Origin of the sequence: Tardiphaga sp. 709 (assembly GCF_032401055.1) — a bacterium.
GTDB lineage: Bacteria > Pseudomonadota > Alphaproteobacteria > Rhizobiales > Xanthobacteraceae > Tardiphaga.
The window spans coordinates 4,108,593-4,165,155 of sequence record NZ_CP135529.1 but is presented as its reverse complement, the minus strand read 5'-3'; the positions used below and the strand labels follow the sequence as shown (position 1 = coordinate 4,165,155).

Sequence of the window (56,563 nt, the reverse complement as noted above, 5' to 3'; positions counted from 1 at the left end):
AGGGCCGTCGATTTGTTGGTACGCTCGAGTTCGTCCAGCACGGTGCCAAGGATCATCGCGCCGGTGGCGCCGAGCGGATGGCCCATGGCGATGGCGCCGCCGCAGACATTGATCTTCTCATTGTCGATATCGAAGGCCTGGATAAAGCGCAGCACCACCGAGGCGAAGGCTTCGTTGAGCTCGAACAGATCGATGTCCGACAGCTTCATGCCGGAACGCTCCAGCACTTTCTTGGTGACGTCCACCGGACCGGTGAGCATCATCGCCGGCTCGGAGCCGATATTGGCGAAGGCGCGAATTTTCGCGCGCGGCTTGAGACCCGCCTTCTTGCCGGCCGCCTCGCTGCCGAGGAGCACGGCGCCAGCGCCATCGACGATACCCGACGAGTTGCCGGCGTGATGGACGTAGTTGACGCCTTCGATTTCCGGATGCGACTGGATCGCCACAGCATCGAAGCCGCCCATCTGCGCCATCGTCACGAAGGACGGCTGCAGCGCGGCCAGCGACTGCATCGTGGTGGACGGGCGCATGTGCTCGTCCTTGGCCAGAATGGTGAGGCCGTTGATGTCCTTCACCGGAATGACCGAGTTCTTGAAGCGACCTTCATCCCACGCCTTGACAGCGCGCTGCTGGCTCTGCACGGCGTAAGCATCAACATCGTCACGCGAAAAACCGTACTTGGTTGCGATCAGATCGGCCGACACGCCCTGGGGCATGAAATAGGCGGGAACGGCGATCGACGGATCGACCGGCCATGCGCCACCGGCAGCACCGATACCGACGCGGCTCATGGATTCAGCGCCGCCGCCGATGGTCATTTCATGCTGGCCCGACATCACCTGTGCCGCCGCAAAGTTCACGGCATCAAGGCCGGAAGCGCAGAAGCGGTTGATCTGGATGCCCGGCACGTCATTGCCGTAGCCGGCCGACAGCGCAGCCATGCGTGCGATGTCGCCGCCGGCCTCGCCGACCGGATCGACCACGCCGAGGATGACGTCATCGATGGTGCCCGGCTGCAGGTTGTTGCGCTCCTTCAGCGCCTTCAGCGGCGCGGTGGCGAGCGCCAGCGCGGTCACCTCATGCAGCGAGCCATCGGCCTTGCCGCGGCCGCGCGGCGTGCGAACGTGATCGTAGATATATGCCTCGGGCATGGTGTCTCCCTCAGAGTGGTCGTGTTGTTCGAATTTCCAGAACGCTGTCATCGCCCGGCTTGACCGGGCGATCCAGTAAACTCCGACGTCCGCGTTTTATCCGTGGACTCTGTGTTTACTGGATCCCCGCTCCGCGCGCACCTCCGGTGCGCTAGGCGGGGATGACAGTTTGAGTATGTGGCAGCAGCAAGATCTCAGAACGCTTCCGCAGGAAGCTCCATCGTCGTCGCGCTTCCGGTCTGGATGCGGGCGAGATGGAGTGCGGTTTCGGGCAACATCCGCTCCATGAAGAAGCGGCCGGTGACCAGCTTGGTCGTCAGATAGGGTGTTGCGCCTTCGGCGGCAATCTTGTCCTGCGCGACCTTCGCCATCTTCGCCCACATATAGGCGAAGGCGGTGAGGCCGAACAGCTGCATGTAATCGGTGGCACCGGCGCCGGCATTGTCGGGCTTCATCATGGCGTTGTTCATCAGCCACATGGTCGCCTGCTGCAGATGACCGAGCGCGTTCGAGAGCGGATCGAGGTAAGGCTTCATGGCCTCGTCGCCACCATGCTCCTTGGCGAAGGCTGCGACCTCGCCGAAGAATGCCATCGCGGCACGGCCACCGTCGCGCGGCAGCTTGCGGCCGACCAGATCCAGCGCCTGAATGCCGTTGGCGCCTTCATAGATCATGGCGATGCGCGCATCGCGGACGAACTGCTCCATGCCCCATTCGGCGATATAGCCGTGACCGCCGAACATCTGCTGCGCGGACACCGCATTGGCGAAACCGCCATCAGTGAGCACACCCTTCAGCACGGGGGTCATCAGGCCCATGTGGTCGTCAGCGGCCTGACGCTCCTTCGGATCGTCGGAGCGATGCGCGACATCGCTCTTCAACGCGGTCCACACCACCATGGCGCGGGCAGCTTCGTTGAAAGCGCGGATGGTGAGCAGCGTGCGGCGCACGTCGGGATGTACCATGATCGAATCGGCCGGCTTGTCCGGCGACTTCGGACCGGTCAGCGAGCGCCCCTGCAAGCGGTCCTTCGCATAGGCGACCGCATTCTGATAGGCGACTTCCGACTGCGCGAGGCCCTGCACGGCAACGCCGAGACGGGCTTCATTCATCATCACGAACATGCCCTGCATGCCCTTGTTCTCTTCGCCGATCAGCCAGCCGGTGGCGCCGTCATAATTCATCACGCAGGTGGAATTGCCGTGGATGCCCATCTTGTGCTCGATCGAGCCGCACATCACGCCGTTGCGTGCGCCGATCGATCCATCGGCATTGACCAGGAACTTCGGCACGACGAACAGCGACACGCCCTTGATGCCGGCTGGTGCGCCCTCGATGCGGGCCAGCACGAGGTGGATGATATTGTCGGCAAGGTCGTGCTCACCGGCCGAGATGAAGATCTTGGTGCCGGAAATCTTGTAGCTGCCGTCCGCCTGCGGCGCGGCCTTGGTGCGCAAAAGACCCAGATCCGTGCCGCAATGCGGCTCGGTGAGGTTCATGGTGCCGGTCCATTCGCCGGCGACCATCTTCGGCAGGAACATCGACTTCTGCTCGGGCTTGCCGTGCACGATGAGTGCTGCGGTCGCACCCATGGTGAGGCCACCATACATCGAGAACGCCATATTGGCGGAGATCTGGAATTCGGCGACGGTCTGCGACAGCGTCACCGGCAGGCCCTGGCCACCGAATTCAGCGGGAGCCGAGAGGCCGAGCCAGCCGCCTTCGGCGACCTGCTTGTACGCTTCCTTGAAGCCTTTCGGCGTGGTCACGCTGCCGTCGTCGTTGCGCTTGCAGCCTTCGAGATCGCCGACGCGATTCAGCGGCTGCAGCACTTCTTCGCTGAGCTTGGCGGCTTCGCCCAGAATCGCCTCGCGCACATCGGCGGACGCGTCAGCAAAGCCGGGCAGATTGTTGTAGCGATCGAACTGAAACACGTCGTTGAGCAGGAAGCCGACGTCTTCGAGCGGGGCTTTGTAGCTGGGCATGGAATTCTCTCGGTTTGAATTCGATTGATCGGATGATACGGCGCCGCCGTGTCAGATTTACGCAATTGTTATCGGAGATGAAGCAAGCAGCTGGCGGCTCATTGCCGCGCCAATTCCTCGCCCATCAACCGGTGCAACAGGTTGATGGCCTTGAGCGGCCTGACCATCACCTTGAAGTGGGTAATGCGTCCATCATCGGCGAAGGTGATCATGTCGACGCCATTGATCTTGATGCCTTCGATCTCGTTCTCGAATTCGAGCACCGCGCCGTTGTCGCTGCGCCATTCGCCTTTGTAAGCGAAGCCGGGGCCACCCAGCACTTTCTCTGCAGTCGTCAGATACTTGAACACGATCTCACGGCCACGCTGCGGCGCATGCACGACCGGGCTTTCGAACACGGCATCCGGATGCAGCAGGTCCCACAGCATCGCCCGGTCATGAGACCGCATGAAGCTGTACCATCTATCGAGGCCGCTCACGCTCATCGGCTCTCCCTCCCGCATCGGGCACTGTTCGGCCAGCGCCGCTCCATACACTTCTGCATGGACGTTAACGCCAGAGCGTGGATTTCGTCAATACACATGTGTATGGTCGAGGGATGGATGACCAACTGACCAAAGACCGCCTGACCCGTTCGGCCTGGCTCGATCACGGGCTGAGGATCCTCGCGCGGCAGGGCGCCGACGCGCTGAAGGTCGGCGCGCTGGCCACCGGACTGAACGTCTCACGCGGCAGTTTCTATTGGCATTTCAAGGATATATCGGAGTTTCGGCTGCAGCTTCTGCAGCGTTGGCAGGAGCGGACGACCGATCAGGTGATCGAGGGGATCGATACGTCGATCGTGGGCGCCGCACGCCTGACCCATCTGATGAAGCTCGCTTTCAACGAAGACCGCAGCCTGGACCGTGCCATCCGCGCCATGGCCTCGACTGACGCAGACGTCGCCAAAATGGTCGCCTCGGTCGATGCCAGACGCGTTGGTTATATGGCGAAATGGCTGATCGAGGCCGGGGTGGAAAGCCAGCGGGCGCTGCCCCGTGCCGAATTTCTTTACTGGGCCTATATCGGCCAGTCCGCCGTCATGGACCCGCGCCACAGCGCCATCACCGAACTGGATGTCGACGATTTGAGTGCGCTGTTTACGCGCTGACGCCAAAGCCAGAGACATCCGATCCTACCTGCAAATCGGCGCAAGTGTATCAGCGAGTTAACTTTTAAGGCCCGCTCGGCCCGATCCTTAACCCGTTATTTACCCTAACCCTGAAAAGTCCGGATCAGAGGCAGACGACCCGCGCACGTTACGATTGTCTTCACAATGGGACGCGCGGGGGACGCTGCAGGCGCTGGTGGGCGTCAAGCTCGGAACCGGACCAAAGCATGAATTCGCGCGTATCGTGGAGTGTTGACGGGATTGAGCCATCGGTTCGCGAGCGGGCCGAAGCCGCGGCGCGCCGTGCCGGGATGTCGCTGGGCGACTGGCTGAACTCGACCATCGGCGAAGCTCCCCCGCGCTATAACTCGCCCAACGCACGCCCGCGCGACCAGGAACGCCCCCTCACCCCGCGTGCGGCCCTGCCGCAGCGCGACGCTGCCGATGTCGTCGAAATCCACGAACGGCTCGATGCCATTGCCCGGCAGATCGAACTGTTCTCGAAGCCTGCACAGCGCAACAGCGAGCCCGGCGTTGCGCGCCAGCTCAATGATGCGATTTCACGGCTCGACGCGCGCTTGTCGCAAATCAGTGAACCCACATATCGCCCCGCGCCGACACAGCAGCAGCCACGCATCGATATGGTCGAGCGCGCCGCCAATCAGGTCTATAGCGCCTCGCCGCCGATCGATCCGTTCTCGCTGGACTTCGCCATCGCCGAGATTGCCGCCCGCCAGGGCGAACTCGACGGTACGCCGCGGATGGCCCCGCGAAATGCGCCGCCGATTGCACCGTCATTTGTACAGCCGCCTTACGCACAACCTGCCGCGCCGCCGCAGAGCTTCATGCCGGATATGTCCGGCCTGGAGCGGCAGCTGTTCCAGATCACGACCAAGATCGATGCGCTGCAGCGCCCGGACAACAATATCGAGCAGTCGATCGCGGCCTTCCGCAGCGAGCTTGCCGAGATCCGCAACGTCATCACCGAAGCGATGCCGCGCCGCGCCATCGAGTCGATCGAGAACGAGATCCGTGAACTCGGCCGCCGCATCGACGACAACCGCCACAGCGGCATCGACGGCGACGTACTGGCCAATCTCGAACGCGCACTGGCCGACATCCACAAGACGTTGACCACGCTGACGCCAGCCGAACAGCTCGCCGGCTTCGACGAGGCGATCCGCAATCTCGGCGGCAAGATCGACTTGATCGTGCGCTCGAGCAACGATCCCGGCACCATGGAACAGCTGCAGGGCGCGATCGCCGCGCTGCGCGCCATCGTGTCCAACGTCGCCTCCAACGAAGCGCTCGGCCGTCTCAGCGACGACCTGCAGACGCTGTCGTCGAAGGTCGATCAGCTTGCACGCGCCGACAACAGCGATTCCTTTGCCGCGCTTGAGGCGCGCATCATGACGCTGACGGCAGCGCTGGAAAATCGCGAGCGCCCGGCTGTCATGGCGAGCTCCGATCATCTGGAAACCGCATTGCGGACGCTGTCCGAGCGTCTCGACCATATGCCGGTGGGCAATGACTCGTCGTCGGCCTTCGCGCATCTCGAACAGCGCGTCTCCTATCTGCTCGAGCGGATGGAGAGCATCACGGATACGCGCGGCAACAATCTCGGCCGCGTCGAGGACGGGCTGCAGGACATCCTGCGCCATCTCGAACGCCAGCAGTCGATGTTCGCCGCGCTGGACAATCCCCGCAGCAAAGCGCCGTCGGTCGATCCTGGCCTGGTCGATACGATCAAGCGCGAGTTGTCCGATATGCGCTTCAGCCAGTCGGAAACCGACCGTCATACGCAGGATTCGCTTGAGGTGGTGCACTCCACGCTCGGCCATGTGGTCGATCGCCTCGCAAGGATCGAGGGCGATCTGCGCGCGGTCAGCGCCGCGCCTGCCAAGCAATCAGCGCCCGTTGCAACACCCGCTCCGCCCCCGCGCCCGGCGACCGCACCAGATGTTTCGGTGCCGGCTCCGCCGCGTCCGCAGATGCCCAATCCGGTGAAGCCACAGGCTGCGCCGTCGCAGGTCGAGGTGCGTCCGCCGCAGGTTCATTTCGATGCGGCGCCGCGCGACTTCGCCGCGACTGCGATCTCGCACGAGCCGGCATCGGCCTTCCCGATGCCGAAGGCGATCAGCGACATTCTCGATCCTCCGCCCGCGCCAAAGCCAGTCGCGCAGTCTTCATCCGCTGCAGAGCGTCCGTCGCCGCGCCCGATGGTTGACCCGGCGCTGCCGCCGGATCATCCGCTCGAACCCGGCACGCGTCCGCAGGGTCGCGGCGCATCGCCATCCGAACGCATCGCCGCGTCGGAAGACGCGATCAGCGAAATCGCCGTCGATGCGCCCCAACAGGCCACCGCGTCGAGTTTCATTGCTGCCGCGCGCCGCGCCGCACAGGCTGCCGCCGCAACCGGCAACGACAAGTCCAGGTCTGACAAATCCAGGACCGACAAATCGAAGGCCACCAGATCCGGGCCGCAGCTCGCCGATAGCGAAAAGTCATCCTCCACGATCGGCTCGAAGATCCGCTCGCTGCTGGTCGGCGCCAGCGTGGTCGTGATCGTGCTCGGCTCGTTCAAGATGGCGATGACGCTGCTGGACAGCGGCTCGCCCGCGCCGGTGGCCGAGAATATTCACTCGTCACCGCCGCTGCAGCTGAACGCGCCCGAGCCGGCCGAAATCCAGAGCAAGCCTGCCGCACCCGCGCAGGCAACGCCGTCGATGACATCGCCGACCCCGATCGGCAAGCAGTCGCTGATCGCACCGCCGCCCGCCGCTGTCGAGCCTGCGCCGCAGCCGGTGCCGCAGGCCGCGCCCGTGCCATATGTGTCACCCGATGTAACCGGCAGCATTGCCGCGCCGCAGGCCAGTGCTACCGGGCCGGTACTGCCGTCGAGCGGTCAGAAGATCACCACGGCCTCGATCCCCGCCGGCGAGCGCCTGCCCGAGACGATCGGCAGCACCGCGTTGCGCAACGCTGCGCTCAAGGGCGACGCCTCTGCCGCGTTCGAAATCGGCGTCCGCTATGCCGAAGGCAAGGGCGTGGCGCAGAACTACGACGAAGCCGCCAAGTGGTATGACCGCGCGGCGCAGGCCAATGTCGTGCCGGCCATGTTCCGCCTGGGCGCGCTGTTCGAGAAGGGCCTTGGCGCGAAGAAGGATCTCGACGTCGCCCGCCGCTACTACGTGCTCGCCGCCGACCGTGGTAACGCCAAGGCGATGCACAATCTCGCCGTGCTCGATGCCGATGGCGGCACCAAGGGCGCCAACTACAAGAGCGCGTCGTACTGGTTCCGCAAGGCTGCCGATCGCGGCGTGGCCGACAGCCAGTTCAATCTCGGCATTCTCTATGCCCGCGGCATCGGCGTCGAACAGAACCTCGCCGAGAGCTTCAAGTGGTTCAGCCTCGCCGCCGCCCAGGGCGACGTCGATGCCGGCCGCAAGCGCGACGACATCGCCAAGCGCCTCGATCCGCAGTCGCTGGCCGCGGCCAGGCTGGCGGTCCAGACTTTCGCGCCGGAAGGCCAGCCCGATGACGCCATTAACGTGGCGACGCCCGCGGGCGGTTGGGATGCCACGCCGGCACAGGCCGGGGCGAAAGCATCGATGGGCAAACGGGCCGCGCGCTAGGCCAGATTTCTGGACCGCCGGATCGAACCGGTGGTCTTATTTCCTCAACAAACCTTCAGCAGACTTGCCGCAGTGACGTGCGCGCCGAGCCGGACTGAACAACGAGGAAACTGGTTTGTCTTTTCGAAATGACGACACATCGGGGGACGCGGAACGCCCATCAGGGATCCCTACGGTCAACCCCTGGGCCGCACGTCCCGCCGAGCCGCCTGCCCCATCGCAGCCCCCGCCGCGCGAGGCACCGCGCAGCAAATGGTTCAACTGGCCCTCGGTCGCATTCGCGGTCGTGATATTCGGCGGTATCGGTGCGCAGGCCTATCAGGAGCTCTCCAAACCCGAAGCCTGGGCCTATTGGAAAGACCTCTATGTCTCGCCGAGCATGTCGTCTTCGGAGGTCGGAAGTCTCGATCCGGACAATTCAGGCCGTGGCCGCCCGGCGCTGGCGATCACGGGCGAGATCGGCCCGGCCACTGCGAGCTGGTTTCGCGAAAAGCTCGATGAAGCCAAACTCACGCCCGGCGATACCGTGCTGCTGTCGTCTCCCGGCGGAAATGTCGGCCAGGCCATCATCATGGGCGAGATCATCCGCGCGCGCGGGCTGACCACCGCCGTGGGCACGGTAGATTCGGCGGGCCGGATCAAACCGTCCTATTGCGCCAGCGCCTGCGTGATGACCTATGCCGGCGGCAAGGCCCGCATCGGCGTCGAGGGCTCAAAGCTGGGTGTTCACCGCTTTGTGTCGCCCAAGCCAGGGGCAGATCCTGTCGCGTCCGCGCAGCGCACCATGGGCTATGTGCTGAGCTACATGACCAAGATGGGCGTGGCCTCGTCGGTCGTGGAAGCCATGTCAGCCACCGAGAAAATCCGCTGGCTCGGCACCAGCGAGGCTGCCGCCATGAACCTCGTCACCGATCCGGCCAGGAAGTCGTGACGCCGCCGGCCTGCGCCTGGCCCAACAAAATTTACCACCTTGAAAGGTGCATCATCGGTAGAGGCGGAAAACCGCGCCTTTACCGAATTCTTTAATCCCATCAACGGACGATATCGTCTAAGACGAGGAAGCGGCTCGCAATCCGCGCCGCCTCCAGAACCACGCCATGAGCGGTTTCGGCCCAACTCAGGGCCAGAATTCCGAAGCGAACGCGCGTGCAACTGTATCTCCCGATCGCTGACATTCCGATCAATGTGTTGCTCATCCTGGCGATGGGCGCTGCAGTCGGCTTCGTCTCCGGCATGTTCGGGATCGGCGGCGGCTTCCTGATGACACCGCTGCTGATTTTCGTCGGCATCGCCCCCGCGGTGTCGGTCGCGTCAGTGGCAAGCCACATTGCAGCCTCGTCTTTCTCCGGCGCTCTGTCCTACTGGCGACGCCGCGCCATCGATCCCGCGCTTGCGAGCGTCCTTCTAACCGGCGGCGTGGTGGGCACGGCGCTCGGCGTGTGGGCATTCACGCAGCTGCGCAATCTCGGCCAGCTCGACCTCACCATCTCGCTGTCCTATGTGATCCTGCTCACCGCCGTCGGCAGCTTGATGTTCTGGGAGGGCTTGCGCGCGCTGCTGCGCATCCGGCGCGGTGATCCCGTGAACTTGCGCCGGTCCGGCAGCCACAGTTGGGTTCACGGCCTGCCGCTGAAGATGCGGTTCAAGCGCTCCAAGATCTATCTCTCGGTAATCCCGGTGATCGCCGTCGGCCTCCTGATCGGCTTCATCGGCGCCGTGATGGGCATCGGCGGCAGCTTTATCCTGATCCCGATCCTGATCTACTGGCTGCGCATTCCGACTTCGACGGTTATCGGCACATCCATGGTGCTGACGCTGGTCACCATGGTGATCGCGACATTGCTGCACGCCGTCACCAATCATCTGGTCGATGCGGTGCTGGCCCTCATCCTGATGGTCGGCGGCGTCACCGGCGCACAATTCGGCGCCCGCGCCGGGCAGAAGATCTCGCGGCGAGCATTTGCGCCTGCTGCTGGGCCTTCTGATCCTGGCGGTCGGCGTCCGCTTCGCCGTGGAACTGGTCATTCGCCCCGCGGATCTGTTCACGATCCGCGAGACCGGAGGCGTCGCTCCATGATACGCGCGCTCCCGATCATCGCCGCACTCGGCATCGGAATGCTCGCCCCGGCCCGCGCCGAGCAACTGATCGTCTCGGTGTCGAACCATCGCGTGACCGTAACGCCGAATTATGCCGGCGAGGAACTGGTGCTGTTCGGCGCTGTCGAGAAAGACGACAAGACACCGCCCGGCCGCAACAACTACAATCTCGTCGTCACCGTCAACGGACCGCGCACCGACCTCACGACCCGGCGCAAGGAACGTCGCTTCGGCATCTGGATCAACACGGATTCGCGCCAGTTCCTGCAGGTGCCCTCCTATCTCGCCGTGTTTTCCAACCGTCCTATGGACGCCATCGCGCCTGCCGACATTCAGCGCCGCCAGCAACTCGGAATCAACAACGTCCTGCTGACCCAGCGCGTCGGCACCGACTATGCCGACGTCGTGGCCACAGACCCGTTCCGGAGCGCCTTTGTGCGACTGCGCAAGGAACATGGACTGTATCGCGAGGAAACCTCAGCGGTCACATTCCTGACACCGACACTGTTCCGAACCAGCATTCCGCTGCCTGCCGAGGTGCCCATCGGAACCTACGATGTCGAGATCAAACTGTTCGCCGACGGTGCGCTGATCTCGAAAGCCGAGACGGCGTTCGATATCGTCAAGGTCGGCTTCGAGCAGTTCGTCGCCAATGCCGCGCGCAATCACGGTTTCATCTACGGGCTGCTCACCGCCGCGATGGCGCTGATGTCCGGCTGGGCCGCGTCGATCGTGTTCAGGCGGGATTAAACTCTACTCTGACCGCCGTCATTGCGAGGAGCCCTTGCGACGAAGCAATCCAGTCTTCCTTCGCTTGTGGCATTCTGGATTGCCGCGTCGCTTCGCTCCTCGCAATGACGGTTGAGGATTCTGCGCGCTACAAAAATATCCCCACCACCATCGCCACCACACTGACGGCCATTGCTGCCGTCGACAGCCAACCGAGCCAGTGCAGCGGCCCCTTGATCACAAAATCGCCCATCACATCCTTGCGGCGCGACATCACCATCAGCAGCACCATCACCGGTACGGCGAGCACACCGTTGATGACCGCGCTCCAGTACAGCGCCGAGATCGGGTTGATCGAGGTGAAATTCAGCGCGATCCCGATCACGGCGGACAGTGCCAGCACCGAGTAGAACGCCACGGCTTCGCGCGGTTTACGATCAAGACCGACCAGCCAACGTTGGCCCTCGCCCACGGCATAGGCAGTGGAGCCCGCAAGCACCGGGATCGCCAGCAGACCGGTGCCGACGATGCCCAGCGCAAATATCCACTCCGCGAATACTCCAGCGATCGGACGCAAGGCTTCAGCCGCCTGCGCCGAGGTCTCGATATCCGTCTTGCCGGAAGCATTGAGTGTGGCCGCAGCCGTGATGATGATCGACAGCGCGATCAGGTTCGAAAATGCCATGCCGACGATCGTGTCGGCCCGAATGCGCGAAAACTCCATCGCGGCACCAATCGGCCTCTCGATCAACGGAGCCTTGTGGGGATCGATACGTTCGTCCTCCGCCTCCTGCGAGGCCTGCCAGAAGAACAGATATGGCGAAATCGTCGTCCCGAGAATGGCGACTATGGTGGTGAGATACGAGCCACTCCAGGTGATTTGCGGCAGCAGGATGCCTGTGAGAGCCGCGCTCCAGTCGACCTTCACTACCGCAAGCGCGGCGACATAGGAGAACAGGCAGAGCGTCAGCCATTTCAGCACCGAAACATAGCGCTTGTAGTCAAAGAAGATTTGCGCGCCGACCGAGAGCGCGCCGAACAGAACGACATAGATGATGCCGTGACCTCCAACGAGCAGCTTGGTGGCATCGGCCATGGCGCCGAGATCGGCCGCGATGTTGATCGTGTTGGCGATGAACAGCAGCGACACGATGAGATGCAGCAGCGACGCCGGATAGTGCCGGCAGACATTTCCGGAAATACCACGACCGGTCACGCTACCGACACGACCGGAAATTTCCTGGATCGCGACCATCAGCGGGAAGGTCAGCAGCATGGTCCAGCCGATGCCGTAACCAAGTTGTGCCCCGGCCTGACTATAGGTGCCGATGCCGGAAGGATCGTCGTCGGAAGCGCCGGTGATCAGACCAGGACCAAGCCGTTTCAGAAAGCCTTTCGGACCAGCAGCTTCTTCCTCCTGATCATCAGGCTTCTTCTCGCTGGACTGGTCCGACATCTGATCCCTGCCATCTCACCGCTCGGCAACGTGCCGCCACAGCTAACGTTCCGAAGCAGGGACTGGCAATGGGTTAGATCAAGGTCCGCACACCCGGTTCGAGGATACGCAGACGGGCGCCGAAGCCGAGCGTATCGAAAGATGCGCGCAAGTCGCCGGCGGTCTGTTTGAAATGCGCCCATCCGTCGGTGTGCACCGGCACAATCGTCGCATCGGGAAACGCGCGCGCCGTCTCGATCGTGTCGTTGGTGTCCATGGTGAGGTGGAATGGCCCGCGGGTTTGCGCCGCGCCGGCGAAGGGCAGTACCACGCCGGCCGGAAAACGCCGCGCAACCTCGGCGACACCATCGAACCAGACGGTGTCGCCTGTAATGTAGATCGGCCTGCTCCCTGGCGCGTTCGAGCTCAGCACGAATCCGATGACATCGCCCGACAGCGGCTCGATGCCGGCCGGGCCATGACGCGCGGGCGTCGCGGTGATCGTCAGCGAGTGACCATCCTTGCCTGTAAGCTCCGTGCTGTCCCATGGCGCGAGACCTTCAACATCCCCACCGAGGCGCTTGGCGCCCGCAATGGTTGTCAGCGCGCGCGGCGCGTGGCGCAGGAAATCGCGCCCGGAATTATCAAGATTATCGGAGTGCTGATCGTGACTGAGCAGCACCGCATCAACCGCGCCGACTTGCGCGGCGGAGATGGCGGGACCGACGAGTTTTTCCAGCGTGACATGCGGCAGCTTGTAAGCGCCCGGATGATCGAAAGTCGGATCGGTGAGCAGCCGGAAGCCGTCGAATTCAATCAGTGCGGTGGGGCCGCCAATCAGAGTGATGGTGAGAGACATGAACTACTCCTGTCGCAAGGGTGCGGGTGAAGCGGCCGGTCTGGTGACGAGATAGATACCGAGGGCGACCGGCACGATCCCCAGGAGATCACGACTTTCGACATGCTCGCCGAGCACCATCCAGGCGAACAGCATGCCGAGGGGCGGCATCAGGAAGTGATAGGCGCTGGCAGCGGTGGCGCCGCAGGTCTTCAGGAGATGAAACCACAGCAGATGACCGAGGATAGAACCGCCCAATGTCAGGAATGCAAACGAACCGATCAATCGCGCGCTCGGCACGATCGCGCCAATATCGGAAAACGTGAGCGCCACCGGGATCAGCACCACGCCGGCCACAAGATTCTGCACGCCGTTGCCGAGCCACAAGCTGCCCTTCGGTGCCAGCAGCTTGAACAGGATCGTCCCGGTCACGATGGACGCGAGCGATGCCAGCGTGAATACGATGCCCTGTGCGCTGTCGGTGCCCACCGATATGCGGTGCCAGACGATCGAGGTGACGCCGGCGATGCCAAGCAAGAGCCCGGCGACCTTGCGTCCGGTGAGCGGCTCCTTCAGCAACAGCGCTGCGAACACAGCCGTAAACACCGGGTTTGCGCTGACGACCAGGCCCCCGAGACCGGCGGAGATGGTTTGCAGGCCGGTATAGCCGAGGCCGAGATACAGCGCGTTATTGGCCAGGCCGATGACGGCGTAAGCCGCGACATCGCGCCAAGAGAGCGACCAGGCACCGCGGCGCAGGGCGGAAATGCCAAGGATCAGAACACCAGCGAGCGAGAACCGCGCGGCGAGCAAAATGAGCGGCGGGCAATCGGTGACGGCGATCTTCCCCGCGACAAAGGAGAAACTCCAGAGCAGACAGAAGATGCTGATATAGATCGGCAGCGGATTGAAGGCGGCACGGGGAACCGCGACTGACGGCGCGAGGGACATTGGAAATCTCCTTTGCCGCTGGTCTATGCGCCCGCCTTCCTATTTGGAAATTAAATGATATACTTGTTATCAGTTGAAAAACGAATGGAAAGCCGATGCTGGATCTCGAACTCCTGCGCAGCTTCGTCTCGGTGGTCGATGCCCGCGGCTTTACCCGCGCCGGCGAGCGCGTTCACCGCACCCAATCCACCGTCAGCCAGCAGATCAAGCGACTGGAAGAGGATATCGGCCAGCCGCTGCTGAACCGCACCGGCAAGGACGTGACCCCGACCGAAGCCGGCGAGCGGCTCTTGTCCTATGCGCGACGGCTGCTGGCGCTGGCGGAGGAAGCCCGGGACGTGCTGGCCCGGCCGACCAATGAAGGCGCTGTCAGGCTCGGCATCCCCGAGGATTTCGCGGCCTATCGCCTGACCGAATTGCTGGCGAATTTTTCGCGGTCGCGGCCCGGCTTGCGGCTCGACGTGCGCGCCGACCAGAGCACGTATTTGCGCCGCGATCTCGAACGCGGCGAACTCGACCTGGCACTGTTCAAGCGCGCCGCCGGCGAGAAAGGTGGCATCGCGGTGTGGCCCGAGCGGATCCATTGGGTCACGAGCAAGGCGCATCCGATCGATCCCGCCATCCGGTCGGTGCCGCTGATCGGCTTTCCCGCCGGCTGCCTTTACCGAACCCGCGCGATTCATGCCATCGAGGCGGCAGGCCGTAGCTGGCACATGGCCTATACGAGCTCCGGCCTCGCCGGCATCCAGGCTGCGGTCGCCGCCGGACTTGGCCTCAGTATCCTGTCCGACATGGCTATCCAGGCCGACCATCGCATCTTGACGGCGAAAGAAGGCTTCGCGCCGATCGACCAGACTGAAGTGACGCTGATGGCCGCCCCCGACGCGAGCCCGGCAACGCTGCGGCTTGCCGACCACCTCGCCGAGTTCTGCGATACGGTGCAGGCGAAGGCGGCGTAAGGCCGCTCCTTCTTTTAATACTCGTCGGTTTGCAGGGCCGTGAAGCCATGCTTCGGACACGAGCCTCAGGAGCCCTCCATGCCGACATCCAACGCTGTTACTGTTGAGGCTCTGAGTCCCACATCGTTCGAGCCATTCGGGTGGGTGCTCGGCAAACCTGATCCGCTGAGGACAAACCCGGTCGGCTTTTACAGCCCAGCCAGCGATTTCTGGCACGAACACTTCTTTGATCCCGGCACGGGAGGCAACACCGAGGTCTTGTGGGTCGAGTATCGTGACAACAATCCGCTTGTCTCAAAGCTTGAAGTCCATCACCTGACCCAACAGGCGGTCGTGCCGCTCACGAACGAGATCGTTCAAGTCCTTTGTTTGAGTGGCGCAAACCAGACGCCTGACCTGTCGACCCTCCGAGCGTATCGCTTGTCTCCTGGCGTCGGAATCTGCATGCGTCCCGGCGTTTGGCACGCAACGCGCGCCGACAATGCGACCTGCCTGATGCTGACCCGAGGCTCGACGACTGAGGATCTTATCGACCATCTCGTCAATGATCGGCCGGCGAAGGAGTCCACCATCTCGGAGATCACACCCGTTCGCCTCAACACAGACGGTTAGACGACTGCATCGATACGCATCGCGTGCTCGCTAGCAACAGCGCGAGGCCGCGATCGCGTGCATACGTCGGTCGCCGAGCACATGGGCAACGAAGCCGAGGGTCTGGAAGATTTTCGCGAAGGCCGCGTCGCGGATGTTGAGCCCGCCAGTATAGGCGCCGAAGGCCGGCATCACCGCGCGGGTGCCGTCGCTGGCAAAGCAACGACGTTCGACCGCGCGACCGCGGGTGCTGACACGCGCCTTTGGATGCAGGTGACCGGCAATCTCGCCTGCAGCACCGGTGGGTTCATGACGGAAGGTGACCGGGCCGATGGCGACCTCGTCTGCGCCGGTGCCGCCGAGATCAGGCGGCAGCGCGGGATCGTGATTGCCTGATATCCAGATCCAGTCACGGCGCATCTGCAAGGCGGACAGCAGGTCGCGATTGGCCGGCGACAACCGCTCATGGGCATCGCGATCGTGGAAACTGTCGCCGAGCGCAATCACGATGCGCGGATCGTGACGCGCGATCACCGCACCGAGGCGACCGAGTGTTGCTATCGTATCGTAGGGCGGCAGCAGCACGCCGCGATTGGCATAGCTCGAGCCCTTTTCGAGATGCAGGTCGGACACCACGAGAAGTTTCTGCTCTTCCCAATACAAGGCGCCCGACAGATCCGCAGCCAGCGTGACGCCGGCGATGCTGACGGTGCTCATATCGACGGTGATGGTCTCAGCGTGCATGGTGCTCTTTTAGGACGAATGCGAGATCTCGCAAAACCCTTACGATCCCATCTCTTCGAATCCTGCCGCCTCTTTCACGAGTTCCTCGGCGGCTTCTGCCAGGAGCTCGTCGGACGCCTCGCCGTATACCGCTTCACGGCCGATTTCCAGCATCACCGGGACCGCCAGCGGCGACACGCGGTCGAGTTCCCGGTGAATGATGCGGCCCTGAATCCGCGTCAGCATGTCGCTCAATCGCCGAATGTCCAGCAATCCCGTCGCCGCATCGGCACGCGCGGCGCGCAGCAGCACATGATCGGGCTGATGCTTGCGCAGTACGTCATAGATCAGATCCGTGGAGAACAGCACCTGGCGGCGCGATTTCTCCTCGCCGGTGAAACGCATATGAATCAGCCCCGAGATAACCGCGCAGGTGCGGAACGTCCGCTTCATCAGCGCCGATTCCGCGAGCCAGGCTTCAAGATCGTCGCCGAGCATGTCGGGATCGAACAAAGCGGCGAGATCGAGCCTGCCCTGCCTGATCATGTGCGACGTGTCGCCAAGGCCCCATATCGCCAGCGCATATTCATTGGCAACGAAGCCCAGCGGCCGCGCGCGGGCGCGTTCAAGCCGGCGCGTCAGCAGCATGCCCAGCGTCTGATGCGCGAGGCGGCCTTCGAACGGATAGCAAACGAGGTAATGCTTGTCGGCGCGCGGAAAGGTCTCGACCATCAGCTCGCGCGTGCCCGGCACATGCGAGACATGGGCCTGCAGCAACAACCATTCACGGACCTGGTCGGGCAGGCCTTTCCAGGCACGCTCATCGTCCAGCAGCTTTCGCACGCGTTCGGCGAGGTAGGTCGAGAGCGGAAACTTGCCGCCCATATAGGACGGCACTTTCGCGTCCTTGTCATGGGCGCGCGAAACATAGACCTGATCCTCGACCAGGGATTCGTAGCGAACGACCTCGCCGCCGAACACGAATGTGTCGCCGACGACAAGGCCTTCGATGAAATATTCCTCGATCTGGCCGAGCATGCGTCCCCCGCGCGCCAGTACACCAGTGACACCCTTTTTGCCTTTTCCGCTGCCTCCGCGCACCAGCCGCACCTTCAGCATCGTATCCTCGACGATGGTGCCGACATTCATGCGATACATCTGGCGTACCTTGGGATTGGTGACGCGCCATTTGCCCGAAGCGTCCTGCTTGATACGGGCGAAGCGCTCATAGATTTTCAGCGCATAGCCGCCGGACGCCACGAACTCTACTGTGTCGTCGAAATCGACACGCGACAGTTCGGCGTAAGGCGCCGCCGAGCGCACTTCGTCATAGAGATCGTCGGCGCGAAACGGTGCGCCGCAGGCACAGCCGAGTACGTGCTGCGCCAGCACATCGAGCGAGCCAGTCCGCAGCGGCGGCGTGTCCTGTGCATTCTCGGCAACGGCATCGATGGCGACGCGACATTCGAGCACCTCGAAACGATTGGCCGGCACCAGCACTGCGCGTGAAGCTTCGTCGATCCGGTGATTGGCGCGGCCGATCCGCTGCATCAGCCGCGATGCGCCCTTGGGCGCGCCGACGTTGATGACGAGATCGACATCGCCCCAGTCGACGCCGAGATCGAGCGACGAGGTACAGACCACGCCGCGTAACTTACCGGCGGACATCGCGTCCTCGACCTTGCGGCGCTGCGCGACGTCGAGGGAGCCGTGATGCAGCGCGATAGCAAGACCGTCGTCATTCATGCGCCAGAGATCCTGGAACAGCATCTCGGCCTGGCTGCGCGTATTGACGAAGACCAGCGTCGTCTTGTTGGCCTTGATGAGATCGTAGATCTCGCCGAGTGCATGGCGCGCGGAATGGCCGGCCCAGGGCAACCGTTCCTTGGTGTCGAGCATTTCGACGACCGGCTCGGCCGCGCCGCCGGCGATGACGATATCGGCGGAAACGCTTTCACCAACGGGCTGCGGCACGAGGAAACGCGCCAGCGATTCCGGCTCGGCGACCGTCGCCGACAGGCCGATGGCCCGCATCTCAGGCGCAAGCTTCCACAGCCGCGCAAGGCCGAGCGACAGCAGATCCCCGCGCTTCGACGTCACCAGCGCATGCAATTCGTCGAGCACAACGCGCTTGAGTGACGAGAACAGAAACGGCGCGTCGTCGGACGACAACAGCAGCGCCAGCTGTTCCGGCGTGGTCAGCAGGATATCAGGCGGATAGCGCCGCTGCCGCGCCCGGCGCGACACCGGCGTGTCGCCTGTGCGCGTCTCGACCTTGATCGGCAGCTGCATCTCCGCGATCGGCGTTTCCAGATTGCGCGCGATGTCGACGGCGAGGGCTTTCAGCGGGGAAATGTAGAGCGTGTGCAGGCCACCGGTGCGCTGAACGGTGCGGCCGGTGGAGACCACCTTGCTCGGCGCGCTTCCGGCAAGCGCAGGTGCTGCTTTCTTACCTCCCCCCTTGCGGGGGAGGTCGGCAGCCGCAGGCTGCCGGGAGGGGGGTATCGCTGGTACGACGTCACTTGTGGACCCCCCTCCCCGGCCCTCCCCCGCAAGGGGGAGGGAGCAGGCCCCGCGGCGTTTTTGTTGCCGCTCAATTCCACCAGCGTCGGAAGAAACCCAGCCAGCGTCTTGCCCGCGCCTGTCGGTGCGATCAGTAGCGCCGAGCGATCGTCCCGCGCCTTCTGCAGCAGCGCCAATTGATGTTCGCGCGGCGACCAGCCGCGCATGGCGAACCAGCGCAGGAAATGATCGGGCAGCAGGTCGGGTTTGGCGACGGATTTACGGGGCGGCACGCGTTAGAACTAGGCACTCTCAGCCGTCATTGCGAGGTCAAGGAAAGTTGCCGTGCAACTTTCCTCTAAGCCCTTGCGAGGAAGCAATCCAGAAAACAGCAAGAGAAGACTGGATTGCTTCGCCCAAACGAAATTGGCTGCGCCAATTTCGCCGAGACCCGCAATGACGTGGAGAGACCTGTGGTCTTATTGCGTCACCGACTTGTCGGAGATGATCCAGTCCTTGCCGTCGAACCGCTGGGTGTACAGCGTCGCCATCGGAACATAGGCGTCATTGGTATAGCTGTAACTCACACCCGGCAGCATTTGCGGAGCGCGGAAGCCGTTCAGGCCGATGGCCTGTTTCAGCACGTTCTCATGGGTGAGCTCGTCGCCGCAGCGGCGCAGGATCTCCGCCATGGATACGGCCTGACCATAGCCGAAGAAGGCGATCGAGTTATCGGCAGACACCGTGGGCAGATATTTCGCGCGCAGCGCTTCGAACGCCAAGATGTCGGGATCCTTGGCATAGAGCGGCGAACCGATATCCTTGCCATAGGCAATCGAGACGATGCCCTTGGCATTCTCCAACCCTGCCGCCTCCAGGATCGATCGGCCGGTGGAACCCGCCGACAACAACTGCAGCGGCTTCCAGCCGAGTTCGACCACCTTACGGATCGACTGCGACGTCGCCTTGCCGGTGGTGATGTTATAGAAAACATCGGCACCGGACTTGGCGAGATTGATCAGCTGCGAATCGATCGTGGGATCGGTGAGATCGTATGTCACCTCGGCGATCACCTTCGCGGTGCCGCCAGCTTTCGCGAGTTCGTCCTTGAACGGCCCCAGGAAATCCCGGCCGAAATCATCGTTCTGGTAGAGGATACCGACTTTCGCATTCGGATTCATGCTGACGACATACTTGGCGAGAATGCGCGCCTCGGTCGGATAGAGCGGCAGACCGGCCATGGTCCATTTGTTGTTCTTCGGATCGTTCCACTTCGATGCGCCGGTGTTGAGCAGCAGCTGCGGCACGCCCTTGGAATTGAGATATTTGTGCACGGCGGTCTGCGGCGCTGTGCCGAGCGAGCCATAGAGTGCGAGCACTTCATCCTGCTCGACGAGGCGGCGCGTCGCCTCAACAGCCTTCGGTGCGCTGTAGGAATCGTCCATCGTCAGAAACTTGACCTTGCGGCCATTGATGCCGCCCTTCTCGTTCAAGCTCTGAAAATAAGCTTCGCCGACGCGGCCGAGCACGCCATAGAGCGAGCCGGGTCCGCTATGGGGAATGGTTTGTCCAATCTTGATTTCAGTATCGCTGGCGCCCGGATCGTATTTCTTGTCGGCGGCGATAGCGGCCGTCACAGTCAGTGGCAACACGACGACGGCGACCCGCGCCGCAGACGCAAATAGTCCCTTGTTCATGGCGTTTTCTCCCTGATGATTTTTGATCCGGCTCTTTGCGAGTCCGATTGGCCGTCTCCATCCCCGGCATCTCACCGGGGATGGTCGTTACTTTAAAATACGCGCTTACTGGCTCACCGGCTTATCCGACAGATCCCAATCGGCACCGTTGAAGGTGCCGACATAGAGCGCCTTGATGGTGGTGTAGTCGGTCGGCGTGAAGCCGTAGGTGATCCCCGGCAGGAATACCGGCGCGCGATAGCCTTCCAGATTGGTGGCGTGCTTGAGCACATTCTCGCGGGTGAGATCGTCGCCGCAACGGCGCAAAATCTCCGCCATGGTTACGCCCTGCGAGTAGCCCTGGAATGCGATGGTGTTGTCGGGGTCGACATTGGGCAGATACTTCTTGCGCAGCTCCTGGAAGGCGATCACGTCCGGATCGTCCTTCCACTTCTCGCTGCCGACTTCCTTGGTGTAGGTCATCGCCACGATGCCCTTGGCATTCTCGGCGCCGGCAGCGTTGATGATCGAGCGACCGCTCGAGGTCGATACCAGGAGATGCAGCGGCTTCCAGCCGAGCTCCGCGACCTTGCGGATCGATTGCGACGTCGCCTTGCCGGTGGAAATGTTGAAGAACGTATCTGCGCCCGATTTCGCCAGATTGATCAGCTGTGAATCGATGGTCGGATCGGTGAGGTCATAGGACGCCTCGGCAACTATCTTCGCGGTGCCGGCCTCAGTCAGAATCTCCTTGAACGAATTCATGAAATCCTTTCCGAACTCGTCGTTCTGGTAAAGGATCGCGACCTTGGCGTTCGGCCTGGCCTGCATCAGGTAGCGCGCGATGATGCGGCCCTCGGTCGAATAGATCGGCAGACCCGGCGTGGTCCACTTGAACTCTTTCGGGTTGTTCCAGCGCGAGGCGCCGGTGTTGAGCAGCAGCTGCGGGATCTTCTTGCTGTTGAGAAACTTCTGCACGGCCGATTGGGGCGCGGTGCCCAGCGAGCCGAACAGCGCCAGCACCTCGTCCTGCTCCGCCAGCCGGCGGGTGGCCTCGACCGCCTTCGGCGCGCTGTAGGCATCGTCCAGCGACATGAAATTGATCTTGCGCCCGTTGATGCCGCCCTTCTCGTTCAGCATCTGTAAATAGGCGGCCTGGGTCCGGCCGATCACGCCATACAGGGAACCGGCGCCGCTATAGGGAATGGTCTGGCCGAGCTTGATCTCGGTATCGCTGGCACCCGGATCGTATTTCTTATCCGCCGCAGAGGCCGAATGGGCCAGTACGGAGACAACTGCAGCGAGTGTCGCGGTCCTGAAGACGGACCTGTGGCGCGAAGGCATCTGGTGTTTTCTCCCTGAGACCCACTTGTGCGGGCGTGTTTTTGTGACCCGTCGCGGCGTTGATCGCGGCTGTACGGGCTTGCCTTATCCTCTGCGGGCGCGAGAGGCTTGGCAATCCCTCACAGGTTGCCTCATGTTTTCCGTGGGTTGGCTATCGATAGGGCCTCAGCGCACCCAAACGTGACGAAATACGCATCGCGCCACGGGTGTCTAAACGCTTATTTAACCGGCTTTTTTTGGCCGGCGCCCCTGCGGTTGCAATGTCGGACAGTGTGGCCGTCCGGATACAGCCAATATGGCCCGACTCCCCTATTCTAACGGTTCAAATCTGAATTGGGGTCGACCATGAAACGTATTCTTCTTGCGAGCGCCGCGCTGCTCGGAACCGCTGTGAGCGCGCAGGCTGCCGATCTGGCCGTCAAGGCCCCTTATTACAAGGCGCCGATCGTCGCCGTCTACAACTGGACCGGCTTCTACATCGGCGTGAACGCCGGCGTCGGCATTGGCCGCGACCGCACCACCCACAGCCTCAACAACGACTCGCTGTACGTCTCGCCGCAGGGCGGCTTCGGCGGCGGCCAGATTGGCTACAACTGGCAGGGCGACTCGCTGCTCGGCCCGATCGTTTACGGCCTCGAAGCTGACATCCAGGGCTCGGGCCTCACGGGCGGTGGCGCCTCGGTCGCTCCGGCAACCATCTACAGCCAGAAGTCGGATTGGTTCGGTACCGTTCGTGGCCGTGTTGGTCTCGCGACTGGCCCGGTTCTCAGCTACTTCACCGGCGGTTTCGCTTACGGCAACATCAAGAGCACGATCACCGAAGGCGGCGTGACGGCGTTCTCGGAGAACCGCACTGCGACGGGCTGGACCATCGGCAGCGGTGTCGAAGCAGCGCTAGGCGGCAACTGGACCGGCAAGATTGAGTATCTCTATGTGAACCTCGGCAACAAGACGAACGCCTTCGGCGCGCCGTTCGCTGGCCAGTTCACCAACAACGAAATCCGTGAAAACCTTTTCCGTGTCGGCCTGAACTACCGCATCGGTGGCAACAGCGCTTACACCCCGGTGGCTGCGGCCAACTGGACCGGCTGGTATCTCGGCGGCAACCTCGGTTCCGGCACCGGCCGCAACCGCACGACTCTGACGGGAGCTCCCATTGCTCCCCTGGAGCAGTTCAGCCTGAATCCGGACGGCATCAATGGTGGCGGTCAGATCGGTTACAACTGGCAGGCTTCGAACTGGGTTTACGGTCTTGAAACCGATATCCAGGCGTCCAGCCAGCGCGACAACAAGACCGTCGTTGGCCTCGGAACCATTGGCTACGAGTCCAAGCTGCCCTGGTTCGGCACCGTTCGCGGTCGCGTCGGTTACTCGGTCGGCTCCAGCCTGTTCTACGCAACCGGCGGCTTCGCTTATGGCGGCGTGAAGAACAAGATCTTCAACAACGGCATTCAGGTTGCTGACCTGTCCAGCACCAAGACCGGCTGGACCGCCGGCGCTGGCCTCGAAACCCCGTTCAAGCTGCTCGGCCTGTTTGGACCGCAGTGGACCAGCAAGACCGAATATCTCTATGTCGATCTTGGCAAATCCACGGATCTGGTCGCTCCCGGCGTGACCAACGAGAGCAAGGTCACCGAGCACATCTTCCGCACCGGCCTGAACTACCACTTCAACAGCCCGGTCGTTGCGAAGTACTGATCCCAGCGACATCCGCTAAAATCGAAAACCCCGGCCTCGCGGCCGGGGTTTTTGTTTGCGTCCTGACCAACGCTGTTCCGAGAAAATTAACCACAAGGAACCCAATATCCAAATACCGCAATTTCTGATCGCACGGCTGCTGACAGCACTCTGTTACCCCTTCATAGTTCGACCAGAAACCTGAACTGGAACCCATTATGAAAACCCTTCGCCTCTCCGCCGCGGCGCTGCTCACTCTGACCGCCGGTGCGCAAGCCGCCGACATGGCCGCGAAGGCGCCCTACTACAAGGTTCCGGTAACAACGGTTTACGACTGGACTGGCTTCTACATGGGCGTGAATGCGGGCTACGGCGTCGGCCGGGATCGGCTGCAAAACAACGACCCCATCACTCCGGGCTCAGCCACCTCGACCTATCTGCAGCCCGCCGGTGGACTCGGCGGCGGCCAGATCGGCTACAACTGGCAAACCGGTTCGATGTTCGGCCCGCTAGTCTACGGCGTCGAAGCCGATATTCAGGGCGGCGAGTTGAAGGACAGCTATCCGTTGCTGAACAACGGCGCCTTTCCGCTGGCGCCGCAGGACACCTACAGCCAGAAAATCGATTGGTTTGGCACGGTGCGCGGCCGCGTTGGTCTCGCAACGGGTCCGGTGCTCAGCTATGTGACCGGCGGCTATGCCTATGGCAACGTCACCACCACCTCCACCTCCCTGGGCTTTCCTGCCTTGGCTACGAGCCGCGTCCAAAGCGGCTGGACCGTCGGCAGCGGCGTCGAGGCATCTCTCGGCGGCAACTGGACCGGCAAGATCGAATACCTCTATCTCAACCTCGGCAACAAGACCGACCAGGTGATGGTGCTCGGCACCTTCCCTCAGACCACCACCACAGAAGTGCGCGAGAATCTGTTTCGCGTCGGCCTGAACTATCGCATCGGTGGCAACAACAGCGCCTATGTGCCGGCGCCCGCAGCGAACTGGACCGGTTGGTATCTCGGCGGCAATATCGGCTCCGGCATCGGACGCGACCGCACCACGGTCTCTAAAGCCGGCGACGGCCTTGGCGACTTTCCCTCATATGACGCCTTCAACCTCGCTCCCGATGGCATCAACGGCGGCGTACAGCTCGGTTACAACTGGCAGATGGCGAACTGGGTCTACGGTCTGGAAACCGACATCCAGGCCTCCAGCCAGCGCGACAACAAGACGGCCATTGGCCTCGGCGACGTCCCGTTCGATGCTAAGCTGCCCTGGTTCGGCACCGTTCGTGGCCGCCTCGGTTATTCGATCGGCTCAACGCTGTTTTATGCCACGGGCGGTTACGCTTACGGTGGCGTGAAGACCAAGATCCGCGAAGACGGCGCCCAGGTACTCAATGCTTCGACAACCCTGAGCGGCTGGACCGCGGGCGCCGGCATCGAGACGCCGTTCACCCTGCTCGGCCTGTTCGGCCCGAGCTGGACCTCGAAGACGGAATATCTCTATGTCGATCTCGGCTCGACCTCGAATCTGGTCAACACCACGACCGTCACGACCAGCGTCACCGAGCATATCTTCCGTACCGGTCTGAACTATCATTTCAACAGCCCGGTCGTTGCGAAGTACTGATCACAGCGACATATGCTCAATCGAAAACCCCGGCCTCGCGGCCGGGGTTTTTATTGGTATGACGCTTGGCACTCACAGACGTTATTGCCCGGCGGCGTTGCAAGGAGCCCTTACAACGAAGCGACCGTCTTTTCGTTTCGATTTCTGGATTGCGCCAGCAAACTTGCGCTGGCTGACCCCGACGGCGTTAAAGCTGACGCTTGATCGCGACGGCCACCAGTCCCGGTGCGGCAACGCCGCGTTCCGTACGAGACGAAACGTGTTCAAGATGAATGAGCGCCAGGCCGGCAGCTGCGATCAGGCCGCGCAAATGATCTTCGCTCTGCGCATAACGCAAGCCCGCGCCAAGAGCGACACCGTCGCCCTCATGGGTCTCGGCCGTGAAGGCGAGCAGCCCGTCTGGGGCCAGCACGCGCGTAGCTTCTCGCAAAACCGGCGCAAGGTCGTGCAGATAGATCAGCACGTCTGCTGCGATGACCAGTTCGACACTGCTATCTGACCGGCGGCACAAACCCTCGACGATCTCGGCCACTTCAAGCTCGGCGTAAAGTCCGGTGGCATAAGCGCGCTCGATCATGCGCGGCGACAGGTCGATGCCGATGATGGCGCCGGTGCAGGCGGCAAAAGCGGCGGCCGCCAGCCCGGTGCCGCAACCGAGATCGATGGCGCGGGGAAAGAGCATCGCCCTATCCGTCGCAGCGCATGCGGCACGCACGGCGCCCAACAGAACCGCCGGTCCGCGATAACCGAGCGTATCGACCAGAGCGGCGTCGAACTTGGGCGCGTATTGATCGAACAGCGCCGTCACATAGGTCGCCGGCATGGCCGAGAGATCGTCAGCGCCGAGCCGCATCAACCGCAGACCAGCACCGTTACGATCATCGGGATCGCTGGCCTGCGCGCGGCGAAACGCGGCGATGGCAGCTGCGGTGTCACCCAGTTGCTCCCGGACCTCCCCGAGCACGAACCATGCGGTGGCAAAGCCCGGCGCCAGATCAGTGGCCTGCTCAAACAGATCGGCCGCCGCCACCAGATCGCCCTGCACCTGCAGGTCGCGCGCATAGTCGAAACGCCGGTCGGCGTTCATATCGCCGGATGACATGAACAAGCGCGCGGGCATGATGGGAACCGATCGGAGGGCGGGGCGTTCGCAGGATGACTCGAACCAACCCAAGGCGGACCTATATAACCGAGATGCGTCCGCAAGACATCCTTATCCCGGTTCCCGCCGGCCTTTGCTGCAAACCGGGCGGCTTCCATATCGACCCGGTCAGACCGGTCGAGCGCGCCGTGATCACCCACGGCCATTCCGACCATGCCCGCCCCGGCCATAACGCGGTGCTGGCTACGCAAGAGACCCTCGACATGATGCGGCTGCGCTATGGCGACAATTTCGCCGGCAGCACGCAGGCCATTGCCTATGGCGAGACAATCAAACTCGGCGACGTCACGGTGTCCTGCCATCCCGCCGGCCATGTACTCGGCTCCGCACAGATGGCGGTGACCTGCAAGGATATCTGCATCGTCGCCTCCGGCGACTACAAGGACGCCCATGATCCGACCTGCACGCCGTTCGAGGTGGTGCCCTGCGACTTGTTCATCACCGAAGCAACATTCGGACTTCCGGTGTTTCGTCACGGCGATGCCGCCGACGAGGTGAAGAAGCTGCTGGCCTCGGTCGCGCTGTTTCCGGAGCGCGCGCATCTGGTCGGCGCCTATTCGCTGGGAAAGGCGCAGCGGGTCATCAAGCTGATCCGTCAGGCCGGCTACGATGCACCGATCTATCTGCATGGCGCGATGGAGAAGATCACACACTACTATCAGAGCCGCGGCATCGATCTTGGCGAATTACGCCCGGTGAAAGGCGTCAGGAAAGCCGATCTCGCGGGCACCATCACGCTGGCGCCGCCATCGGCCACATCGGATGTGTGGACGCGGCGTTTTCCTGATCCCGTCACGGCCTTTGCGTCCGGCTGGATGCGCGTGCGTGCCCGTGCGCGGCAGCGCGGCGTCGAGCTGCCGCTGGTGATTTCGGATCACGCCGACTGGGATGGATTATGCGCCACCATCCGCGCGACCGGGGCCGGCGAAATCTGGGTCACCCATGGCCAGGAAGACGCGCTGGTGCATTGGTGCCAGAGTCAAGGCCTGACCGCGCGGCCTCTTGCGCTGGTCGGCTATGGCGACGAGGAGGAGGAAGAGACACTTCCGCCCGGCGAAAGCGCCGAGGCATGAACCGCTTCGCCGAACTGCTCGATCGCCTGGCCTATGAACCCGGCCGCAACAACAAGCTGCGGCTGATCACGGGCTATTTTCGCGAAGTGCCAGATCCCGACCGTGGCTACGCGCTGGCGGCACTGACAGGTGCGCTGTCGTTCAAACATGCGAAAGCTGGATTGATCCGCGATCTGATCGCATCGCGGACGGATCCGGTGCTATTTGAGCTCTCCTATGACTATGTCGGCGATCTCTCGGAGACGGTGGCGCTGATGTGGCCGAAGGCCGAGGAGATCGCACACAACAACCCACCACCGCCGACACTGACCGAAGTCGTCACCACACTGCGCACGCTCGGCAAATCCGAGCTACCCGCACAACTCACCCGCTGGCTCGATGAACTCGACGAGACCGGGCGCTGGGCACTGTTGAAGCTTGTCACCGGCGCGATGCGCATCGGTGTTTCGGCGCGGCTGGCCAAGACCGCCGCGGCAGCGCTCGGCGACAAAGATCCGCATGACGTCGAGCTGATCTGGCCCGGCCTCGCGTCGCCCTATGGCGAATTGTTCGCTTGGCTTGAAGGCCGCGCCGAGAAGCCGGTCAATCGCGATCCCGCGCCGTTCCGGCCAGTCATGCTGGCGCATGCCATTGAGGAATCCGACTTCGCCAATCTCGATGCTGCGGATTTTGTCGCGGAGTGGAAATGGGATGGCATCCGGATTCAGGCGGTCAGCGGCAAAGGCGATGACGACAGGATCGTCACGCGGCTCTATTCGCGCACCGGCGAGGACATCACAGGAAGCTTCCCCGACCTCACGCCGTCGCTGCGATTGCCCGGCGCGATCGATGGCGAGTTGCTGGTCCTGCGCGAGGGACGCGTGCAGTCATTCAACGTGCTGCAACAACGCCTGAACCGGAAAAGCGTGACGCCGAAGCTGATGAAGGACTATCCCATTCATCTGCGCGCCTATGACCTGCTCAGCGATGGCGAGACGGATTTGCGCGAACTGCCATTCGAACAGCGACGAACCAAACTGGAAAGATTCATCGCAGAACTCGACGACGACAGGATCGATCTGTCCGACCAGATCCCGTTCGCAACATGGGATGCCCTCACCGCAGCACGTGCCGATCCTGTTAGTGCCGAAGCCGGCGAAGATGCCGACGCCGTCGAAGGCGTGATGCTGAAGCGGCGCGATTCTGCCTATCTGCCCGGCCGTCCGAAGGGCCAATGGTGGAAATGGAAGCGCGACCCGCACATGATCGACGCGGTGCTGATGTATGCGCAGCGCGGCCACGGCAAGCGCTCGTCCTATTATTCAGATTACACCTTCGGTGTCTGGACCGCAGGCGAGAGCGGCGACCAACTGGTGCCGGTCGGCAAAGCCTATTTCGGCTTCACCGACGAGGAGCTGCTGCAAATCGACCGCTTCGTCCGCCGCAACACCACCGAGAAGTTCGGCCCGGTGCGTCACGTCACCCATGAGCCGGACAAGGGGCTGGTGCTGGAAGTCGCCTTTGAAGGGCTGGCGCGCTCGCCACGGCACAAGTCGGGGGTCGCAATGCGGTTTCCCCGCATCAGCCGGCTGCGCTGGGACAAGCCGCCACGTGAGGCCGACCGGCTGGAGACCCTGGAACGCATGCTGAAGGCGGAGACCACAATTGCGCCGCCCGAGCCTGCGACGCCTTGACAGCCGATACTTGACGAACAAGCCGGGTTCCCCATTTGCGTGGGACCACCTATGATCGCGCGCGATTTGCGCGCAGGAGACCACGATGCAGCCAAATGAGACCCGGGACTTGCCGGCCAACAATGACGGCTTGGCGCGCTTCCTCGGCGGATCGCCGCTGGCTGTACTCGGCCGGCTGATCCTGCTGTCGATCCTGGTCGGCGTCGTGCTCGCGGCCATCGGCTTCGATCCGTGGAACATCGTCACCAGCATCCGCCGCCTGTTCCAGTGGGTCTATGACCTCGGCTTCGACGCCATCAATGGCCTCTGGCGCTACTTCCTGCTCGGCGCCGTGATCGTGGTGCCGATCTGGCTGATCATGCGGCTGTTCAGCGCCCCCCGCGGCCGCTGAGACGCGCATCATCCGCTTCAGGCTGCATTGATGTCGTCGGAATTGTCCGTCACCAACAGGCGCGTCTTTGCCATTGCCGGCCCGGCCATGCTGGCCAATCTGACGACGCCTCTGATCGGCATCGTCTCGACGGCGGCAATCGGCCGGCTTGGCGACCCGCATCTGCTCGGCGGTGTGGCTTTGGCCTCCGTCGCATTCGACTGTATTTTCTGGCTGTTCGGATTTCTGCGCATGGCGACGGTTGCCTTCACCGCACAGGCGCTTGGCGCCGGTGACCGGATCGAGGTGCGCGCCATCCTGCTGCGCGCGTTGATGCTCGGAGCGGCGATCGGGCTGACGCTGATCATCTTGCGGACACCGCTGGCGGGGCTGGTGTTCAACATCATGGGCGGCAGCGACGCCGTCACATCCGCCGCACGCCAGTATTTCTTCATCCGACTCTGGTCCGCGCCGCTGATGCTCGGCAACTATGTCATTCTCGGCTGGCTGGTCGGCCAGGCGCGCACCGGCATCGCTCTGGCACTGCAGGTCGGCATCAATCTCACCAACATGGCGCTCACCGCCCTGCTGGTTCTGCAATTCGACTTTGGCGTCAGTGGCGCAGCACTGGCAACGGTAGCTGCAGAAATCGCGGGCTTTCTCGCCGGCCTCATCGCCATGTGGAAAATCCTGGGCGGCCGCATCGATGTGCCGCGCGCGGTCCTGTTCGATCGCATCCGGCTACTACGGTTGTTCGCAGTCAATCGCGATATCATGATCCGCACGGCAGCATTGATTGCTGCATTTCTCTTCTTCACGGCGCAGGGCGCCCGCGCAGGTGACCTGACCCTGGCTGCCAATGCGGTGCTCAACAACTTCGTCATGATCGGCTCGTTCTTCCTCGACGGCATCGCCACCGCCGCCGAGCAGCTCTGCGGTCAAGGCACCGGCGCTCGCGACCGCAAGCAGTTTTCCCGGGCCGTAAAGCTCGTCCTGATCTGGAGCACGGCATTTGGCATCGCTGTCACGTTGCTATTCGTGCTGTTCGGCGGCGCGCTGATCGATTTCATCACCACCAGCCCCGATGTTCGGCTCGCTGCGCGGAATTACATGCTACTGGCGGCGCTGGCGCCCGCCTGTGGCGTCCTCGCCTATGCCTATGACGGCATCTATATCGGCGCATCGTGGGCGCGCGACATGCGCAACCTGATGCTACTGGCGCTGGCGATTTACATCGCCGCATGGTTCGCACTGGCCAGCCTCGGCAATACCGGACTATGGCTCGCGTTTCTGGTGTTCATGCTGTCGCGCGGCGCTTTGCAGGCGCTGCGTCATCCAGCTTTGCTGCGACAGTCATTTCCGCAGCAGGCTTGGCTTACCCCGGCCAATCTTCCGCAGTGATGGTCGCTGCGTCTGCGCCGACGATTTCCGACAGCGATTCGCGGCCGGTGCGCAGCAGCGTCGAGGACAGGTCGGCCTTGATGCTGTCGACGAGGCCGACGCCTTTATAGACCAGCGACGAATAGAGCTGGATCAGGCTCGCGCCCGCGCGAGATCTTGGTCAGCGCCGCACCGCCGCCGTCGATGCCGCCGGCGCCGATCAGCGGAAATGCACCTTCGACACGCACGAAGGTCTCCGCCACCATGCGGGTGGACAGCCGGAACAAGGGCCGCCCTGACAATCCGCCCTGCTCTTTCGCGCGTGCCTGTTCGCGCAAGGTCGAGGGACGGCCGATGGTGGTGTTCGCGACGATCATGCCATCAACGCCGCGCGAGCGCGCGACATGGACGACATCGTCGAGATCGGCGAGGCTGAGATCGGGCGCAATCTTCAGCAGCACCGGAGAATCTCCCGCATTCTTCCGGACGCGCTCGCGCGCATCGATCACCCGCGCCAAGAGATCGTCGAGCTCGGCGGCCTGCTGCAGATTGCGCAGGCCCGGCGTGTTCGGCGATGACACGTTGACGGTGAAATAGCTCGCCACTGGCGCAAAGGTCTCGATCAGCCGCACATAGTCCTGCGTGCGATCAGACGAATCCTTGTTGGCGCCGACATTGACGCCGACGATACCGCCATTCTGCGCCCGTGCAGCCAGCCGACGCAGCACGACCTCCGCACCATCATTGTTGAAGCCGAGCCGGTTGATGACCGCTTCGTCACGCTCCAGCCGAAAGATGCGCGGGCGTGGATTGCCGGATTGCGGCTTCGGCGTCACCGAGCCGATCTCGGCAAAGCCGAAGCCGAGACGGAGCAGCGCGTCCGGCACTTCGGCATTCTTGTCGAAGCCGGCCGCGATCCCGACCGGATTGGGGAAGTTCAGACCGAAGGCACGGACCGCGAGTTTCGGATCATCCGGCCGCGGGCGGGCGTAAGGCAGCATGCGCAACCCGCGGATCGCGAGGCGGTGCGCGTCTTCGGCATCGAGCATGCGCAGCATCGGCAGGGAAAAGGCATCGAAAGCGCGGATCACGATTTGAGCTCCGGAATGTCGTGGTTGCCGTCGGAGCGCGCACGCAGATCCATGACGGCCGTGACGGCGCCTAGATCGAGTTCGCCGTAGAGATGCGGGAACAGATCGCCGCCGCGGGACGGCTCCCAGCGCAGGTCGTCACCGAGTGCGTCTGCGTCCACAGCGATCAGAAACAGGCCGGTCTGGCCGAAATAATACTTCCGGAGCGTCTCGGGGAGCTGCGCCGCGGTCGAGAAGTGGATGAAGCCGTCCCGGGCATCGTCGGCACTGCCGCGATAGGTGCCCTGGCGCTCGGCCTCGCGCCAGCTCGAGGCCGGACAGATTTTATAGATGGTGCGCAACCGCCCAGACTTCCTGGTTGTTTTCGTATGGTGTGGACGCCCAGTCGCGGGATTCGATGGCTGGAGCCGACAGTCGACCGTATCGGCGCCCCCCTCCACTTCAAGGCTGCACATTTTTTTCAAATGCCTGTTGCGAAATCCGTGCATTCACGGCAATAATTCCTAGATTTCGCCACGATTCACCGCCCCGCAGAAATCCGGGCCAAGGGACCGAAACCGATGATGCTCTCGCACGCCCAGATCTGGAACGCCCTCGACCGCCTCGCAGAGCGCAACGGCATGTCACCCTCCGGCCTTGCGAAGAAAGCGGGGCTCGACGCCACGACTTTCAACAAATCCAAGCGCATCACCAACGACGGCCGCGAACGCTGGCCGTCGACCGAATCGGTCTCGAAGGCGCTGACTGCGACCGGCGTGACCATCGACAGCTTCGTCACGCTGATCGAAGGCACCAAGCGCATCGTACAGTCGGTACCGCTACTCGGCTTCGCACAGGCCGGCCATGGCGGTTACTTCGACGACGCGGGTTTTCCCGCCGGTAGCAAGGGCTGGGATGAAGTCGGCCTGCCTTCGGTGAACGACGAGCACGCCTATGCGCTGAAGATCTCTGGCGACTCGATGAAGCCCGCTTATCGCGACGGCGACATCATCGTCGTCTCGCCGGAAGCGCAGATCCGCAAAGGCGACCGCGTCGTGGTCAAGACCAAGGACGGCGAGGTGATGGCGAAGGAATTGAAGCGCCGAACCACCAAGATCATCGAATTGCAATCGCTCAATCCCAACCATGTCGACCGCAGCTTTCCGGCCTCCGACATCGCCTGGATCGCGCGCATCGTCTGGGCGAGCCAGTAACCGAACACACTCTGGACTGGCGTCCGGCCACCGAATGATCTATGCGAGTTTCTCATCCGGAACTCGCAACCTTCGGTGGAGCCATGAAAACCAAAACAATCGTTGCCGGCACGATCGCACTGGCCCTCGTCAGCGCAGGTTCTCTCGCACATGCGAAGCCCATGACCTGCGCGGTCGTCACGACGAAGCAGATCGAAGCGCTGTTCGACCGCTGGAATGCCTCGCTCGCGACGCTCGACCCCGCCAAAGTCACCGCCAACTACGCTTCCGACGCGGTGCTGCTGCCGACGGTGTCCAACACGCCGCGCACCGACAGCGCGTCGATCCAGAGCTACTTCGTGGATTTCCTGAAGAAACACCCGCAAGGCAAGATCGACACGCGCACCGTCAAGATCGGCTGCAACATGGCATCCGACGTCGGCACCTACACCTTTACGCTGTCCGGCAAGTCCCCCAGCGATACGCAAATCGTCAAGGCCCGCTACAGCTATGTCTATGTCTACCGCGACAAGAAATGGCTGATCGCGCACCACCACTCGTCGGCAATGCCGGAGCCTGTCATGCCGGCGGCTGCGACGGCAGCGCCGAAATAGGCATCAAAAAAAGGCGCGCTCCATCGGGAAGCGCGCCTTTGACGTTTCGCAGGGCGTAAGCCTCAGGCCGAGCGCGCCAGCGCGCCGTCGATCATATTGATCGCATTCTGCACGCCATAGACCGCGACGAAGGACCCGAAGCGCGGGCCCTTCTCCTGGCCGAGCAGCACCTGGTACAGCATATTGAACCAGTCGAGCGAGACGCCGGGCCGGCCGTCCTTGGCGAGCTTCTTGTGATCGAGGAACGGCTCGCGGCGGCCGATCTCGTAGACCGCGTTCTGGATGTCTTCCGGCGTGGCATCCGTCGGCAGTTGCGACAGCGCATCCCGCAAATCCTGCAGCGCCACGCGTTCGACATCAGTGGGCTCGCGGAACGTCTTGGTCGGCGCCACGAAGTCCCGATAGTAGTTGATGGCATAGCCGACCATCGCGTCGAGCCGCGAATGCGTCGCTGCGGAGACACCCGGCCGATAACGCCGGATGAAGCCCCACAGGGTTTCGGCATTCTCGGCATTCGACGACGACACCAGCGTCAGCAGCAGCTGGAACGTGACCGGCATGTCCGCCACCGGCGGATCGCCGGCATGGATGTGCCAGGCCGGATTGGACAGGCGCTGCTTGGGATCCTGCTTCGCATAGCCTTCGACGAATTGCTGGTACTCGTCGACATTGCGCGGGATGACGTCGAAGAACAGCCGCTTGGCCGCCTTCGGCTCGCGATACATGAACAGCGACAATGACTCCGGCGAGGCATAGCGCAGCCATTCGTCGATGGTCAGGCCGTTGCCCTTCGACTTCGAAATCTTGCCGCCCTTGTCGTCGAGGAAGAGCTCATAGTTGAAGCCTTCCGGCGGCGTGCCGCCGAGTGCCGCGCAGATCTTGCCGGACAGCTTCACGGAGTCGATGAGATCCTTGCCGGCCATTTCGTAGTCGATGCCGAGCGCCGCCCAGCGCATCGCCCAGTCGGCCTTCCACTGGCACTTCACATTGCCGCCGGTGACCGGCGTCGTGACTTCTTCGTTAGTGTCAGGATCGACATAGGTGACGGTGCCGGCAGCCACGTCGCGCCGAATCATCGGTACCTGCAGCACCACACCCGTTGTCCTGCTGATCGGCAGGAACGGCGAATAGGTCGCGCGGCGATCCGGGCCCAGGGTCGGCAGGATGATGTCCATGACCTTGTCATAGACCGCGAGCATCTTCAGCAGCGTCGCGTCGAACCGGCCGGATGTGTAGTAGTCGGTCGACGAGGCGAACTCGTAATCGAAGCCGAACTGATCCAGGAAGACGCGCAGCCGTGCATTGTTGGCCGCGCCGAAGGACGGATATTCGTTCGAGAACGGATCCGGCACCCGCGTCAGTGGCTTGCCGAGATGCGCGGCCAGCATGTCCTTGTTCGGCACGTTGTCCGGGACCTTGCGCAGGCCGTCCATGTCGTCGGAGAAGGCAATGAGTCGGGTCTTGATCTTGTCCTCGGTGAGCACGCGGAAGGCATGGCGCACCATGGTCGTGCGCGCGACCTCCCCGAAGGTGCCGATATGCGGCAGGCCCGACGGACCGTAGCCGGTCTCGAACAGCACTTCCTCTTTCGGTGTTTTCTTCAGACGCGCCACCAGCGCCTTCGCCTGCTCGAACGGCCAGGCGTTGGAAGTCTCGGCGAGCGCGCGCAGCTCGCTCGGGCTCATGGTGGGGTCTGGCGTGGACATCGTGTTTTGGGCCTCCGGGCGGCGGAACCTAGCGGCTCCGCACCGAAATGCCAAACCGCGGGATCAGAAAATTCAGAACGGGCTGACCGAGAAATAACGCAGCCACAAATCGGTGTAGCGGCCTTTCTCCCAGACCCGGAACAGGGCCCAGTTCAGCGCCTGGCGCAGCGTGTCGTTGCCTTTGCGGACGGCGATGCCGATACCCTCACCGAAAAAGCGGCTTTCTATGAAGGGCCCGCCGCTGAAGGCGCAACAATCGGCGGAATCGCTGCCGTTGATCCAGAAGGCAAACGAGATCGCATCACCGAAGATGAAATCGACCTCGCTGCGTTTCAGCGCCTGGCGTAGCGCATCGTCGCTTGGAAAAGGCACCAGCACGGCGTCGGTGAACATCGCCTTCAGATAGGCCTCGTGGGTCGAGCCCGCGATCACGCCGACCTTCTTGCCTTCGAGATATTCCGGGCGGATCTCCGGCATCACGGCATTCTTGCGGGCCACGAAGCGCGCCGGTGCACGGTAATAGGGATCGGTGAAATCGACACGGGCGCGGATCTGCGGTGTCACAGCCATGGAAGCAATGATGGCATCGCCACGGTTGCTGGAGATGGCATCGAGCAGCGTCTCGAAGCGGCGCATCTGCACCGTGCAGGTGACCTTGATCTCCTCACAAAGAAGCCGCGCGAGATCGACATTGAAGCCCGCCGGATTGCCGTCAGGGCCGGTGAAGTTGAACGGCGGATAGTCGGTCTCGGTCAGGAAGCGGATCACGGTGATGCGCGACAGGTCCGGCCGATCCGGACGGCGACGCGGATCCCAGAAGCCCGGCACGGCCTGCGGACCGGGCTGGCTCACAGCCGGAGCCGACGTCTGCGCCGAAGCCGGTGCGGCCGAAAACAGCGACATCCATGCGGCCAGCAAAGCGCCAAGGGTCAGCGCAGTTGCGCGACACTTCATCAGCGGTATTTGGTTGCGGGAATTAACCATCTGTGGTTGCATAGGGTGTTTCCGGATCGCGGTCTTATAGACCATCCGGCGCGAGACGCGAGTAGCGTTTGTGGTGTGAGGGCGTTGCATGGGGGTGCAGCAATCTTCCCGGGGTCATCGGCCGCGCGTTTCGCGCCAGCCGGCCGCCGCGCTACGCTCTCCTCCTCTGCCGATCGGCAGGATGACCTCCTTCCCCATGCCGGAGCGAGACGGGTCGGACCGGCGCGCGGAACCAGCCAGCGAACTCGACTGCCTGCGCGGCATACTCCCGGTCCCGCTTCTGCACGCCGCGGAGCGACGGAGCCGCGAGCTCAATCTGGGCGCCGATCAGATCCTGATCCGATGGGGCGTTATCAGCGAGGAAAAGTATGTCGCGCATCTGGCCCGCCACCTTGGCATCGGCTTCGACGATCTCTCGACAGTCGGGCGCGCTCACTGCTCCCTGGCGGATGCTGACCTTCCGGGGATCGCGGAGTTCGGCATCCTGCCCCTCCAGGAGGATGACACACTCAACTGGGTCGTCGCGCCGCGTGCTTTTACAGCACGGCGCCTGACGCGTTTCTCCACCACATATCCATCACTGATCGCGCGCATTCGGCTGACGACGCGGCGTCACCTGCATCAATATCTGACCGAGCAAACCGGCGACGCGCTTTCGCATATCGCCGCCGAAGGCCTGCTGCAGAAGCAACCTACCATGTCGGCCAAGTCGATCATCGGTTGGCGCAAAGGATTGCAGCCGGCGATTCTGCTGCTGATATGCGCGGTTCTCGCGCTTCTGCACCCGACACTGACTATGGATCTGATCGGCGGCCTGGCGGCGATCTGGTTTCTCGCCTTTTCACTTCTCAGGCTGACTTGCGTGCTGGTGCCGCCGCAGCCGGAGCAACAGTTTCCACCTTTGCGCGACGACCAATTGCCAATCTACTCGGTGGTCGTCGCGCTCTATCGCGAGGAAGCGTCCGTTCCGGGTCTGTTGCGATCCCTGCAAAGGCTCGACTATCCCTCTGAAAAACTCGATATCATTCTGGTGCTTGAGCCCGACGATCTGCGGACCCGCGCAGCCGTCGCCAGAGCCCGGCCGGGACCGCAGGTTCAGGTCCTGATCGCACAGGCCAGGGGTCCGAAGACCAAGCCGAAGGCACTGAATGTTGCGCTTCCCTTCGTGCGCGGCAGCTTTCTGACGGTGTTCGACGCCGAAGACGATCCCGACCCCGGCCAATTGCGCGCCGCGCTCGGCATGTTTCGTCAGCACAACGACGACGTCGCCTGCGTTCAGGCGGGGCTGCATTTCGACAATCTGACGCATAGCCTGCTGTCGCGCATGGCGGCAGTCGAATATGCCGGGCTGTTTGCAGTCTTCCTGCCTGGGCTTGTCGCATTGGGCATGCCGCTGCCGCTTGGCGGCACCTCCAACCATTTCCGCACGGACACCTTGCGCCGCATTGGCGGCTGGGATGCCTATAACGTCACGGAAGATGCCGACCTCGGGATCCGCCTGGCGCGACTGGGCTATCGCTCGGTGGCCATTCCATCGGTCACGCTTGAGGAAGCACCGATCGTGTTCGGCGCGTGGCTGCGACAACGCTCACGCTGGATGAAGGGCTGGATGCAGACCTGGGCCGTGCATATGCGCGATCCCCGAAAACTGTGGGACGAAGCCGGCGCGCGGGGATTCTTCGCACTCAACATCATCCTTGGCGGCAATATCCTGACGTCGCTGGCCTTTGCGGTGCTGGTCGTCAAACTTATCGCCTGCCTGCTGCTTACCGATAGCACCCTGCTGTTTGGCGACCGGTTGTCGTCCCTGCACGTGCTGGCCATCGCCTGCGGCTTCATCGCGACCTGCGTCCTGGGCCTCACCGGCCTGATGCGCCGTGGCCGCCTACGCGATGGCTGGATCCTGGCCCTAACGCCGATTTATTGGGGCTGTCTCTCGATTGCGACCTGGCGCGCCCTGTGGCAATTCTGGACCCGGCGCCATCACTGGGAAAAGACCGAGCACGGCCTCGTGCACCGGGCCGGGACGATGGCAGCGAGCCGCGGGCGAACTCAGAGATAGCGCTTGAGATCCGTGGCCGCTTCTTCCGGCTTGCGTTTGATATTGAACGGCGCGACGAAATTGCCGTCCTTGTCCATCAGATAGATCAGCGCGGTGTGATCCATCGTATAGTCGCCATCCTTGGTCGGCACCTTTTTGGCATAGACGCGGTAGCCGGAAATCACCTTCGCCACGGCATCGGGCGTGCCGGTCAATCCCTTCAGATGCGGATCGAAGCTCGTCAGGTAGTCCTTCATGATCGCCGCCGTATCGCGCTCGGGATCGACCGAGACGAAATAGGTATTGATGCGATCGGCATCCTTGCCCATTGCGCGCAGCACTTCCGACATTTCGAACAGCGAGGTCGGGCAGATGTCGGGGCAATGGGTGAAGCCGAAGAAGACCAGCGTCGGCTTGCCCTTCAGGCTCTGCTCGGTGACGGCCTGGCCGGACTGATCAGTGAGCTGGAACGGACCGCCGATCGAGGCCGGCGCAGCGACATTGCGGAAACCGCCCGTCAGCCACAGCACGACCAGCAATCCCGCCGCGAGGCTGCCAGCGAAGGCAGCAATAATGACCAGCGGCCGGGTGGTTCGATCAGTCATGGAATGTCCCCTGAATTGCCCTTTGGCAGCCGATCACATGCAGGCGGCGATGCCGGTCTTGATCATCTCGAAAAACACGGCCGTGCCGTAATGTGCCCAGAGCCCGATTGCACCCACCAGAAGGAGCGCTGCGAACGCCGCGGCCGATGCGACAATAACCGACGCGAGCCGTGACGGCCGCTCGGACGCGGGCATCGTGCTCTTAGGCGTCAATAAAGGCTGCACCATCAGACGATCTCGGAACGGCCAAGGCCCGAGATCATTCAAGAGCCCGCCATCCTGGTTCCAGATAGGCTGAGATGACGGCGCGGGCAAGCGCTCCCGGCGCCGCAGGGCATCACGTCATGCTGATGGAATAAAACCAGATCTACCTAGCGCGCGCTGGAGGCGTGGGCGTCCATGTAACAGGGCTTGTACATGCCCATCAGCTGGCGACCGCGCAGGAAGATCATCTGCGTTTTCAGCCCGCCGCGTTTGGAGATCCAGCGCCGAATCTGCGTCGGATACATCGAATACAGCATCTGGGTGGCTTCCGGATTGGTCACCGCGCGACCATTGGCACCCATGTCCCAGGCCGCATGAAAGCCGAGATTGGCATTGGAGGTGACGCAGATCCGGTCACGCGGAACCGCGCCGAGCACGATCGTGCAGGCTGAGGCGCACAGGCCATCGATGATCACGGTTTCGCCGGAAGTGCGCAATCCCTGATACCTGTCGACATAGGTTCCGATCCGTCCGCCACGATCATCCGCGATCCGAACCACCGCGTGACTTGCCCCGACGCCCGCGAACAGCAAGACCGCCGCCAGCAAACCCGTAACGAACTTCATGTCCAGCCCCAAAACCTGTCGATCCCGAATCTGAGCGCCCTGGTGATGCAGGGCATGGTCAGCGTGTTGCCAGATCGTGGCTTTGTCCAGACGAGCATGAGGCTTCCAATGCGATTCAAATCGAGTGTTGCGCGCGGGATGCACCTCGTTCCCTTGCGGTATCAATCTGAAACAGTGCCGCCCTTCGCGCGCAATTTCCGTTGACCAAAGTTCCCGCGCCGACTTCAATCTCCGTTAACAAGATGGGGGAAACAGTATGGCCGTTGATGCGGATGTCATCGTCGTCGGCGGCGGACTCGCGGGCCTCGTTGCGGCCACGGAAATTGCCGACGCCGGCAAGCGCGTTGTCGTGGTCGATCAGGAAGGCGAGCAGAATCTCGGCGGGCAGGCGTTCTGGTCGTTCGGCGGTTTGTTCTTCGTCGACTCGCCGGAACAACGACGACTTGGCATCAAAGACTCTTATAACTTGGCGATGCAGGACTGGCATGGCACTGCCGGCTTCGATCGCGATGAGGACCTGTGGCCACGGCGCTGGGCCGAAGCCTATGTCGCTTTCGCCGCCAGCGAGAAACGCGACTGGCTGCGCGCCATGGGTCACCGCGTGTTTCCCGTGGTCGGCTGGGCCGAGCGTGGCGGCTACGACGCGATGGGCCACGGCAATTCGGTTCCGCGCTTTCATGTGACCTGGGGCACCGGACCGGGCATCGTGGAGCCGTTCGAGCGGCGTGCGCGCGAGGCGCAGAAGAAGGGCCTGCTGAGTTTCAGGTTCCGCCACCGCGTCGATACGCTCAGCGTCACCAACGGAACTGTCGACGGCGTCAGCGGCGCGATCCTCGAACCATCCAACACCGAGCGCGGCGAAAGCAGTTCGCGCAACGTGATCGGCGACTTCTCACTGCGCGCGCAAGCCGTAATCGTTGCCTCCGGCGGCATCGGAGGCAATCATGATCTGGTGCGGCAGAACTGGCCGGAGCGCCTCGGCGAACCGCCGAGGCGCATGATCTCCGGCGTGCCCGCCCATGTGGACGGTCGCATGATGGGTATCACGGAAGCCGCCGGTGCGCGGCTGATCAATCGCGATCGCATGTGGCACTATGTCGAGGGCATCGAGAACTGGAATCCGATCTGGCCGAAACACGGCATCCGCATTCTGCCGGGCCCGTCGTCGATGTGGTTCGACGCCACCGGCAAACGGCTGCCGGCGCCGCTGTTTCCCGGCTCCGATACGCTCGGCCAACTGCAATACATCCAGTCCACCGGCTATGATTATTCATGGTTCGTGCTGACGCAGGCGATCATCAAGAAAGAGTTTGCGCTCTCGGGCTCCGAGCAAAATCCCGACCTCACCGGCAAGAGCTGGCTGATGACCGCGCGCCGCGCCACCAACAAGGGCGCGCCGGCGCCGGTCGAAGCCTTCAAGGATCACGGCATCGACTTTGTGGTGCGCGACAATCTCGACGACCTCGTCAGCGCCATGAATGCGCTGACCGGCGACAATCTGCTGAAGCTCGATGAGATCCGCACGCAGATCGAGGCGCGTGACCGCACCATGGCCAATCCCTACGTCAAGGATGCGCAGGTGATGAACATCCACAATGCGCGCAAATATATCGGCGACCGCCTGATCCGCACCGCGAAGCCGCATCGCATTCTCGATCCCGCACAGGGCCCGCTGATCGCCGTGCGGCTCAACATCCTGACGCGCAAGACACTGGGCGGCTTCGAGACTGACCTGGACTCGCGCGTATTCGGCAGCAACGGGCAGATCATGCCAGGGCTCTATGCTGTCGGCGAAGCCGCAGGCTTCGGCGGCGGCGGCATGCACGGCTACCGCTCGCTGGAAGGCACGTTTCTCGGCGGGTGCCTGTTCACGGGGCGCACCGCGGGCCGCGCAGCGACGAAGGCGGTGGGGTGATCGTCTCGTCGATCACAGCCATCCGTTGCGCTTGAAGCGGGTATACAGGTAACCGCAAATCGCGGCGATGCCACCCAGCACAATGTAATAGCCGTAAGCCCATTTCAGCTCCGGCATATGTTCGAAATTCATGCCGTAGATTCCGGCAATAGCCGTCGGCACCGCCAGGATCGCCGCCCAGGCCGCAAGCCTGCGGGTAATTTCGGTCTGCTGCGACTGCCCTGACATCAAGCTGGCTTCAAAAGCAAAGGCCAACACTTCGCGCAGCGAGTCGATATCTTCTTCCGCGCGTTTGACGTGATCCAGCACATCGCGAAACAGCGGCTTCATTTCGTCGTCGATGAACAAAATATCGATATGTTCGAGTCGATGACAGACATCGACCAGCGGCCCGACCGCGCGACGCAGCCGCAGCAGCTCACGGCGCAGTTTGTAGAGCCGCTCGAATTCGGCCCGCGTCAGCATGCGGTGCAGAACACCATCCTCGAGCTCGTCGATCTCGGACAGGATGGATTCGATGACAGGACGATAGTTATCGACGATAAAATCGAGAATTGCGTAGAGGATGTAGTCTTCGCCGCCCGTCAGGTTGGCCGGACAGGCCTCACACCGCTCGCGGACCGCGGCATAGGATGTCGAGGCGCCATGGCGCACGGACACGACGTAACCCTTGCCCAGAAAGATATGCGTCTCACCGAAGGCAACAGCCCGATCGACCAGTTGGGCGGTGCGCGCCACGATGAACAGCGCCTCGCCAAATTGCTCGACCTTGGGATGCTGATGCGACTTCAGCGCGTCCTCGATGGCGAGCGGATGCAGATCGAATTGCGCGCGCAGTTTTTCGAGCAGTTCGAGGGACGGTTCAAACAGTCCGATCCAGACGACATGGCCCGGCTTCTGCGCCCAGACGCCCGCCTCCTCGACGGGGATATCGGCAACACGGCGGCCGCTGGCATAGACGCTGGAAGCGACAACGCCGGGGACATTGCCCGCGGTTGCAGCTGAGAGGGGAAACGTCATTCAAGAACCTTGTGTTGTGCGAACAGCAACGGGCGCCTTTGAAGAACGGCGGGAATGCCAAACCGTTCAATCGCCATGCGGCACCGATCATCTGGAATGAATGAAGGGGCTGGAGCGGACGGAGGGAATCGAACCCTCGTATGCAGCTTGGGAAGCTCAACGTTTTTAAAGAACGTCAAGGACTTAACTGCAAAACATGTACTTTACCTCTCAAACGAGATCAATGCGTTAGAAGCCAAAAGCAAAACTTCGCGACCCCTCCTGTTGCACCGGGAGTGCCGGTATGAAGGACGCGGGTGGGCGGCATCACACCTCGGAAGCACGCGCCAAAATCGCGGCCTCCAACCGCGCTCGCTGGACTGACCCTGCTAAACGAGCGGAAGTCAGCGTGGCGACCAAAGCCCGAATGGCCGCCCCGGCGGTGCGACAGCGCATCAAGGACGGTATGCGCAACGCTGCGCGGCAGGCCGGCGAACTGCAGACCTTGAGGGCGGCATGGCAAGCCGTGTCTTCCGCCACGCGTCGGCGATTTTTGTCCGATCTGATTTTGCCCGTCTGTTCCGCGCCGGCTCTCGCGATAGATACGGACGGCGAGGTCGTCACATGAGCTGGCAAGCGACCAATTGGGCTACCCAACTGCGCGTCAGGTCGCCGATAGACAAGTTGTGCTTGCTGATGCTCCGTAATCGTGCCGATCAAGATGGCGTTTGCTGGCCGTCACAAGCACGTCTGGCGGACGAAGGCGAGATGTCGGCCGATACAGTGCAGCGTAGCCTGAAGCGTCTGGAGGCGGACGGGTTCATCCGTCGAAGCTGATCGCTTAAGACGCGGGGGCGAAAAGGATATGTTTATCAGCTGATGATGCCCCATGTTGTAGGCGAGAAGGCCACACAAAGCGGCCTACCTAAAATCGCTGAGCAAAAACAAGCTCAGAAGGCCGCTGTGAGCGGCGTACCTCTAAAGCAGAGTAGGCCGCACAAACCGGCTTCACTACCTCGCACAGAGCGGCCTAGAATCTTCATTTGAATCATCAATAGAACCTTCAGTGAAAATTCCGGTCAAAGGCACGGCCGAAGCTCAGCGGCGCGAGAAAATGGCGCAGCACGCCTGTCCGATACCGGACGCCGTCGTATCGTGCCTCCGCAGGAAGCTTGGCAATGATCGGTATGCGGCATGGTTCAGTGATGTCGTCGTGATCGCCAGTGACAGCGGCAAGGTCACCCTATCTGCCGGGACCAAGTTCAGGTCCGATCGCATCAACTCAAACTACGACGTTGACCTTGTTCAGGCTTGGCAGACGCTCGATCCGGAGATTCATCGCGTAACCGCGATCGCGAACCTCCCTCGTCCGCAGGACGAACGTACTGCTGCCTCTAGCAACTAACGGGAACGATGATGTTCGATACAAGAAGCGAAGTTCGAGGTCAGGTTCTACGGCGCTTCGGCAATCTTCTCGGCGCCCTCGGCGGTGGCCTCGCCCGCGCTGTCATAATGCGCACGCTCAATCATGAGGGCGACAAGCCGAGACTGCTGAGACCTTTCAAGAAGGGCAGCGCGTGGATCGCTAATCGCATTACCCATGAGATCTCCCGTGTGTTCCCGAAGTAACCGTTGGAGACGACACAAGTGTCACGTGGCAATGCTGGGCGTGGCAGCCGGGGCACTTTCGGTGAGCGGCTTGCTCCCCCCATGTAGGGACCGTATCCCGCGGTTTTTGTGTTACACGGGGTCGCTGCCCCTGGAATTTCTCTAGTAAATCCATTGAAAGGCGGTACACGCGACACGCGTGTACACGCACGAATATCTGCAACAGCAACCTGGCAAGCTCTTCTTCGGCATGGAATATGCCGACCGCCCAGGGAACGGGTCCTGCTTGGGCGGGGTATCAGCACCTTCCGTCATCTAAGCATATCTCACTTGCAGCCGATCCACACGTTTGCGCCAGGAGCGGCCAGTCCACGTCAACCCGCCCTAAATGACCGAGCATACCGGAGTAAAGCCGCAACCGAGCTGTGACCGCCACGTTTATTTCGGAAGGCATTCCACGTTAAAGGCAATGATGATCTGCGAAGGGTCAGCCTTACCGATACTCCTCAAATCCTCGAGGCCGCTTTTTAATTTTGCTCCCGCCTCTTTCAGGCTGGCCTCAAGTGAGATTTTTGCCGCCTTGCATCGCTCCTCATTCGAGAACTCCTGAAACACGACCGTTGGGAGAATCCTCCATTCCGCTCTGTCATTCGTAGCCGCCGGACTGACCGAATAGGAGAAGACGTACATCAGGATCCACATCGATATGCTCCGCTTTAGATTGATATCAGTGACGGCCCAGGACGCTGGCGCGCTAACTGGCAAGAAAGGAGGGAGGGTGAGGCCTCGTAGCTTGTATTACCTTCGGTGTCCTCCCAATCAGTCCTCCACCTCATCGCGGATCACATTGATCAGAAAAATAGTCGTGATGGCTTCCCGCCCATCGTCTCCAGAATTGCTCAAGAAGAGTAGACACGGCGAGAATTTGGTACCTGCGCTACCCTAGCTCTGCCCACGGCAAGCCGACGTCGAAACAACCTACCCCTCCCGTAGGATGGATGCGCTGACTACCAAGACCCACAGCGGAAATGCAAGTAAACTCCCATCGAAATAGCCGCTCCCGAATAGAAGGACGGCCGCGATGACATATCCGCCGAATGCAAGCCAACGGGGCGTCAACCGGGTATAGACGGCAATCGTCGATGTCGTGATCATGAAGACGGCCGCCGTCTTCGCCAGGTAGATGTTGACCATTCCGTAGGCCAAGCCGCGGCCGAAGTGAAAAGTGCCGGAGTGGATCAGCAATTCGGGCGCCGCATGAAACGCAACAATGATCGCGCCAACGACGGCGGCGGCGGCGAAGAGCATGGCCAGCATCAGAAAGCCACTTCCCAAGAACACCGTCGCAAAAAACCGATCCTCCCGCGCCCCAAGTCGATCGCGAAGCACTCCCACGAACCAGAGAAAGGCGACCCCGGCGAACGGCACGAGATGCATGGCAAGCGTGACATACTTCGTATCCCCCGCGAGCCAAGCCCCCCGTTCAAAGGGATCGGGAGGGACCGAGAGCCGCATGAGGCCGAAAACAGCGAACAGGAGAATGGAGAAAACTATGCCGGCAAGAGCCGCGGCCCGAGGTGTTCGCAGATAGGCGTCCGTCAAACTCGCGTCGCTCGAAACCATTGCGAAACTCCCGCGCTGAAGATTCTGGACGCCTTATCTGAGGCTCCTAGTCGCGCTTGGGGGGATTCCTATCCAGTCGCAGACGCTGAGCTCTCATGCGTTTTATTTCTTCGTTCAGCGCATCGATCTTCTCGTCGCGCGATATGCTGTCCGCTTTCGCGTCGCTTTCACGCAATTTCTTCAAGGCTTTTTCTACGGAGAGCTTACCTGTTTCAGCCATCTTGAACCCTTTCTCAGTTCACACAGCTGCGAATGGTCTATGCCATCCGACAAGTCCGTCGGGCTAGACGGACGCGCAATGGTCGGCACGCAGCGCAAACAGTCGTTGTAACGACCGTTACATTCGAACGGCAGTACACGCCAGCCAACCGCCAATTGGCTCGCGACCGAGAGATCCGTACAGATCTGCGCTGGCGAGATAGCAACTACAACGATCCAGTTGAAGTCTACCCGCTCGCGCCTCCTCAGCCCAATAGTGACCGGTCAGAAGTGGCTACGTTGATCTAGGTCAAGGTCCTGCTCTTGAGCGCAGGAACCATTGCATCGCTATGCCCTTGAGCTGCCTTGCAACGAAAGATGCAGCATCGCTCCGCTCGATTCGTTCCGTCTCAACCATGAGGAAAACGTCATGAACTTCATCAAGGCAACGATCGTTGCCGCATCTGCCACTACCATCATCGGTATCGCTGCCTCAACTGCCGAAGCCGCACCACTGCCAACCAATGTTACTGCGATGAAGACCGGGCTGGACACCTCCGTGCTACAGGTGCGCTATGGCCGCTGGTACGGTGGCGGGGGGTACCGAGGTTGGGGCGGCTATCGCGGCTGGGGTTATCGAGGATACCGGGGTTGGGGTGCCGCTGCTGCCGGCGCAGCCGTCGGCGGCGCAATCGCGCGGTCAGCCTATTACGGCAACGCATATCCATATTACGGCGGTGGATACCCCTATGCCAGCAGCTACGCATATGGTGGCTATGCTTCTGACTACTGCGCGCCCTACGGGTACGGTGGCTATTATCCACGTTACAGGCGCAGTTATTACGGATGGTAATCTTTACCTGCGACGCCCGTTAGGCTGCACACGCAGCGCACAATGTTCGCTGCGAAGCGAGAATGACGGGTTGGTCGAACGCGCGTCCCGAGAATAACGCCGCCCGCATCACAGGTCCCGCCTCCGCGCGCGGCAAACAAAGGGCGTTGTCAGAAAAACGATAGATCGGATCGGGATCAGCGTTGACTGGCACGACGTGTGCCGATGCAGCGAAGTCTGCATCAGCTTGATCCAGATCAAACATCATCACCTTGACTAGACCAACATACGTCACCGTTGCTCGTATGGATTGGCTCCATCGGGCCCACCACCAATCGAGAATGCATCGGACGGAGACGTATCATGAAAGCAAGTGCCGCTCTCAGAAAGGAAGCCGACACCGGGGATTGCTGGAAGGGGTTTCGGTCAGGAGACTGGCAAACCTCGATCAACGTCCGCGATTTCATTGCCCGGAACGTCACGCCTTATACCGGCAACGAGGACTTCCTCGCAGGACCCTCACAGCGCACAAAGGCCGTCTGGGCGAAGTTGCAGCCCTACTTCGCGGATGAGAGAAAGAAGGGCGTGCTTGCGGTCGATGCCGCCTCCCCTTCAACCATGCTTGCACATAGTGCGGGTTATATCGACAAGGACAACGAAGTTGTCGTCGGCCTGCAGACAGATCAACCCTTCAAGCGCGCGATCTTTCCGTTCGGCGGCCTCAGGATGGTCGAGAACGGCTTGGAAGCTGCGGGCTTTAGACCTGACGCGCGCGTGCACGAAGCATTCACGAAATATCGCAAATCGCACAATGACGGCGTGTTCGACGTCTACACACCCGAGATCATGAACTGCCGCCGATCGGGGATCGTCACCGGCCTGCCCGACTCTTACGGGCGTGGCCGCATTATCGGTGACTATCGCCGAGTGGCCCTGTACGGAACCGACCGCCTCCTTGAGGCGAAGCGGGCCGAGCGCGCGCAGATCAACGATATGTGGCCCACCGATGAAATTATCCGGATGCGTGAAGAACTGTCGGAGCAGATGCGCGCGTTGACCGATCTTGCATCCATGGCGAAGCTCTATGGTCACGATATATCCAAGCCCGCAGCAACCGCCCAGGAAGCATTTCAGTGGACTTATTTTGCCTATCTGGGTGCCATCAAGGAAGCCAACGGCGCCGCGATGTCGATTGGCCGTATATCGAGCTTCCTTGATATTTATATCGAACGGGACCTGAAAGCCGGCATTCTGGACGAAGCCCACGCGCAAGAGCTTTGGGACCAGCTTGTCCAAAAACTCCGCATCGTGCGCTTCCTCCGCACTCCTGATTACGATGCACTGTTCAGCGGCGACCCCTATTGGGCGACCGAATGTGTTGGCGGAATGGATCTGGATGGCCGGGCACTGGTGACCCGAAGCAGCTATCGGATGCTGCATACGCTTTACAATCTCGGCCCGGCGCCCGAACCAAACATCACAGTGCTTTGGTCGACCAAAATGCCGAAGCCCTTCAAGCGATATTGCGTGAAGGTGAGCAAGGACACATCCTCGCTTCAGTACGAAAATGACGATCTGATGCGGCCCTTCTGGGGAGATGACTACGGGATTGCCTGTTGTGTTTCGGCGATGCGCCTTGGAAAGCAGATGCAGTTCTTCGGCGCGCGCGTCAACCTGGCGAAGGCGCTGCTTTACGCCATCAACGGCGGCCGGGACGAAGTATCTGGCGAGCAGGTTGCCCCTCTCTCTCAGCCGGTTGCGGGTGAATTCCTCGATTTCGACGACGTCATGGCCAAGTTCGATACCACGATGGAGTGGCTCGCCAAGATCTATGTCCATGCGATGAATTGCATCCACTACATGCACGACAAGTATTTCTATGAGCGTCTGGAGATGGCGCTCCATGACCGCGATATCCTGCGCACGATGGCGTTCGGGATCGCAGGTCTTTCGGTGGTTGCCGATAGCCTCAGCGCTATCAAATACGGAAAGATCCGCGTTACGCGGGACGCAACAGGACTTATCGTCGATTTCCAGAACGAGGGCAACAAGTCGACGCCACAGTTTGGCAATAACGACGACCGGGTCGATCAAATCGCATCAGCCCTCGTGACCAGCTTTATGGAGAAGATCCGCAAGCATCCGACCTACCGGAACGCAACGCATACCCAGAGCGTGCTCACGATCACCTCCAACGTCGTCTACGGCAAGGCCACGGGAAACACCCCTGACGGGCGGCGAAAGGGAGAGCCGTTCGGGCCTGGAGCCAATCCAATGCACGGACGCGATAGCCATGGCTGGCTCGCCTCCTGCCTCTCGGTCGCAAAACTTCCCTACAAGGATGCGCAGGACGGCATCAGCTACACGGTTTCGGTCGCTCCCCAGAAGGCTCATCTGTCGGATGATCAACTCGTGGATGAAGCGGTCAAGGCCTTCGATGTCTATTTCGATCGCGGCGGTTTCCACATGAACCTGAACGTGATCGACAGGGAGACGCTTGAGGACGCGATGAAGAACCCGGACAAGTATCCGCAACTCACGATCCGGGTTTCGGGTTACGCCGTGAATTTCGTCCGGCTGACGCCGGAGCAGCAGCGTGATGTGATCAGCCGTACCTTCCACGGCCAGATCTGAGAGAGGTGCACCATGTCGACGGTGCAGACACTGGAGCCCGGAAGTCGTCATGACCTCCGGGTCGGACTTTCGCCCGACGCGCCCGACGACGACCAGATTAAGGACCAGGAAGGCGCGTTCGGATATTGCCATTCCTATGAGACGTCCTCCCGTTATGACGGTCCCGGCTTGCGCGTCGTGCTGTTCGTCTCGGGGTGCCTTCTGCGGTGCACCTATTGTCATAATCCGGATACCTGGCACCTCAAGGACGGCACCTACGTCTCGGCCGATCAGGTGCTCCGCCGTCTCGCCGATTTCGCGCCCTCTCTTCGGGCCCTCGGTGGCGGGCTAACCATTTCGGGGGGCGAGGCAATGGTGCAGCGTGCATTCACCCAGCGAATATTCGCGGGCGCCAGGAAGATGGGTCTGCACACCGCGATTCAGACCTCAGGATTTCTGGGTGATCGCGTGGACGACGCCTATCTGTCGGAGATCGACCTCGTTCTTCTCGACATCAAGAGTTCAGATCCCGAGATCTATCGCCGCGTCACTGGCCGCGACATCACGCCAACGCTTCGTTTCGCCGAGCGCCTCGCTTCGATGTCGAAGCCGGTCTGGGTTCGGTTCACGCTTGTCCCGGGCGAGACTGACGATCCGCCTAATGTCGACGGAATCGCAAAATTTGTCGCACCGATGAAGAACGTCGAGTGGGTGGAAGTGCAGCCTTTCCACCAGATGGGCGAGTTCAAGTGGAAGGCGATGGGTCTTGAATACAAGCTTGCTGATACGCAGCCACCCAGCCGGGAGCTGGTGAACCGGGTGCTCGGACAGTTCCGGGCCGCGGGGTGTCAGGCACGCTGATCAACCGACTATTCGACGGATTCGAGGAGTTCTGAAGTATGTTGGATCTTGCGCGCGATATCATCGGAAGCCAGCCGATCTTGACGGCATTTCTCGCGATTGGACTGGGCTACCTCGTCGGGCAGATCAGCATCTTCGGCTTTTCGCTCGGGGTCGGCGCGGTCCTGTTCGTCGGTCTTGCGATCGGCGCGTTCGCACCCAAGGCCCAGATCATCGGCCCCATCGGCCTCACCGGCCTCATCATGTTTCTGTACGGCATCGGCATCCTTTACGGCCGCCAGTTCTTCGAAGGCATGTTTGGCGTGGGGCAGAAGTACAATCTGCTGGCCCTGGTCGCCTGCCTGGCAGGGCTCGCAGTTGCGCTAGTGCTGGGGCACATCTTCGGCATCAAGATCGGACACACGCTTGGCCTCTATGCGGGATCGATGACGAGCACCGCGACGCTTCAGGCAGCGCTCGACGTCATGAAGAACAAGGATCCCTCAATCGGTTATTCGATCGCATATCCGTTCGGGGTCATCGGCCCGATTCTCTGCATTTACTTCATGACCCAGCTCGTGAAGCCCAAGTTCCCGGCCAAGACCAAGAATTTCCACATGGGCGAGATCACGATCGGAGAGAACTTTGCCGGTGCGAAGCTCAAGGACCTTGCTGCTGAATCGCTCGCCGAGCTGCAGATTACCATGATCCGACAGAACGGCCGTAACGTCGTGCCGACAGACGGTACCGTCCTGAATGCGGGAGACGCCATACTCGTCGTGGCTGACCGGCAAGAGGAAATCGCATTGGCGGCTGAACGTATCGGCCGACTCGAACCGGGCCGGCTCGCGAGCGACCGCGCCGACCTGGATTACATCCGCGTGTTCGTAGGCAAGGGCAACATTGTCGGCGTACCGCTTTCGAAGCTGCCGATGCCGCCGGGCGTCCCAGCGCAGATCCTGCACGTCCGGCGCTACGATGCCGACCTCGTCCCCTCTCCCGACCTCATGCTGGAATTCGGCGACCGTATCGGCGTCCTGACGCCGCCCGAAAAAAAGGAAGAGATTCGAAAGCACTTCGGCGATAGCGTCAAGGCGGCTGCAGAGTTCAGTTATGTTTCGCTCGGTCTCGGCATGGTCATGGGCGTCCTTCTCGGTTTAATCCCCATTCCGATCCCAGGCGTGGGTGTTGTGACGCTCGGCATCGGCGGGGGACCTCTGATCGTTGCGCTCATTCTCGGCAAGCTCCGTCGCACCGGACCCATGCTTTGGACCATGCCGTTGCCGGCTAACATTGTTCTTCGAAACTTTGGCCTGGCCATATTTCTTGCCACCGTTGGCGTGAATGCCGGACAGCCTTTTGTCCGTACGGTGTCCGAATCAGGGTTCACGATGCTGTTTATCGGCGTCGCCGTGCTTCTGACGACGGTCTTCATCGTCCTGCTCGTTGGTCACTACGTGATGAAGATTCCCTACGACGACCTGGTCGGCGTGGCATCCGGCGCAACCGGAAATCCCGCCATTCTGGTCTATTCGACGAAGATGGCACCGACCGAGCGTCCGGACATCGGCTACGCGATGATCTTCCCGTCCATGACACTCGTGAAGGTGATCGCGGCACAGATCGTCGGACTTCTGGCGACGAGTGGCGCCGGTGGATAGCCCCGCAAAGAGACATCAAGAGCAAGGCATTGGAACGGCTAAGGGTGCGTCCATGCCGCAGCCACCGATTTTCAATCTGCAGGCTTACAGTCCGGCCGAGATCAAGGAAGCTGTCGAAAAGGTCGGCGTAAAAAAGGCCAACCTGCCGCTTCTGGCGTCTTTCATGCTGGCAATCGTGGCAGGCGCCGGGATCGGATTCGGTGCGCTCTACTTTACGATCGTCGCCAGCGATGCGTCGCTCAGCTTCGCGACCATACGCGTCGTCGGTGGACTCGTCTTCTCTCTGGGGCTGGCCCTCGTCCTTGTGGGAGGAGCCGAGCTGTTTACCGGCAACAACCTGATCGTCATGGCCTGGGCCAGTGGAAAGGTGTCCACGCGAACGATGCTGCGCAACTGGACCATCGTCTGGTTCGGAAATCTCTTTGGAGCGCTCGGCCTCATTGTTCTGGTCTTCTTCTCCCATCATCTCGAGATGAATGATGGCCGCATCGGTCTATCGGTGTTGAATACAGCAGTTGGCAAAATCCGTCCCGATCTCGTGACGCTGTTCTTCAAGGGCGTTTTGTGCAATGTCCTCGTATGCGCCGCCGTCTGGCTTGCCTATGCGGGCAGATCGGTCACCGACAAGATGGTTGCCGTTGTGTTGCCGGTCTCCGCGTTCATCGCGGCCGGCTTCGAGCACTGTGTCGCAAACATGTATTTCCTGCCATTGGCGTGGCTGATGACCCAGACCAGCCACGCTCCGGCGAATGTCGATGTATCGTCGATCACCATGGCTGGTATCATCCACAACCTCGTACCGGTGACGCTCGGCAACATCGTGGGAGGCGCCGGCTTTGTCGGCATCGTCTATTGGGCGATTTACCGTGCGGCGTTCGGCGCATCCTATCGAGATCGGAAATAGCAGATTCAATTTCATCGCCTGGATTGGTTGATCAGAATGTCACCCCAGATCGACAACCGCCAACCCGCTGCAAGCACCACAATTGCGGCTGCGATGTTAATCGCAGCTGCGGCGACCACCAGCAATGTGGATGCGGCGCCCCGATCCAGGCCCAACCAGATCAAATACGAATATGCTCAGCCAAACGATCCGTCACACCAGGCGATCTACGATCAAATGAAACAGGGCCAAGCTCTGGAGCACCTCCAGCAATTGCTAAGCCCACTCCGCCTCCCCCATCCGCTCACACTCAAGGTCGCGAGTTGTGACGGCGTAGCCGATGCATGGTACGAAAATAAATTCGTGACACTGTGCTACGAACTTCTGGCGGAGATTCTGAAGAGTGCGACGACGCGAGATCTCCCTACCGGTGTCTCCAAGGCCGATACTATCCTGGGTCCGGCGCTCGATGTATTCCTGCACGAAACCGGACACGCGGTTTTCGACATGCTGCAAATCCCGGTGCTTGGCCGGGAGGAAGACGCAGCCGATCAGTTCTCCGCATATATCATGCTTCGACTGAGAAAAGACGAGGCCCGCAGAATGATCCTCGGCGCGGCCTACCATCGCGCAACCGACATTCCGCCCCTGGAGACCGAATCTGCCCGTGATAAATTCTCTGATGAACATTCGCTGCCTGCCCAGCGAGCATTCAATGTCTTATGCATCGCTTACGGCGCAGACAAGAAGCTGTTTTCCGATATCGTCGAAAAGGATCTCCTGCCCAAACAGCGCGCCGAAACCTGCGAGATAGACTACGACGATGTTACTTTCGCCATGACAACATTGATCGGCCCGCATGTCGACAAGACCGCAGCTAAGAAATTTCATGAGGTATGGACGAGAACAGTGAGCGCTCGACGTACGCGTTTGAATCGCGAACAGCAGTAGACTTTGATTCTTGCGCTGTCGCCAGCTTAACAGACGGAGAGCCCGCCTCATCTCACCCCGAGTAGCGAATGCCGAAAGCCGCTATCGCTCGCTTCTTTCCGACAAACGAAACTTCCCGTCGCGCCTCGCCCATACTTCTTCTGTCGCTTGAGGTAGTAGAACTCCTTGCGGAAATCGAGCCAAACAACAGCATCATCAGGACAATGCGCTTGCGCTTGCGTTTCATATCGAAACGAAGTGAGTGGCTGAGCAGTGACGGCAGTCGGGGAGACAGCGGACGTAATGACTATCAGGAACACTCGCACGCAAAGACGCTGTCGGGAGAACGTCGCACTACCGCAAACGGCGGAAGACTGATCTGGCATCGCCTGCGCTGCAACCGTGTTCATGGGAAACTCCAGATCGTCGTGCAGTGCGCTCCCGGCAATTTCCAGTACTTCGCCCCGACCTGAGCGCTTCCTGCGCAATGACAGGGAGCATCACCGCAACCCATCCGCGTCTCACTCCTTCAGGGTAATTGTGATCTGGCCGAGGTTGCCGGCAAGCTCCACTCCCGCTCGGGGTCCGCTCAAAGCAATCCTCACACCCTTCCCGTTTGTGAGCTGAACACCGCCGATCCCGCCGATGAGGGCGCCGCCGCTTCCAACGGAGCTATAGGTACCGGCGAAGTCGCTGATCTGTCTTATCCCCCAGGCCCATCCCTTGAGCCGGATGAAGGACGCTCCTGCTGTAAATCCGAGGCTTAGGCCGGACACCCTGAACGGATAGTCGCGACCGCGATATGTCACGACGCCGCTACCGCCGCCGGCGCCCAGGACGAGTCCCGCTTTCAACAGCTTTACCTGAACATAGCCGGGCGCCTGAGCCCGGGACGGCGTCACCGGAACAGCCAATGTGAGCAGTGCAACCGCCGTCAGGTGCATCACGAGCAGAAGCAACGCAGATATCCCGTGCTCAGGGCTTTTCTGCATTGACTTTCTTCCACGTCTGGTCGGGATCGAACAGGGACATGCGCCTCACGATCCGGTCTGTCTGCGGTCCGAGATCCTTTTCGTAAACGGTCCCGGCATGATTGACCATGAACGTCTTGACGCCGGAATTCCCGTATTCGGCAGGCCAAGCGATTAATCCATGGCCGCCAATCATCTTGCCTTTCACCAAATAGATGAGCGCACCGCCGGGGGCGTTGGACCCTTGTCCTTTCAGGATGCGGAAATAGTAGCCGTGATATGGCTGCGGCTTTTCATCGACCTGGTAGCCCTCGGTTGAGGCTTCTGCGACCAATGCACCCAACGGGCTCGGATCGCCATCATCACGCCAGAACAGCCCGTCTTTCTTGCCCGGCGTCGATACAATCCGCTGCGCATAAACGCCGGCGCCCTCGCCGCGGTCCTTGTCGGCATATTCGTTCTGGGCGTCGACATAGGCGAGACTGGTCTGGATCGCATCGAGCTCGTTACGGCCGATCCGACGATACAGGACCTCAATGCGGCCCTCTTCGGCATCGAACTCCCAACCCGTCTTGGTGTTGATGAGCGGGATCGGGAACGGAAAGTCGTCCGTGCCGAGCATCAAGGTCGCTCTCTTGTTGCCCTCCGTCTTGATCGCATGCTTGGCGTCATACATGGACGTGAAGCGCAGACGCGTGTCAGCGTCGGCCACCTCGTCACCCGACGAGACGATGTCATCGGCCGCCTTGCCGAGGACCTTTAGAATATCGCTCGCGCCGCTCTTGACCGCGACGGCGAGCGCCGCCGCAGCAGCCTCCGGTGTTGGAAAGGATTGCTGCGCCCCGGACACCAAAGTCATGAGAGCCAGCGCCACGACAGCCACCGCAGTTGTCGATGCAGCGCGATGGATTGACGTCCAAACGGTCATGGCGACACCTCCGAAGGGATTTTTGCGCCGTTTGCAAGCCAATCACGGTAGGTGCGGAACGTCAGCCCGAGCGTCTCATAGTTCACCCGCAGGTAGCCATCGCTGCCCCGCCTCACGGCATCTGGCACCACGTTTTCGACTTCCTGCGCGATCACGCCGACATAGGCCTTCTGGCCGCCAAGATAACTAAAGCGATAATATCCGAGTCCGTTGGCGAGATGGCCGAGCAGGACAACGTCATGCTTCAGGGCGATGTCAGACCGCCGCCCACCGCCTCCGCCACCTCGGAAACCGCCGCCGCCACCACGAAAACCACCTCCGCCACCGCCATGAAAGCCACCGCCTCCGCGCGCGCCAGCGAAGCTTGCCCCGCCGCCGCCACGCGGCATACTCGCCATGCTCGCCCGCCCGCGCGCGGACGCAGCCGCCGCTGCGCGGCCGGACGACACATTCATTGCACCGCCACGATTTCCTCCGCCGGCGCTACGCCCGGCTCCGCTACGGTTAGCCGCCTTCGCACGATCACCGCCACCTTTGGCGCGATTGCCAGCCTTCGCGCGATCGGCGCCGCCTTTGGCTCGGTCCGCAACGCCGGCGCGATCTCCACCTCCCGGCCGATCTCGCGTGCCGGCGCCAGCGCCGCCTCGATCTCCCGCGCGATCGCCAGCGCCCTGGTTCGGACGCAGCACCTGCTGCCCGTCGCGACCACGGAAGTCCATCCGGTTGGAGGCGCCGGCCTTCAGATTGTTGTTGCTGAAGCGCTGCTGAACATTGGCGTTGTTATAGCGCACGC

The 56,563-nt window shown here is 61.8% G+C and carries 52 protein-coding genes and 2 pseudogenes (2 of these 54 only partly in view); 28 read left to right on the top strand and 26 right to left on the bottom strand.

The window, feature by feature from the left end:
* The 3 genes from RSO67_RS20280 to RSO67_RS20270 all read right to left on the bottom strand — a co-directional run.
* A protein-coding gene (locus tag RSO67_RS20280) for an acetyl-CoA C-acetyltransferase (protein WP_315840317.1) crosses the window boundary here: on the bottom strand, nucleotides 1-1,151 show its 5' portion. Its footprint begins 58 nt before the window's first position; the window shows 1,151 of its 1,209 coding nt (coding positions 1-1,151); the start codon lies at nucleotides 1,149-1,151; its stop codon lies off the left edge, out of view.
* A 194-nt stretch (nucleotides 1,152-1,345) separates the two neighbouring features.
* Nucleotides 1,346-3,136, bottom strand: a complete 1,791-nt coding sequence (locus RSO67_RS20275) for an acyl-CoA dehydrogenase C-terminal domain-containing protein (protein ID WP_315840316.1) — start codon at nucleotides 3,134-3,136, stop codon at nucleotides 1,346-1,348.
* Between the two features lie 98 nt (nucleotides 3,137-3,234).
* Nucleotides 3,235-3,621: a nuclear transport factor 2 family protein gene (locus tag RSO67_RS20270; RefSeq protein WP_120288154.1), complete on the bottom strand. Its 387-nt coding sequence runs from the start codon at nucleotides 3,619-3,621 to the stop codon at nucleotides 3,235-3,237.
* A 113-nt stretch (nucleotides 3,622-3,734) separates the two neighbouring features.
* Between RSO67_RS20270 and RSO67_RS20265 the strand changes: the two genes are divergently transcribed.
* The 5 genes and pseudogenes from RSO67_RS20265 (at nucleotide 3,735) to RSO67_RS20245 (ending at nucleotide 10,768) form a co-directional block, all read left to right on the top strand.
* Entirely contained in the window at nucleotides 3,735-4,286 is a 552-nt protein-coding gene (locus RSO67_RS20265; RefSeq protein ID WP_315840315.1) for a TetR/AcrR family transcriptional regulator, read from the top strand.
* 227 nt (nucleotides 4,287-4,513) lie between these two features.
* A complete protein-coding gene (locus RSO67_RS20260) occupies nucleotides 4,514-7,921 on the top strand; it encodes a hypothetical protein (RefSeq protein ID WP_315840314.1) in 3,408 nt (1,135 codons plus the stop codon).
* Nucleotides 7,922-8,036: 115 nt separating this feature from the next.
* Nucleotides 8,037-8,852, top strand: a complete 816-nt coding sequence (locus RSO67_RS20255) for a hypothetical protein (RefSeq protein ID WP_315840313.1) — start codon at nucleotides 8,037-8,039, stop codon at nucleotides 8,850-8,852.
* A gap of 215 nt (nucleotides 8,853-9,067) precedes the next feature.
* Nucleotides 9,068-9,998 (top strand): annotated as a pseudogene (locus tag RSO67_RS20250) (sulfite exporter TauE/SafE family protein).
* Nucleotides 9,995-10,768 carry a TIGR02186 family protein gene (locus RSO67_RS20245; RefSeq protein ID WP_315840312.1) on the top strand — a complete coding sequence of 258 codons (774 nt, stop codon included), beginning with the start codon at nucleotides 9,995-9,997 and terminating at the stop codon, nucleotides 10,766-10,768. The pseudogene RSO67_RS20250 and the gene RSO67_RS20245 overlap by 4 nt, the downstream one beginning before the upstream one ends.
* A 127-nt stretch (nucleotides 10,769-10,895) precedes the next feature.
* On the opposite strand, the gene RSO67_RS20240 is transcribed toward RSO67_RS20245, so the two are convergent.
* From RSO67_RS20240 to RSO67_RS20230, 3 genes are all read right to left on the bottom strand, one after another.
* Complete coding sequence (locus RSO67_RS20240; RefSeq protein WP_315840311.1) at nucleotides 10,896-12,203, bottom strand: divalent metal cation transporter; 1,308 nt, start codon at nucleotides 12,201-12,203, stop codon at nucleotides 10,896-10,898.
* A 73-nt stretch (nucleotides 12,204-12,276) separates the two neighbouring features.
* Nucleotides 12,277-13,041 carry an MBL fold metallo-hydrolase gene (locus RSO67_RS20235; RefSeq protein WP_315840310.1) on the bottom strand — a complete coding sequence of 255 codons (765 nt, stop codon included), beginning with the start codon at nucleotides 13,039-13,041 and terminating at the stop codon, nucleotides 12,277-12,279.
* A gap of 3 nt (nucleotides 13,042-13,044) precedes the next feature.
* Nucleotides 13,045-13,971 carry a DMT family transporter gene (locus tag RSO67_RS20230; RefSeq protein ID WP_315840309.1) on the bottom strand — a complete coding sequence of 309 codons (927 nt, stop codon included), beginning with the start codon at nucleotides 13,969-13,971 and terminating at the stop codon, nucleotides 13,045-13,047.
* Nucleotides 13,972-14,066: 95 nt separating this feature from the next.
* On the opposite strand from RSO67_RS20230, the gene RSO67_RS20225 reads away from it, so the two are divergent.
* Nucleotides 14,067-14,930 carry a LysR substrate-binding domain-containing protein gene (locus tag RSO67_RS20225; protein ID WP_116664696.1) on the top strand — a complete coding sequence of 288 codons (864 nt, stop codon included), beginning with the start codon at nucleotides 14,067-14,069 and terminating at the stop codon, nucleotides 14,928-14,930.
* Nucleotides 14,931-15,008: 78 nt separating this feature from the next.
* Nucleotides 15,009-15,542, top strand: coding sequence for an ureidoglycolate lyase (locus tag RSO67_RS20220; RefSeq protein WP_315840308.1), 534 nt, complete (start codon nucleotides 15,009-15,011; stop codon nucleotides 15,540-15,542).
* A 30-nt stretch (nucleotides 15,543-15,572) separates the two neighbouring features.
* Here RSO67_RS20220 and pdeM read toward each other — a convergent pair whose 3' ends face one another.
* The 4 genes from pdeM to RSO67_RS20200 all read right to left on the bottom strand — a co-directional run bounded on the left by pdeM (nucleotide 15,573) and on the right by RSO67_RS20200 (nucleotide 21,766).
* Nucleotides 15,573-16,265, bottom strand: a complete 693-nt coding sequence (gene pdeM / locus RSO67_RS20215) for a ligase-associated DNA damage response endonuclease PdeM (RefSeq protein ID WP_315840307.1) — start codon at nucleotides 16,263-16,265, stop codon at nucleotides 15,573-15,575.
* A 39-nt stretch (nucleotides 16,266-16,304) separates the two neighbouring features.
* Nucleotides 16,305-18,749 carry a ligase-associated DNA damage response DEXH box helicase gene (locus RSO67_RS20210; protein ID WP_410001901.1) on the bottom strand — a complete coding sequence of 815 codons (2,445 nt, stop codon included), beginning with the start codon at nucleotides 18,747-18,749 and terminating at the stop codon, nucleotides 16,305-16,307.
* A gap of 476 nt (nucleotides 18,750-19,225) precedes the next feature.
* The gene (locus RSO67_RS20205) at nucleotides 19,226-20,443 is read right to left on the bottom strand and encodes an ABC transporter substrate-binding protein (protein WP_315840305.1); all 1,218 of its coding nucleotides are present in this window, start codon (nucleotides 20,441-20,443) and stop codon (nucleotides 19,226-19,228) included.
* Between the two features lie 105 nt (nucleotides 20,444-20,548).
* Nucleotides 20,549-21,766: an ABC transporter substrate-binding protein gene (locus RSO67_RS20200; RefSeq protein WP_315840304.1), complete on the bottom strand. Its 1,218-nt coding sequence runs from the start codon at nucleotides 21,764-21,766 to the stop codon at nucleotides 20,549-20,551.
* A gap of 345 nt (nucleotides 21,767-22,111) precedes the next feature.
* On the opposite strand from RSO67_RS20200, the gene RSO67_RS20195 reads away from it, so the two are divergent.
* Nucleotides 22,112-23,464, top strand: a complete 1,353-nt coding sequence (locus RSO67_RS20195) for an outer membrane protein (protein WP_315840303.1) — start codon at nucleotides 22,112-22,114, stop codon at nucleotides 23,462-23,464.
* Nucleotides 23,465-23,661: 197 nt separating this feature from the next.
* Entirely contained in the window at nucleotides 23,662-25,068 is a 1,407-nt protein-coding gene (locus RSO67_RS20190; RefSeq protein WP_315840302.1) for an outer membrane protein, read from the top strand.
* A gap of 187 nt (nucleotides 25,069-25,255) precedes the next feature.
* Here the strand turns inward: RSO67_RS20190 and RSO67_RS20185 are convergent, their stop codons facing one another.
* Nucleotides 25,256-26,188, bottom strand: coding sequence for a class I SAM-dependent DNA methyltransferase (locus RSO67_RS20185; protein WP_315840301.1), 933 nt, complete (start codon nucleotides 26,186-26,188; stop codon nucleotides 25,256-25,258).
* 74 nt (nucleotides 26,189-26,262) lie between these two features.
* Between RSO67_RS20185 and RSO67_RS20180 the strand changes: the two genes are divergently transcribed.
* The 4 genes from RSO67_RS20180 to RSO67_RS20165 all read left to right on the top strand — a co-directional run bounded on the left by RSO67_RS20180 (nucleotide 26,263) and on the right by RSO67_RS20165 (nucleotide 30,747).
* A complete protein-coding gene (locus RSO67_RS20180; RefSeq protein WP_315840300.1) occupies nucleotides 26,263-27,303 on the top strand; it encodes a ligase-associated DNA damage response exonuclease in 1,041 nt (346 codons plus the stop codon).
* The gene (locus RSO67_RS20175; protein WP_315840299.1) at nucleotides 27,300-28,976 is read left to right on the top strand and encodes an ATP-dependent DNA ligase; all 1,677 of its coding nucleotides are present in this window, start codon (nucleotides 27,300-27,302) and stop codon (nucleotides 28,974-28,976) included. Before RSO67_RS20180 ends, RSO67_RS20175 begins: the two co-directional genes overlap by 4 nt.
* A gap of 85 nt (nucleotides 28,977-29,061) precedes the next feature.
* Entirely contained in the window at nucleotides 29,062-29,367 is a 306-nt protein-coding gene (locus tag RSO67_RS20170) for a DUF6460 domain-containing protein (RefSeq protein ID WP_068737958.1), read from the top strand.
* A 30-nt stretch (nucleotides 29,368-29,397) separates the two neighbouring features.
* On the top strand, nucleotides 29,398-30,747 hold the full coding sequence (locus RSO67_RS20165) for an MATE family efflux transporter (protein ID WP_315840298.1): 1,350 nt from the start codon (nucleotides 29,398-29,400) through the stop codon (nucleotides 30,745-30,747).
* Here the strand turns inward: RSO67_RS20165 and RSO67_RS20160 are convergent.
* Nucleotides 30,722-31,817 (bottom strand): annotated as a pseudogene (locus RSO67_RS20160) (quinone-dependent dihydroorotate dehydrogenase). The gene RSO67_RS20165 and the pseudogene RSO67_RS20160 overlap by 26 nt on opposite strands.
* Nucleotides 31,814-32,158, bottom strand: a complete 345-nt coding sequence (locus RSO67_RS20155) for a DUF952 domain-containing protein (RefSeq protein WP_315840297.1) — start codon at nucleotides 32,156-32,158, stop codon at nucleotides 31,814-31,816. The pseudogene RSO67_RS20160 and the gene RSO67_RS20155 overlap by 4 nt, the downstream one beginning before the upstream one ends.
* A 222-nt stretch (nucleotides 32,159-32,380) precedes the next feature.
* Here RSO67_RS20155 and RSO67_RS20150 point away from each other — a divergent pair, with 222 nt between their 5' ends.
* Both RSO67_RS20150 and RSO67_RS20145 read left to right on the top strand, forming a co-directional pair.
* Nucleotides 32,381-33,010, top strand: a complete 630-nt coding sequence (locus RSO67_RS20150; RefSeq protein WP_068737960.1) for a helix-turn-helix transcriptional regulator — start codon at nucleotides 32,381-32,383, stop codon at nucleotides 33,008-33,010.
* An 83-nt stretch (nucleotides 33,011-33,093) separates the two neighbouring features.
* Nucleotides 33,094-33,603 (top strand): SgcJ/EcaC family oxidoreductase, encoded by a 510-nt coding sequence (locus RSO67_RS20145; RefSeq protein WP_315840296.1) that lies wholly within the window; start codon nucleotides 33,094-33,096, stop codon nucleotides 33,601-33,603.
* A gap of 62 nt (nucleotides 33,604-33,665) precedes the next feature.
* On the opposite strand, the gene RSO67_RS20140 is transcribed toward RSO67_RS20145, so the two are convergent.
* Entirely contained in the window at nucleotides 33,666-35,309 is a 1,644-nt protein-coding gene (locus RSO67_RS20140; protein WP_315840295.1) for a lysine--tRNA ligase, read from the bottom strand.
* 72 nt (nucleotides 35,310-35,381) lie between these two features.
* Nucleotides 35,382-36,263, bottom strand: a complete 882-nt coding sequence (locus tag RSO67_RS20135; RefSeq protein WP_410001762.1) for a transporter substrate-binding domain-containing protein — start codon at nucleotides 36,261-36,263, stop codon at nucleotides 35,382-35,384.
* Between the two features lie 211 nt (nucleotides 36,264-36,474).
* Here RSO67_RS20135 and RSO67_RS20130 point away from each other — a divergent pair, with 211 nt between their 5' ends.
* Complete coding sequence (locus RSO67_RS20130; protein ID WP_315840293.1) at nucleotides 36,475-38,355, top strand: glycosyltransferase; 1,881 nt, start codon at nucleotides 36,475-36,477, stop codon at nucleotides 38,353-38,355.
* Here RSO67_RS20130 and RSO67_RS20125 read toward each other — a convergent pair.
* The 3 genes from RSO67_RS20125 to RSO67_RS20115 all read right to left on the bottom strand — a co-directional run bounded on the left by RSO67_RS20125 (nucleotide 38,346) and on the right by RSO67_RS20115 (nucleotide 39,769).
* The gene (locus tag RSO67_RS20125) at nucleotides 38,346-38,939 is read right to left on the bottom strand and encodes an SCO family protein (protein ID WP_315840292.1); all 594 of its coding nucleotides are present in this window, start codon (nucleotides 38,937-38,939) and stop codon (nucleotides 38,346-38,348) included. The genes RSO67_RS20130 and RSO67_RS20125 overlap by 10 nt on opposite strands.
* A gap of 33 nt (nucleotides 38,940-38,972) precedes the next feature.
* A complete protein-coding gene (locus RSO67_RS20120; RefSeq protein ID WP_315840291.1) occupies nucleotides 38,973-39,134 on the bottom strand; it encodes a hypothetical protein in 162 nt (53 codons plus the stop codon).
* A gap of 176 nt (nucleotides 39,135-39,310) precedes the next feature.
* Nucleotides 39,311-39,769 (bottom strand): hypothetical protein, encoded by a 459-nt coding sequence (locus RSO67_RS20115; protein WP_089266785.1) that lies wholly within the window; start codon nucleotides 39,767-39,769, stop codon nucleotides 39,311-39,313.
* 256 nt (nucleotides 39,770-40,025) lie between these two features.
* On the opposite strand from RSO67_RS20115, the gene RSO67_RS20110 reads away from it, so the two are divergent.
* Nucleotides 40,026-41,684 (top strand): FAD-binding dehydrogenase, encoded by a 1,659-nt coding sequence (locus RSO67_RS20110; protein WP_315840290.1) that lies wholly within the window; start codon nucleotides 40,026-40,028, stop codon nucleotides 41,682-41,684.
* A gap of 12 nt (nucleotides 41,685-41,696) precedes the next feature.
* Here the strand turns inward: RSO67_RS20110 and corA are convergent, their stop codons facing one another.
* Nucleotides 41,697-42,704, bottom strand: a complete 1,008-nt coding sequence (gene corA / locus RSO67_RS20105; RefSeq protein WP_315840289.1) for a magnesium/cobalt transporter CorA — start codon at nucleotides 42,702-42,704, stop codon at nucleotides 41,697-41,699.
* A 283-nt stretch (nucleotides 42,705-42,987) separates the two neighbouring features.
* Between corA and RSO67_RS20100 the strand changes: the two genes are divergently transcribed.
* The 4 genes from RSO67_RS20100 (at nucleotide 42,988) to RSO67_RS20090 (ending at nucleotide 44,312) form a co-directional block, all read left to right on the top strand.
* Entirely contained in the window at nucleotides 42,988-43,311 is a 324-nt protein-coding gene (locus tag RSO67_RS20100; RefSeq protein ID WP_315840288.1) for a hypothetical protein, read from the top strand.
* On the top strand, nucleotides 43,200-43,520 hold the full coding sequence (locus RSO67_RS30530; protein WP_410001761.1) for a helix-turn-helix domain-containing protein: 321 nt from the start codon (nucleotides 43,200-43,202) through the stop codon (nucleotides 43,518-43,520). The genes RSO67_RS20100 and RSO67_RS30530 overlap by 112 nt, the downstream gene beginning before the upstream one ends.
* 229 nt (nucleotides 43,521-43,749) lie before the next feature.
* Nucleotides 43,750-44,088: a DnaA N-terminal domain-containing protein gene (locus tag RSO67_RS20095; protein WP_315840287.1), complete on the top strand. Its 339-nt coding sequence runs from the start codon at nucleotides 43,750-43,752 to the stop codon at nucleotides 44,086-44,088.
* 11 nt (nucleotides 44,089-44,099) lie between these two features.
* A complete protein-coding gene (locus RSO67_RS20090; protein ID WP_315840286.1) occupies nucleotides 44,100-44,312 on the top strand; it encodes a hypothetical protein in 213 nt (70 codons plus the stop codon).
* A 417-nt stretch (nucleotides 44,313-44,729) separates the two neighbouring features.
* On the opposite strand, the gene RSO67_RS20085 is transcribed toward RSO67_RS20090, so the two are convergent.
* The 3 genes from RSO67_RS20085 to RSO67_RS20075 all read right to left on the bottom strand — a co-directional run bounded on the left by RSO67_RS20085 (nucleotide 44,730) and on the right by RSO67_RS20075 (nucleotide 46,134).
* Nucleotides 44,730-44,993: a hypothetical protein gene (locus RSO67_RS20085; protein WP_315840285.1), complete on the bottom strand. Its 264-nt coding sequence runs from the start codon at nucleotides 44,991-44,993 to the stop codon at nucleotides 44,730-44,732.
* 276 nt (nucleotides 44,994-45,269) lie between these two features.
* Nucleotides 45,270-45,914 (bottom strand): hypothetical protein, encoded by a 645-nt coding sequence (locus RSO67_RS20080; protein WP_315840284.1) that lies wholly within the window; start codon nucleotides 45,912-45,914, stop codon nucleotides 45,270-45,272.
* Between the two features lie 46 nt (nucleotides 45,915-45,960).
* Nucleotides 45,961-46,134, bottom strand: a complete 174-nt coding sequence (locus RSO67_RS20075; RefSeq protein ID WP_315840283.1) for a hypothetical protein — start codon at nucleotides 46,132-46,134, stop codon at nucleotides 45,961-45,963.
* A gap of 408 nt (nucleotides 46,135-46,542) precedes the next feature.
* Here RSO67_RS20075 and RSO67_RS20070 point away from each other — a divergent pair, with 408 nt between their 5' ends.
* Nucleotides 46,543-46,965 carry a hypothetical protein gene (locus RSO67_RS20070; protein WP_315840282.1) on the top strand — a complete coding sequence of 141 codons (423 nt, stop codon included), beginning with the start codon at nucleotides 46,543-46,545 and terminating at the stop codon, nucleotides 46,963-46,965.
* A 19-nt stretch (nucleotides 46,966-46,984) separates the two neighbouring features.
* Here RSO67_RS20070 and RSO67_RS20065 read toward each other — a convergent pair whose 3' ends face one another.
* The gene (locus RSO67_RS20065; protein ID WP_315840281.1) at nucleotides 46,985-47,239 is read right to left on the bottom strand and encodes a hypothetical protein; all 255 of its coding nucleotides are present in this window, start codon (nucleotides 47,237-47,239) and stop codon (nucleotides 46,985-46,987) included.
* Nucleotides 47,240-47,307: 68 nt separating this feature from the next.
* Between RSO67_RS20065 and pflB the strand changes: the two genes are divergently transcribed.
* The 6 genes from pflB to RSO67_RS20035 all read left to right on the top strand — a co-directional run bounded on the left by pflB (nucleotide 47,308) and on the right by RSO67_RS20035 (nucleotide 54,344).
* Nucleotides 47,308-49,578 carry a formate C-acetyltransferase gene (gene pflB, locus RSO67_RS20060; protein ID WP_315840280.1) on the top strand — a complete coding sequence of 757 codons (2,271 nt, stop codon included), beginning with the start codon at nucleotides 47,308-47,310 and terminating at the stop codon, nucleotides 49,576-49,578.
* A 12-nt stretch (nucleotides 49,579-49,590) separates the two neighbouring features.
* The gene (gene pflA, locus RSO67_RS20055) at nucleotides 49,591-50,418 is read left to right on the top strand and encodes a pyruvate formate-lyase-activating protein (RefSeq protein WP_315840279.1); all 828 of its coding nucleotides are present in this window, start codon (nucleotides 49,591-49,593) and stop codon (nucleotides 50,416-50,418) included.
* 38 nt (nucleotides 50,419-50,456) lie between these two features.
* Entirely contained in the window at nucleotides 50,457-52,058 is a 1,602-nt protein-coding gene (locus tag RSO67_RS20050; RefSeq protein ID WP_315840278.1) for an aspartate:alanine exchanger family transporter, read from the top strand.
* Nucleotides 52,059-52,110: 52 nt separating this feature from the next.
* Entirely contained in the window at nucleotides 52,111-52,962 is an 852-nt protein-coding gene (locus RSO67_RS20045; RefSeq protein WP_315840277.1) for a formate/nitrite transporter family protein, read from the top strand.
* Nucleotides 52,963-52,998: 36 nt separating this feature from the next.
* Nucleotides 52,999-53,892, top strand: a complete 894-nt coding sequence (locus tag RSO67_RS20040) for a DUF4344 domain-containing metallopeptidase (RefSeq protein WP_315840276.1) — start codon at nucleotides 52,999-53,001, stop codon at nucleotides 53,890-53,892.
* Nucleotides 53,893-53,960: 68 nt separating this feature from the next.
* On the top strand, nucleotides 53,961-54,344 hold the full coding sequence (locus RSO67_RS20035; RefSeq protein WP_315840275.1) for a hypothetical protein: 384 nt from the start codon (nucleotides 53,961-53,963) through the stop codon (nucleotides 54,342-54,344).
* 48 nt (nucleotides 54,345-54,392) lie between these two features.
* Here the strand turns inward: RSO67_RS20035 and RSO67_RS20030 are convergent, their stop codons facing one another.
* The 3 genes in view from RSO67_RS20030 to RSO67_RS20020 are tightly spaced (at most 16 nt apart) and all read right to left on the bottom strand, a layout consistent with a single transcriptional unit that may run on beyond the window.
* Entirely contained in the window at nucleotides 54,393-54,830 is a 438-nt protein-coding gene (locus RSO67_RS20030) for a hypothetical protein (RefSeq protein ID WP_315840274.1), read from the bottom strand.
* A gap of 16 nt (nucleotides 54,831-54,846) precedes the next feature.
* The gene (locus tag RSO67_RS20025) at nucleotides 54,847-55,770 is read right to left on the bottom strand and encodes a DUF2950 domain-containing protein (RefSeq protein WP_315840273.1); all 924 of its coding nucleotides are present in this window, start codon (nucleotides 55,768-55,770) and stop codon (nucleotides 54,847-54,849) included.
* Nucleotides 55,767-56,563, bottom strand: the end of a protein-coding gene (locus tag RSO67_RS20020) for a DUF3300 domain-containing protein (RefSeq protein WP_315840272.1). It continues 829 nt past the right edge of the window; only the last 797 of its 1,626 coding nucleotides appear in the window; the start codon falls outside the window, past its right edge; its stop codon occupies nucleotides 55,767-55,769. Before RSO67_RS20020 ends, RSO67_RS20025 begins: the two co-directional genes overlap by 4 nt.

Coding starts and splice junctions, on each gene's coding strand:
- RSO67_RS20260 (WP_315840314.1), top strand. CDS start 4,514: ATGAATTCGCGCGTATCGTGGAGTGTTGACGGGATTGAGCCATCGGTT.
- RSO67_RS20110 (WP_315840290.1), top strand. CDS start 40,026: ATGGCCGTTGATGCGGATGTCATCGTCGTCGGCGGCGGACTCGCGGGC.
- RSO67_RS20270 (WP_120288154.1), bottom strand. CDS start 3,621: ATGAGCGTGAGCGGCCTCGATAGATGGTACAGCTTCATGCGGTCTCAT.
- RSO67_RS20195 (WP_315840303.1), top strand. CDS start 22,112: ATGAAACGTATTCTTCTTGCGAGCGCCGCGCTGCTCGGAACCGCTGTG.
- RSO67_RS20205 (WP_315840305.1), bottom strand. CDS start 20,443: ATGAACAAGGGACTATTTGCGTCTGCGGCGCGGGTCGCCGTCGTCGTG.
- RSO67_RS20225 (WP_116664696.1), top strand. CDS start 14,067: ATGCTGGATCTCGAACTCCTGCGCAGCTTCGTCTCGGTGGTCGATGCC.
- RSO67_RS20220 (WP_315840308.1), top strand. CDS start 15,009: ATGCCGACATCCAACGCTGTTACTGTTGAGGCTCTGAGTCCCACATCG.
- RSO67_RS20190 (WP_315840302.1), top strand. CDS start 23,662: ATGAAAACCCTTCGCCTCTCCGCCGCGGCGCTGCTCACTCTGACCGCC.
- RSO67_RS20240 (WP_315840311.1), bottom strand. CDS start 12,203: ATGTCGGACCAGTCCAGCGAGAAGAAGCCTGATGATCAGGAGGAAGAA.
- RSO67_RS20040 (WP_315840276.1), top strand. CDS start 52,999: ATGTCACCCCAGATCGACAACCGCCAACCCGCTGCAAGCACCACAATT.
- RSO67_RS20080 (WP_315840284.1), bottom strand. CDS start 45,914: ATGGTTTCGAGCGACGCGAGTTTGACGGACGCCTATCTGCGAACACCT.
- RSO67_RS20185 (WP_315840301.1), bottom strand. CDS start 26,188: ATGCCCGCGCGCTTGTTCATGTCATCCGGCGATATGAACGCCGACCGG.
- RSO67_RS20145 (WP_315840296.1), top strand. CDS start 33,094: ATGAAAACCAAAACAATCGTTGCCGGCACGATCGCACTGGCCCTCGTC.
- RSO67_RS20165 (WP_315840298.1), top strand. CDS start 29,398: ATGTCGTCGGAATTGTCCGTCACCAACAGGCGCGTCTTTGCCATTGCC.
- RSO67_RS30530 (WP_410001761.1), top strand. CDS start 43,200: ATGGCAAGCCGTGTCTTCCGCCACGCGTCGGCGATTTTTGTCCGATCT.
- RSO67_RS20275 (WP_315840316.1), bottom strand. CDS start 3,136: ATGCCCAGCTACAAAGCCCCGCTCGAAGACGTCGGCTTCCTGCTCAAC.
- RSO67_RS20245 (WP_315840312.1), top strand. CDS start 9,995: ATGATACGCGCGCTCCCGATCATCGCCGCACTCGGCATCGGAATGCTC.
- RSO67_RS20200 (WP_315840304.1), bottom strand. CDS start 21,766: ATGCCTTCGCGCCACAGGTCCGTCTTCAGGACCGCGACACTCGCTGCA.
- RSO67_RS20120 (WP_315840291.1), bottom strand. CDS start 39,134: ATGCCCGCGTCCGAGCGGCCGTCACGGCTCGCGTCGGTTATTGTCGCA.
- RSO67_RS20035 (WP_315840275.1), top strand. CDS start 53,961: ATGCCGAAAGCCGCTATCGCTCGCTTCTTTCCGACAAACGAAACTTCC.
- RSO67_RS20100 (WP_315840288.1), top strand. CDS start 42,988: ATGAAGGACGCGGGTGGGCGGCATCACACCTCGGAAGCACGCGCCAAA.
- RSO67_RS20235 (WP_315840310.1), bottom strand. CDS start 13,041: ATGTCTCTCACCATCACTCTGATTGGCGGCCCCACCGCACTGATTGAA.
- corA (WP_315840289.1), bottom strand. CDS start 42,704: ATGACGTTTCCCCTCTCAGCTGCAACCGCGGGCAATGTCCCCGGCGTT.
- RSO67_RS20070 (WP_315840282.1), top strand. CDS start 46,543: ATGAACTTCATCAAGGCAACGATCGTTGCCGCATCTGCCACTACCATC.
- RSO67_RS20175 (WP_315840299.1), top strand. CDS start 27,300: ATGAACCGCTTCGCCGAACTGCTCGATCGCCTGGCCTATGAACCCGGC.
- pdeM (WP_315840307.1), bottom strand. CDS start 16,265: ATGCACGCTGAGACCATCACCGTCGATATGAGCACCGTCAGCATCGCC.
- RSO67_RS20085 (WP_315840285.1), bottom strand. CDS start 44,993: ATGTGGATCCTGATGTACGTCTTCTCCTATTCGGTCAGTCCGGCGGCT.
- RSO67_RS20135 (WP_410001762.1), bottom strand. CDS start 36,263: ATGAAGTGTCGCGCAACTGCGCTGACCCTTGGCGCTTTGCTGGCCGCA.
- RSO67_RS20230 (WP_315840309.1), bottom strand. CDS start 13,971: ATGTCCCTCGCGCCGTCAGTCGCGGTTCCCCGTGCCGCCTTCAATCCG.
- RSO67_RS20140 (WP_315840295.1), bottom strand. CDS start 35,309: ATGTCCACGCCAGACCCCACCATGAGCCCGAGCGAGCTGCGCGCGCTC.
- RSO67_RS20150 (WP_068737960.1), top strand. CDS start 32,381: ATGCTCTCGCACGCCCAGATCTGGAACGCCCTCGACCGCCTCGCAGAG.
- RSO67_RS20265 (WP_315840315.1), top strand. CDS start 3,735: ATGGATGACCAACTGACCAAAGACCGCCTGACCCGTTCGGCCTGGCTC.
- pflB (WP_315840280.1), top strand. CDS start 47,308: ATGAAAGCAAGTGCCGCTCTCAGAAAGGAAGCCGACACCGGGGATTGC.
- RSO67_RS20125 (WP_315840292.1), bottom strand. CDS start 38,939: ATGACTGATCGAACCACCCGGCCGCTGGTCATTATTGCTGCCTTCGCT.
- RSO67_RS20130 (WP_315840293.1), top strand. CDS start 36,475: ATGACCTCCTTCCCCATGCCGGAGCGAGACGGGTCGGACCGGCGCGCG.
- RSO67_RS20025 (WP_315840273.1), bottom strand. CDS start 55,770: ATGACCGTTTGGACGTCAATCCATCGCGCTGCATCGACAACTGCGGTG.
- RSO67_RS20045 (WP_315840277.1), top strand. CDS start 52,111: ATGCCGCAGCCACCGATTTTCAATCTGCAGGCTTACAGTCCGGCCGAG.
- RSO67_RS20115 (WP_089266785.1), bottom strand. CDS start 39,769: ATGAAGTTCGTTACGGGTTTGCTGGCGGCGGTCTTGCTGTTCGCGGGC.
- RSO67_RS20090 (WP_315840286.1), top strand. CDS start 44,100: ATGTTCGATACAAGAAGCGAAGTTCGAGGTCAGGTTCTACGGCGCTTC.
- RSO67_RS20170 (WP_068737958.1), top strand. CDS start 29,062: ATGCAGCCAAATGAGACCCGGGACTTGCCGGCCAACAATGACGGCTTG.
- pflA (WP_315840279.1), top strand. CDS start 49,591: ATGTCGACGGTGCAGACACTGGAGCCCGGAAGTCGTCATGACCTCCGG.
- RSO67_RS20075 (WP_315840283.1), bottom strand. CDS start 46,134: ATGGCTGAAACAGGTAAGCTCTCCGTAGAAAAAGCCTTGAAGAAATTG.
- RSO67_RS20050 (WP_315840278.1), top strand. CDS start 50,457: ATGTTGGATCTTGCGCGCGATATCATCGGAAGCCAGCCGATCTTGACG.
- RSO67_RS20180 (WP_315840300.1), top strand. CDS start 26,263: ATGCGTCCGCAAGACATCCTTATCCCGGTTCCCGCCGGCCTTTGCTGC.